The organism is Vibrio sp. NC2, assembly GCF_025195005.1.
In the GTDB taxonomy this organism is placed as follows: domain Bacteria; phylum Pseudomonadota; class Gammaproteobacteria; order Enterobacterales; family Vibrionaceae; genus Vibrio; species Vibrio splendidus.
This window is the reverse complement of sequence record NZ_JANVFC010000028.1, coordinates 1-56,527: the sequence shown is the minus strand read 5'-3', so window position 1 is coordinate 56,527 and position 56,527 is coordinate 1. Positions and strand designations below refer to the sequence as shown.

General features: G+C 44.1%; 59 protein-coding genes and 3 tRNA genes (1 of these 62 cut by a window edge). 11 read left to right on the top strand and 51 right to left on the bottom strand.

The window, feature by feature from the left end:
• The 7 genes from NX845_RS21910 to dusA all read right to left on the bottom strand — a co-directional run.
• A protein-coding gene (locus tag NX845_RS21910; RefSeq protein WP_017086595.1) for a phosphoadenylyl-sulfate reductase crosses the window boundary here: on the bottom strand, positions 1-393 show its 5' portion. It extends 384 nt beyond the left edge of the window; the window shows 393 of its 777 coding nt (coding positions 1-393); its start codon is at positions 391-393; the stop codon falls past the left edge of the window.
• A complete protein-coding gene (gene cysI / locus NX845_RS21905) occupies positions 386-2,113 on the bottom strand; it encodes an assimilatory sulfite reductase (NADPH) hemoprotein subunit (RefSeq protein WP_017093961.1) in 1,728 nt (575 codons plus the stop codon). Before cysI ends, NX845_RS21910 begins: the two co-directional genes overlap by 8 nt.
• Complete coding sequence (locus NX845_RS21900; RefSeq protein WP_260257147.1) at positions 2,113-3,978, bottom strand: assimilatory sulfite reductase (NADPH) flavoprotein subunit; 1,866 nt, start codon at positions 3,976-3,978, stop codon at positions 2,113-2,115. The genes cysI and NX845_RS21900 overlap by 1 nt, the downstream gene beginning before the upstream one ends.
• Positions 3,979-4,101: 123 nt before the next feature.
• Positions 4,102-4,332 (bottom strand): hypothetical protein, encoded by a 231-nt coding sequence (locus NX845_RS21895; RefSeq protein ID WP_004735813.1) that lies wholly within the window; start codon positions 4,330-4,332, stop codon positions 4,102-4,104.
• Positions 4,333-4,524: 192 nt separating this feature from the next.
• Positions 4,525-5,211: a TIGR04219 family outer membrane beta-barrel protein gene (locus tag NX845_RS21890; RefSeq protein WP_017080082.1), complete on the bottom strand. Its 687-nt coding sequence runs from the start codon at positions 5,209-5,211 to the stop codon at positions 4,525-4,527.
• Between the two features lie 114 nt (positions 5,212-5,325).
• Complete coding sequence (gene pspG, locus NX845_RS21885) at positions 5,326-5,547, bottom strand: envelope stress response protein PspG (protein WP_004735816.1); 222 nt, start codon at positions 5,545-5,547, stop codon at positions 5,326-5,328.
• A gap of 275 nt (positions 5,548-5,822) precedes the next feature.
• Entirely contained in the window at positions 5,823-6,824 is a 1,002-nt protein-coding gene (dusA, locus tag NX845_RS21880; protein WP_017080832.1) for a tRNA dihydrouridine(20/20a) synthase DusA, read from the bottom strand.
• A 110-nt stretch (positions 6,825-6,934) separates the two neighbouring features.
• Here dusA and NX845_RS21875 point away from each other — a divergent pair, with 110 nt between their 5' ends.
• Entirely contained in the window at positions 6,935-7,999 is a 1,065-nt protein-coding gene (locus tag NX845_RS21875) for a site-specific integrase (protein ID WP_260257146.1), read from the top strand.
• A 55-nt stretch (positions 8,000-8,054) separates the two neighbouring features.
• Here the strand turns inward: NX845_RS21875 and NX845_RS21870 are convergent, their stop codons facing one another.
• The 21 genes from NX845_RS21870 to NX845_RS21770 form a co-directional block, all read right to left on the bottom strand.
• The gene (locus NX845_RS21870; RefSeq protein WP_260257145.1) at positions 8,055-9,614 is read right to left on the bottom strand and encodes a HEPN domain-containing protein; all 1,560 of its coding nucleotides are present in this window, start codon (positions 9,612-9,614) and stop codon (positions 8,055-8,057) included.
• A 190-nt stretch (positions 9,615-9,804) separates the two neighbouring features.
• The gene (locus NX845_RS21865) at positions 9,805-9,963 is read right to left on the bottom strand and encodes a hypothetical protein (protein WP_170968685.1); all 159 of its coding nucleotides are present in this window, start codon (positions 9,961-9,963) and stop codon (positions 9,805-9,807) included.
• The gene (locus tag NX845_RS21860) at positions 9,963-10,160 is read right to left on the bottom strand and encodes a hypothetical protein (RefSeq protein ID WP_048667348.1); all 198 of its coding nucleotides are present in this window, start codon (positions 10,158-10,160) and stop codon (positions 9,963-9,965) included. Before NX845_RS21860 ends, NX845_RS21865 begins: the two co-directional genes overlap by 1 nt.
• Positions 10,161-10,255: 95 nt before the next feature.
• Positions 10,256-10,726 carry a structural protein gene (locus tag NX845_RS21855; protein WP_260257144.1) on the bottom strand — a complete coding sequence of 157 codons (471 nt, stop codon included), beginning with the start codon at positions 10,724-10,726 and terminating at the stop codon, positions 10,256-10,258.
• Positions 10,727-10,746: 20 nt separating this feature from the next.
• Positions 10,747-11,388 (bottom strand): hypothetical protein, encoded by a 642-nt coding sequence (locus NX845_RS21850; protein WP_260257143.1) that lies wholly within the window; start codon positions 11,386-11,388, stop codon positions 10,747-10,749.
• 1 nt (position 11,389) lies between these two features.
• Positions 11,390-11,995, bottom strand: a complete 606-nt coding sequence (locus NX845_RS21845) for a hypothetical protein (protein WP_260257142.1) — start codon at positions 11,993-11,995, stop codon at positions 11,390-11,392.
• Entirely contained in the window at positions 11,992-12,423 is a 432-nt protein-coding gene (locus NX845_RS21840; protein WP_017080092.1) for a hypothetical protein, read from the bottom strand. The genes NX845_RS21845 and NX845_RS21840 overlap by 4 nt, the downstream gene beginning before the upstream one ends.
• A gap of 3 nt (positions 12,424-12,426) precedes the next feature.
• Positions 12,427-12,801, bottom strand: a complete 375-nt coding sequence (locus tag NX845_RS21835) for a DNAase (protein ID WP_102360657.1) — start codon at positions 12,799-12,801, stop codon at positions 12,427-12,429.
• The gene (locus NX845_RS21830; protein WP_017055737.1) at positions 12,798-12,989 is read right to left on the bottom strand and encodes a hypothetical protein; all 192 of its coding nucleotides are present in this window, start codon (positions 12,987-12,989) and stop codon (positions 12,798-12,800) included. Before NX845_RS21830 ends, NX845_RS21835 begins: the two co-directional genes overlap by 4 nt.
• A gap of 1 nt (position 12,990) precedes the next feature.
• Positions 12,991-13,116: a hypothetical protein gene (locus tag NX845_RS21825; protein WP_017055736.1), complete on the bottom strand. Its 126-nt coding sequence runs from the start codon at positions 13,114-13,116 to the stop codon at positions 12,991-12,993.
• Positions 13,116-13,448 carry a hypothetical protein gene (locus NX845_RS21820; RefSeq protein WP_260257141.1) on the bottom strand — a complete coding sequence of 111 codons (333 nt, stop codon included), beginning with the start codon at positions 13,446-13,448 and terminating at the stop codon, positions 13,116-13,118. The genes NX845_RS21825 and NX845_RS21820 overlap by 1 nt, the downstream gene beginning before the upstream one ends.
• Before the next feature lie 11 nt (positions 13,449-13,459).
• Positions 13,460-14,290, bottom strand: coding sequence for a major capsid protein P2 (locus NX845_RS21815; RefSeq protein ID WP_017055734.1), 831 nt, complete (start codon positions 14,288-14,290; stop codon positions 13,460-13,462).
• Positions 14,291-14,293: 3 nt separating this feature from the next.
• Positions 14,294-14,422, bottom strand: a complete 129-nt coding sequence (locus tag NX845_RS21810) for a hypothetical protein (RefSeq protein ID WP_017055733.1) — start codon at positions 14,420-14,422, stop codon at positions 14,294-14,296.
• A gap of 139 nt (positions 14,423-14,561) precedes the next feature.
• The gene (locus NX845_RS21805) at positions 14,562-15,311 is read right to left on the bottom strand and encodes a hypothetical protein (RefSeq protein ID WP_260257140.1); all 750 of its coding nucleotides are present in this window, start codon (positions 15,309-15,311) and stop codon (positions 14,562-14,564) included.
• Positions 15,286-15,723 (bottom strand): hypothetical protein, encoded by a 438-nt coding sequence (locus NX845_RS21800; protein WP_076669134.1) that lies wholly within the window; start codon positions 15,721-15,723, stop codon positions 15,286-15,288. Before NX845_RS21800 ends, NX845_RS21805 begins: the two co-directional genes overlap by 26 nt.
• Positions 15,716-16,225, bottom strand: coding sequence for a hypothetical protein (locus NX845_RS21795; protein WP_260257139.1), 510 nt, complete (start codon positions 16,223-16,225; stop codon positions 15,716-15,718). The genes NX845_RS21800 and NX845_RS21795 overlap by 8 nt, the downstream gene beginning before the upstream one ends.
• Positions 16,218-16,526 (bottom strand): hypothetical protein, encoded by a 309-nt coding sequence (locus NX845_RS21790; protein ID WP_102314969.1) that lies wholly within the window; start codon positions 16,524-16,526, stop codon positions 16,218-16,220. Before NX845_RS21790 ends, NX845_RS21795 begins: the two co-directional genes overlap by 8 nt.
• Positions 16,527-16,590: 64 nt before the next feature.
• Complete coding sequence (locus NX845_RS21785; RefSeq protein WP_260257138.1) at positions 16,591-18,420, bottom strand: replication endonuclease; 1,830 nt, start codon at positions 18,418-18,420, stop codon at positions 16,591-16,593.
• Positions 18,420-18,614, bottom strand: coding sequence for a hypothetical protein (locus tag NX845_RS21780; RefSeq protein ID WP_048662771.1), 195 nt, complete (start codon positions 18,612-18,614; stop codon positions 18,420-18,422). The genes NX845_RS21785 and NX845_RS21780 overlap by 1 nt, the downstream gene beginning before the upstream one ends.
• A 2-nt stretch (positions 18,615-18,616) precedes the next feature.
• A complete protein-coding gene (locus NX845_RS21775; protein ID WP_248395473.1) occupies positions 18,617-18,811 on the bottom strand; it encodes a hypothetical protein in 195 nt (64 codons plus the stop codon).
• 10 nt (positions 18,812-18,821) lie between these two features.
• Positions 18,822-19,076 carry a pyocin activator PrtN family protein gene (locus tag NX845_RS21770; RefSeq protein WP_016783608.1) on the bottom strand — a complete coding sequence of 85 codons (255 nt, stop codon included), beginning with the start codon at positions 19,074-19,076 and terminating at the stop codon, positions 18,822-18,824.
• 133 nt (positions 19,077-19,209) lie between these two features.
• Between NX845_RS21770 and NX845_RS21765 the strand changes: the two genes are divergently transcribed.
• Together NX845_RS21765 and NX845_RS21760 are read left to right on the top strand one after the other, a co-directional pair.
• Complete coding sequence (locus NX845_RS21765; RefSeq protein ID WP_048667338.1) at positions 19,210-19,815, top strand: S24 family peptidase; 606 nt, start codon at positions 19,210-19,212, stop codon at positions 19,813-19,815.
• On the top strand, positions 19,816-20,931 hold the full coding sequence (locus NX845_RS21760; RefSeq protein WP_260257137.1) for a hypothetical protein: 1,116 nt from the start codon (positions 19,816-19,818) through the stop codon (positions 20,929-20,931).
• 346 nt (positions 20,932-21,277) lie between these two features.
• On the opposite strand, the gene NX845_RS21755 is transcribed toward NX845_RS21760, so the two are convergent.
• Positions 21,278-22,198 (bottom strand): LysR family transcriptional regulator, encoded by a 921-nt coding sequence (locus tag NX845_RS21755; protein ID WP_108092292.1) that lies wholly within the window; start codon positions 22,196-22,198, stop codon positions 21,278-21,280.
• A 338-nt stretch (positions 22,199-22,536) separates the two neighbouring features.
• On the opposite strand from NX845_RS21755, the gene NX845_RS21750 reads away from it, so the two are divergent.
• From NX845_RS21750 to NX845_RS21740, 3 genes are all read left to right on the top strand, one after another.
• Positions 22,537-25,854: a putative Ig domain-containing protein gene (locus NX845_RS21750; protein ID WP_260257136.1), complete on the top strand. Its 3,318-nt coding sequence runs from the start codon at positions 22,537-22,539 to the stop codon at positions 25,852-25,854.
• 356 nt (positions 25,855-26,210) lie between these two features.
• Positions 26,211-26,669, top strand: coding sequence for a zinc uptake transcriptional repressor Zur (gene zur / locus NX845_RS21745; RefSeq protein ID WP_017078243.1), 459 nt, complete (start codon positions 26,211-26,213; stop codon positions 26,667-26,669).
• Between the two features lie 17 nt (positions 26,670-26,686).
• Positions 26,687-27,148, top strand: coding sequence for a chemotaxis protein CheX (locus NX845_RS21740; protein ID WP_004735847.1), 462 nt, complete (start codon positions 26,687-26,689; stop codon positions 27,146-27,148).
• 138 nt (positions 27,149-27,286) lie between these two features.
• Here NX845_RS21740 and pgi read toward each other — a convergent pair whose 3' ends face one another.
• Positions 27,287-28,939, bottom strand: coding sequence for a glucose-6-phosphate isomerase (pgi, locus tag NX845_RS21735; RefSeq protein ID WP_004735848.1), 1,653 nt, complete (start codon positions 28,937-28,939; stop codon positions 27,287-27,289).
• Positions 28,940-29,265: 326 nt separating this feature from the next.
• Between pgi and NX845_RS21730 the strand changes: the two genes are divergently transcribed.
• The gene (locus NX845_RS21730) at positions 29,266-29,685 is read left to right on the top strand and encodes a secondary thiamine-phosphate synthase enzyme YjbQ (RefSeq protein ID WP_017078242.1); all 420 of its coding nucleotides are present in this window, start codon (positions 29,266-29,268) and stop codon (positions 29,683-29,685) included.
• A 116-nt stretch (positions 29,686-29,801) separates the two neighbouring features.
• Here the strand turns inward: NX845_RS21730 and NX845_RS21725 are convergent, their stop codons facing one another.
• Genes NX845_RS21725 through NX845_RS21715 form a run of 3 tightly spaced genes read right to left on the bottom strand, consistent with a single transcriptional unit; the run spans position 29,802 to position 33,514 of the window.
• Entirely contained in the window at positions 29,802-31,007 is a 1,206-nt protein-coding gene (locus NX845_RS21725; protein ID WP_102447833.1) for a BamA/TamA family outer membrane protein, read from the bottom strand.
• 23 nt (positions 31,008-31,030) lie between these two features.
• Positions 31,031-32,116 carry an alanine racemase gene (gene alr / locus NX845_RS21720; RefSeq protein WP_017080826.1) on the bottom strand — a complete coding sequence of 362 codons (1,086 nt, stop codon included), beginning with the start codon at positions 32,114-32,116 and terminating at the stop codon, positions 31,031-31,033.
• A 6-nt stretch (positions 32,117-32,122) separates the two neighbouring features.
• Positions 32,123-33,514: a replicative DNA helicase gene (locus tag NX845_RS21715; RefSeq protein WP_004735852.1), complete on the bottom strand. Its 1,392-nt coding sequence runs from the start codon at positions 33,512-33,514 to the stop codon at positions 32,123-32,125.
• A 176-nt stretch (positions 33,515-33,690) separates the two neighbouring features.
• On the opposite strand from NX845_RS21715, the gene NX845_RS21710 reads away from it, so the two are divergent.
• Positions 33,691-34,590 carry a DUF481 domain-containing protein gene (locus NX845_RS21710; protein WP_102456189.1) on the top strand — a complete coding sequence of 300 codons (900 nt, stop codon included), beginning with the start codon at positions 33,691-33,693 and terminating at the stop codon, positions 34,588-34,590.
• Between the two features lie 218 nt (positions 34,591-34,808).
• Here NX845_RS21710 and rplI read toward each other — a convergent pair whose 3' ends face one another.
• From rplI to rnr, 5 genes are all read right to left on the bottom strand, one after another.
• Positions 34,809-35,261 carry a 50S ribosomal protein L9 gene (gene rplI, locus NX845_RS21705; RefSeq protein WP_004735854.1) on the bottom strand — a complete coding sequence of 151 codons (453 nt, stop codon included), beginning with the start codon at positions 35,259-35,261 and terminating at the stop codon, positions 34,809-34,811.
• 38 nt (positions 35,262-35,299) lie between these two features.
• Positions 35,300-35,527 carry a 30S ribosomal protein S18 gene (gene rpsR / locus NX845_RS21700; protein ID WP_000090472.1) on the bottom strand — a complete coding sequence of 76 codons (228 nt, stop codon included), beginning with the start codon at positions 35,525-35,527 and terminating at the stop codon, positions 35,300-35,302.
• A 132-nt stretch (positions 35,528-35,659) separates the two neighbouring features.
• Positions 35,660-36,073 (bottom strand): 30S ribosomal protein S6, encoded by a 414-nt coding sequence (gene rpsF, locus NX845_RS21695; RefSeq protein ID WP_004735855.1) that lies wholly within the window; start codon positions 36,071-36,073, stop codon positions 35,660-35,662.
• Between the two features lie 292 nt (positions 36,074-36,365).
• Complete coding sequence (rlmB, locus tag NX845_RS21690; RefSeq protein WP_004735856.1) at positions 36,366-37,106, bottom strand: 23S rRNA (guanosine(2251)-2'-O)-methyltransferase RlmB; 741 nt, start codon at positions 37,104-37,106, stop codon at positions 36,366-36,368.
• 251 nt (positions 37,107-37,357) lie between these two features.
• On the bottom strand, positions 37,358-39,856 hold the full coding sequence (gene rnr, locus NX845_RS21685) for a ribonuclease R (RefSeq protein ID WP_065682096.1): 2,499 nt from the start codon (positions 39,854-39,856) through the stop codon (positions 37,358-37,360).
• 248 nt (positions 39,857-40,104) lie between these two features.
• Here rnr and NX845_RS21680 point away from each other — a divergent pair, with 248 nt between their 5' ends.
• Positions 40,105-41,514 (top strand): amidohydrolase, encoded by a 1,410-nt coding sequence (locus tag NX845_RS21680; protein WP_029224282.1) that lies wholly within the window; start codon positions 40,105-40,107, stop codon positions 41,512-41,514.
• Positions 41,515-41,669: 155 nt separating this feature from the next.
• On the opposite strand, the gene motX is transcribed toward NX845_RS21680, so the two are convergent.
• Positions 41,670-42,305 (bottom strand): flagellar protein MotX, encoded by a 636-nt coding sequence (gene motX / locus NX845_RS21675; protein ID WP_004735859.1) that lies wholly within the window; start codon positions 42,303-42,305, stop codon positions 41,670-41,672.
• Positions 42,306-42,638: 333 nt separating this feature from the next.
• On the bottom strand, positions 42,639-43,955 hold the full coding sequence (locus NX845_RS21670) for an adenylosuccinate synthase (RefSeq protein WP_017078237.1): 1,317 nt from the start codon (positions 43,953-43,955) through the stop codon (positions 42,639-42,641).
• A 172-nt stretch (positions 43,956-44,127) separates the two neighbouring features.
• Here NX845_RS21670 and NX845_RS21665 point away from each other — a divergent pair, with 172 nt between their 5' ends.
• A complete protein-coding gene (locus NX845_RS21665; RefSeq protein ID WP_026012244.1) occupies positions 44,128-44,316 on the top strand; it encodes a DUF2065 domain-containing protein in 189 nt (62 codons plus the stop codon).
• Positions 44,317-44,539: 223 nt separating this feature from the next.
• Here NX845_RS21665 and hflC read toward each other — a convergent pair whose 3' ends face one another.
• From hflC to tsaE, 8 genes are all read right to left on the bottom strand, one after another.
• Complete coding sequence (gene hflC, locus NX845_RS21660) at positions 44,540-45,517, bottom strand: protease modulator HflC (RefSeq protein WP_004735862.1); 978 nt, start codon at positions 45,515-45,517, stop codon at positions 44,540-44,542.
• A gap of 2 nt (positions 45,518-45,519) precedes the next feature.
• Entirely contained in the window at positions 45,520-46,722 is a 1,203-nt protein-coding gene (hflK, locus tag NX845_RS21655; RefSeq protein WP_017078236.1) for an FtsH protease activity modulator HflK, read from the bottom strand.
• A gap of 27 nt (positions 46,723-46,749) precedes the next feature.
• Positions 46,750-48,057, bottom strand: a complete 1,308-nt coding sequence (gene hflX, locus NX845_RS21650) for a ribosome rescue GTPase HflX (protein ID WP_004735864.1) — start codon at positions 48,055-48,057, stop codon at positions 46,750-46,752.
• Positions 48,058-48,101: 44 nt separating this feature from the next.
• Positions 48,102-48,368: an RNA chaperone Hfq gene (gene hfq, locus NX845_RS21645; protein ID WP_004735866.1), complete on the bottom strand. Its 267-nt coding sequence runs from the start codon at positions 48,366-48,368 to the stop codon at positions 48,102-48,104.
• Positions 48,369-48,560: 192 nt separating this feature from the next.
• Positions 48,561-49,493 (bottom strand): tRNA (adenosine(37)-N6)-dimethylallyltransferase MiaA, encoded by a 933-nt coding sequence (gene miaA / locus NX845_RS21640; protein WP_004735867.1) that lies wholly within the window; start codon positions 49,491-49,493, stop codon positions 48,561-48,563.
• A 97-nt stretch (positions 49,494-49,590) separates the two neighbouring features.
• Positions 49,591-51,882, bottom strand: coding sequence for a DNA mismatch repair endonuclease MutL (mutL, locus tag NX845_RS21635; RefSeq protein WP_260257135.1), 2,292 nt, complete (start codon positions 51,880-51,882; stop codon positions 49,591-49,593).
• Between the two features lie 51 nt (positions 51,883-51,933).
• Positions 51,934-53,655 (bottom strand): N-acetylmuramoyl-L-alanine amidase, encoded by a 1,722-nt coding sequence (locus NX845_RS21630; RefSeq protein ID WP_061023875.1) that lies wholly within the window; start codon positions 53,653-53,655, stop codon positions 51,934-51,936.
• Positions 53,649-54,113: a tRNA (adenosine(37)-N6)-threonylcarbamoyltransferase complex ATPase subunit type 1 TsaE gene (gene tsaE, locus NX845_RS21625; RefSeq protein ID WP_004735870.1), complete on the bottom strand. Its 465-nt coding sequence runs from the start codon at positions 54,111-54,113 to the stop codon at positions 53,649-53,651. The genes NX845_RS21630 and tsaE overlap by 7 nt, the downstream gene beginning before the upstream one ends.
• A 247-nt stretch (positions 54,114-54,360) precedes the next feature.
• On the opposite strand from tsaE, the gene queG reads away from it, so the two are divergent.
• The gene (gene queG, locus NX845_RS21620; RefSeq protein WP_102576335.1) at positions 54,361-55,503 is read left to right on the top strand and encodes a tRNA epoxyqueuosine(34) reductase QueG; all 1,143 of its coding nucleotides are present in this window, start codon (positions 54,361-54,363) and stop codon (positions 55,501-55,503) included.
• A gap of 632 nt (positions 55,504-56,135) precedes the next feature.
• Here queG and NX845_RS21615 read toward each other — a convergent pair.
• The 3 genes from NX845_RS21615 to NX845_RS21605 form a co-directional block, all read right to left on the bottom strand.
• A tRNA-Gly gene (locus tag NX845_RS21615) sits at positions 56,136-56,211 on the bottom strand.
• Positions 56,212-56,286: 75 nt separating this feature from the next.
• Positions 56,287-56,363, bottom strand: a tRNA-Met gene (locus NX845_RS21610).
• 88 nt (positions 56,364-56,451) lie between these two features.
• Positions 56,452-56,527, bottom strand: a tRNA-Gly gene (locus NX845_RS21605).

The following is a 56,527-nucleotide window of genomic DNA, read 5'->3' as shown; positions in this document are numbered from 1 at the left end:
TTCTATACCTTGATCCCAAAGTTTGCCATATTGCGCTTCTTGCCAATTAGGGCTCTGCTGAGAACGAAAGACTTGAAGGTTTAGAGTCAACTTCTGACTTAACTCATCGATAAATCGATACGTTTCCGGGAATAGATACCCAGTGTCCGTAAGAATAACTGGAATATCGGGTTTTGCTTGAGTCACTAAGTGCAGCATCAACGCCGCTTGGATTCCGAAACTAGAAGACACAACATGTGTCCCTTCTAAATTGTCTAAAGCCCACTTAACTCTTTCTAATGCGGTTAGCTGCTCTAACTCAGCATTGATTTGTCCAAGACGAAGTATTTGCTCCGTCTTAGTCAATGCGAGTAGCTCTGCTAACTTCAGTTTTGAAGCGACAGAATTATGCATGCAGATCCCTCTTTGAAATGATCACCTCTTCGATGATGCCAGCTCGGATTGTAAAATCGCCGAACCCTTCATTGTCGTTACGTTCCGTAGCCCAACGTCCCACCAGCGAATCAATCTCTTCTAAAATCTGAGCTGACGTGATGTTCTCTTTATACATCTTCGGGATACGAGTTCCGGCTTTGTTGCCACCTAAGTGCATGTTGTAACGCCCCGGCGCCTTACCGACTAAACCCAACTCAGCCAACATTGCACGACCACAACCGTTTGGACAACCCGTGATACGAAGGATGATGTTATCTTCTTCTGGTAATCCGTGTTTCTTCAGAATGTCTTCAACATCCGTTACAAACTCAGGAAGAAAACGCTCAGCTTCTGCCATTGCTAAAGGACATGTTGGGAATGCCACACAAGCCATTGAGTTTTTACGCTGCTCGGAAACGGCATCATCCATCAGACCGTATTGACGTGCCAGTTTTTCAATTTTTGCCTTTTGGCTCTTAGGTACACCTGCAACAATGAGGTTTTGGTTCGCTGTCATTCGGAAGTCACCTTTGTGGACCTTCGCTATTTCAGCAACACCTGTTTTCAGCGCTTTCCCAGGGAAATCAAGTAAACGACCATTTTCGATGAATAACGCTAAGTGGTGCTTACCATCAATGCCTTCCGCCCAACCGATACGGTCGCCACGGCCAGTAAACTCATAAGGACGGCTTTCAGAAAACTCAACGCCTGCACGTTTTTCTACTTCTGCTTTGAATACATCAATACCAACACGGTCTAATGTGTATTTGGTTTTTGCGTTCTTACGGTTCGAACGGTTACCCCAATCACGCTGAGTCGTTACCACCGCAGCTGCTACATCTAACGTTTTATCTAATGGCACAAAACCGAAATCGTCAGCTTTACGTGCATAAGTAGAAGTATCGCCGTGCGTCATTGCAAGACCACCGCCCACTAATACGTTAAAGCCCACCAGCTTTCCGTCTTTAGCAATCGCGATGAAGTTAAGATCGTTAGCATGAACATCTACGTCATTTTGCGGAGGAATTACAACCGTCGTCTTGAACTTACGTGGTAGGTAGTTGCTACCTAAGATAGGTTCTTCATCCGTTGTTGCTAGCTTTTCACCATCTAACCAGATTTCGGCATAAGCACGAGTCTTAGGTAATAGATGTTCACTGATCTTTTTCGCCCACTCGTAGGCTTCTTGGTGTAGCTCAGACTCAACCGGGTTTGTGGTACACAAAACATTTCGGTTTACGTCACCCGCCGTTGCAATGGAATCAATACCAATACTATTTAGTGTTTGGTGCATTAATTTAATGTTCGGCTTCAACACACCGTGAAACTGGAAAGTTTGACGAGTTGTGAGACGGATAGAACCATAAGAGGTGCTTTCATCTGCGAATTTATCAATCGCGAGCCACTGCTTCGGAGTGATGATCCCGCCAGGCATACGAGCACGCAGCATGACATTATGTAAAGGTTCTAGCTTTTGCTTGGTACGTTCGTTACGAATATCACGGTCATCTTGCTGATACATACCGTGGAAGCGGATCAACTGAAAGTTATCAGCAGTAAAGCCACCCGTAATTCTATCTTGGAGATCTTGTTCAATCGTACCGCGAAGATTTTTACTTTCACGCTTAAGACGTTCATTGTCAGCCAAAGGTCCCAGTACTTGACCTAGCACTTCTTGCTCTATTACTTGCTTGCTCATTAGTACACATCCCTTTGGTAACGTTTCGCTTTACGTAAATCATTAATATATTGTTCAGCTTGCTCGCGGCTCTGATTGCCATGTTTTTCCGCAATTGTAACTAACGCTTCATGAACATCTTTCGCCATTCGAGTCGCATCGCCACATACATAGAGGTACGCGCCCTCTTGAAGCCATTGCCAAACCTGAGCTGCTTGTTCGATTAAGCGATCTTGAACATAAACCTTTTCTTTTTGGTCACGACTAAAGGCAACATCAAGCTTGGTTAGCGCACCAGACTTAAGGTACTTCTGCCATTCAACTTGATATAAGAAATCTTGAGTAAAGGTACGGTCACCAAAGAACAACCAGGTTTTGCCTTCAGCATCATTGTTTTCACGCTCTTGAACAAAACTGCGGAACGGTGCGATACCGGTACCCGGGCCGACCATGATGATTGGTGTATTGTCGTCTTGTGGTAGTTTGAAGTTATTGTTGTTCTCAACAAACACCTTCACTTCACCGCCTTCTTCAAGACGTTGAGCTAAGAAGCTAGAAGCTCCGCCCAAACGAGACTCTTCGCCTTTTTGGTATTCAACCAAACCAACCGTCAAGTGAACTTCTTCATCCACTTCAGCTTGGCTTGATGCAATAGAGTAGAGACGCGGTGTCAGCTTACGTAGTAGACCAATCAATTCATCAGCCGATAGCTTAGTTTTCTTCTCAGCTAAAACATCGACAACTTGAGTATTACCCGCGTATTCACGAAGCTTGTCTTTATCTTCCACCAGCTTGATTAACTTCTTGCTGCCCGATAGCTCAGCAAACTTAGTCACAAGTTGAGGATTTGAAGATGTAATCTCGAATTTACTGACGAGTGCGCTGTGGATAGATAAGTTGTCACCATCGACATCAACACTTTCGATACCAGACAACCCAACCTTAGAAAGGATCTGATTTGCGAGTTCTGAACTGTTTTCAAACCATACACCTAGCGCATCACCCGGTTGGTAAGTAATACCCGACTCATCAAGATCAATTTCGATGTGACGAACATCTTTGCCCGAATCACGACCGGTGATCTTTTGGCTCGTCAATAATGTCGCGGTGTATGGGTTTTGTTTGGTGTATTGCGAATGACCGGCAGCCGCTTGACCGACTGGTAATTGAACCACATCGGCTTCAGTACCTGTCGATAGCGTCTCTTTTACTTGCTCTAATGCTTTAGCGCGCCATTCCGTTGCTGATTCTTCGTAATCAACATCACAATCAAGACGGTCGACAAACGATTTAGCACCAAGCTTAGCGAGGAAGCTATCGAAGTCTTTAGCCGTTTGGCAGAAGAACTCATAGCTTGAGTCACCTAAACCAATCACACCGTATTGTAGGTTTGATAATTTTGGCGCTTTCTTCGATTGTAGGAATTCATGCAACTCAATAGCGTTATCAGGGGCTTCGCCCTCGCCATTGGTTGAAGCCACAAAAATGACGTGTGTCTCTTTGGCTAGGTTCTTACCTTTATAATCACTTGCATCGAAAAGCTCGACAGCAATACCCAAGGCTTTGGCTTCTGCCTCAAGCGATTCAGCGACGCCTTTCGCATTACCTGTTTGAGATGCGAAGATAATGCTGAGCTTACCCGCAGGTTTAGCCGCTACTGCAGCAGCCGCTTGAGCGATTGGCGCAGCTGCACCGACAGGCTGAGCTTGGCTCACTCCCCAAAGGTAACCACTGACCCATGCCAGTTGTTGTGAAGATAACTCAGAAACAGTGTGTTGAAGATGACCCAATTGTTGGTCATTAAGTGGTGCTGCTAGCCCAGGTAACTCATTAGCCCCAGACTGTGCATTATTATTTTGTGAAGACTCTTTCTTATTTAAAGACATGGTCACGACATCCCTAATCATTGCGTGACGATAGATTAACCACTCCTTTTAATAACAAGAAAGAATAGAAAAGTATGTTTTATAACTTTTTGGAAGTAAAAACCGATTGAAACGCAAATTGACTTACTGGTTTTCAATACGCACTTGCTGAAAGCCAACCGCCATTGCCGACTTAGATGCTAGGTCTAAATCCGCGTAATGGCACTCTTCACCATGAACATCAGTAAGCAGAACAAAGCCACCTCCCATATGGCGAAACTCCACAACCCAAGACCCTTCTTGAATTGAGGGCTCTATGATCGCTTCAACTAACAGATTTTCTCTATATAAATTTCGTAATTCATTGAGTGTCATATTCCATCCCTTGCTTTGACCTCACAACATAGACCTTATAAGAATAGACGCTAATTAGCTCTCTGTATAAAGGATGGTCGAAAGTGATGAATGTGCTAACTAATTCCAGAAGGATATAACCAATAGATATAAAAAAACGCCACTTAATAAAGTGGCGTTCTCAAAATTCGTTCTAAATTTGCTTTATATGGCCTAGAAGCGCACTTCAGCGCCAGCAAACCAGCCATCAACCATGACAAACTCTTTGCCAACCTCTGAAGAGAAGAACTCTTCCGAATCAAGGTCGATCACGCGGTAACCACCACGTAGTGCTACTTCAGTTTCTGCTACAGGAATTCGGTACTGAACACCTGCCATCAAATCCGTGCTCTTAATACCACTGCTATCACCGAACTCCATCGTACCAATGATATCGAAATTGGTCTCAGGAACGTTGATCTCTGCGTTACCGTAGAAGCTCCAAGTAAACTCATCGAAGCTCGTTTGAGTGCCATTTTGAGGCTCGATGTAATTCGAGTTTGAATACTGAGTAAACGTCACACCCGCATCGAAGTTCATCAGCTTGTGATCTAACAACGTGTAATAGAAGGTGTAGTCGTACTTATCGAAGGCCAATGAATCTGCATCAACAGAAGTATAGCGAAAGCTAGCGTTTGGTAGCATCGGGGCATTATGCTCAAATGCGAAATACAACGAAGGTGAGTTAGAATCATCATCTTGTCTAACTTCGTTTAGCTTTGTACTTCCCCACCACATATCGGCACCGACTTTAGCCGTGTAAGAAAACTCTTCTTCAGCAGACACTGCCGAGCTTAAAGATAGCATTCCCACTAAAGCAATTAATGGCATTTTATTCATTTGAGATAGCTCCAATTCCATATCGTTGTGCTAATTGTATGCACATTCATAGATTATTGGGGAAAATTCTATCACACATCTTAAATTCTCAAACGATAAACCGCTGACGATCAAAGATTTGACGACACCATGACCTTAGTAACGTCTTTGGTTAGAACTGTGTACAAAGTTTTTGAAAAACCAGATACCCAATGCAATCACAATTAACCAAGGCAGCAACTTAAACACAACCCCCATCATACCCAAGACCAACATGACGACTAACGCGATTCCGGTTGCAGCCAATACCGTCATAAACGTGATACCAGTGACAAGTAAAGTTGCGACGAAAATAAGAACAAAGATTAATTCAAACATAATGGTCTCCCTAATGAGTTAATGACCTATCTTTCCTACTTTCTAACATTGCAGCTTCCATACCAAGTTAGTAAAACCAATAAAACCCTTACTTATCAGTCAAATAAAAAGCCACACATCTAAATGCGTGGCTTTTAAAGAAACGATCAATGGCAAATTTAGCCTCTAGTGGCGAATTTAGCCTTAAGTTTTTAAGCTTAGGTTTATAAGCTTGGTTTTTAAGCTTAAGTTTTTAGCTTGGGCTTTTAAGCTCGAACTTTTCACCTCGAGGGAGGTTATACGTTTAGCTCTTTAGGGATCTTAGCCAATGCTGTCTGCATCACTTCGATACCTGCACCTTTCTTATGTGCGTTTTCACTGATGTAGCGACGCCATTGTCTTGCGCCCGGCATACTTTGGAACAAACCAAGCATATGACGAGAGATGTGTCCTAAGCTTGCACCATTTGAAAGCTCACGCTCAATGTACGGGTACATTTCTTCAACCACTTGTGAGCGCTTCTTAATTGGCGTGTCTAAACCAAAGATCTGCTGATCAACTTCAGCCAAGATAAACGGGCTATGGTAAGCCTCACGACCGATCATCACACCATCAAGGTGTTGCAAGTGCTCTTTAGTTTGCTCAAGAGTAGTAACGCCACCATTCACGGCAATCACAAGATCAGAGAAGTCTTTCTTGATTTGGTATGCACGATCGTAATCTAGCGGTGGAATCTCTCGGTTCTCTTTCGGGCTAAGGCCACTCAACCATGCTTTACGCGCGTGAATAGTAAATTGCTCACAGCCGCCTTTTTCAGAAACCGTCGAAACAAACTTAGTTAAGAACTCATAAGAGTCTTGGTCGTCGATACCAATACGCGTTTTCACGGTAATTGGAATATCAGTGACTTCTTTCATCGCCGACACACAATCTGCCACCAGCTCAGGCTCAGCCATTAGACAAGCACCAAAGCGACCATTCTGAACTCGGTCTGAAGGGCAACCAACATTAAGGTTGATTTCATCATAGCCACGCTCACCAGCAAGCTTGGCACACGCCGCCAAATCAACCGGGTTTGAACCACCGAGTTGAAGTGCAAGAGGATGTTCTTGCTCGTTATATTCTAGAAAGTCGCCCTTACCATGTAAGATCGCACCCGTTGTTATCATTTCCGTGTACAGAAGCGTCTGCTGAGAAAGCAAACGGTGAAAGTAACGACAGTGGCGGTCAGTCCAATCGAGCATGGGTGCAACGGATAAGCGGTTAGCCGCGTATTTACTAGTATTGTCAGGTTTCATAAGGTGTTACTCGAAATCTATACACTGTATATATATACAGCAATTTGCTAGAGTTGCCCCAAACTCACCCTTTCAGTACGCATATAGTACGTATCGATGGAGTAGGACGAATGGCATCATTTAGCATTAAAAAAAGAACACTAAAAAGCGGTGAATCACGCTTCACAGTGGACATTGTAGTCAAAAAGAATTCGGCGATTATACACAGGGAATCGAAAACATTCAGGAAAAAAGAACTCGCTAGAACCTATGCAAACAAGCGGGTTCTTGAGCTAGAAAACCCTGACGAATCCGGACAGAAATCCGTACCGCTGTACGTACTTCTGGACAAGTTTATGGAAGAGCCTGATTTATGGGATAAAACAGGGCGAACGAAACAATACGTGATCAAGCTATTGCGTGACTGCGACATATCCAAGATTGAAAGCGACAAGCTAAGAACTAGCGACTTAATCCAACACTGTAAAAACCGTAAAGGCGGTGGCGCTGGCGGTGCAACTGTCTATCACGATGTTGCTTACCTTCGTTCTGTTATGAAGAAAGCGAAGCCTGTTTTCAATATTGCCGCCAACTTCCAGATATTTGATGAAGCAATTCCGGTTCTCATTGATATGGGGCTAATCGGTAAAAGCCAGAAGCGAACGCGCCGTCCAACTTCCGAAGAACTAAAGCGGTTAAAACTTGGATTAGAACAACGTGAGTCATTTCGGCCAAACGGCAAAACTCGAATCCCGTTCACCGACATTCTTGAATTCAGCATTCTTACTTGTATGCGAATTGGGGAAGTCTGCAAGCTGCGTTGGGAAGACCTCAACCAAGAACATAAAACGATACTTGTCAGAGACAGAAAAGACCCAAGGAAGAAAGAAGGCAATCATATGATTGTGCCGTTGCTTGGTGAGTCATTTGAGATCGCACTAAAACAACCAAACAAAGGTGAGCATATTTTCCCGTACAACTCACGAAGTGTTAGCGCAGGCTTTCAGCGAGTGAGAAATGAATTAGGGATTGAGGATTTGAGGTACCACGATTTACGCAGAGAGGGAGCGAGTCGGTTATTTGAAAAGGGCTACTCAATTGAAGAAGTAGCCCAAGTAACTGGGCATCGTAACTTGAACATTTTGTGGCAAGTTTACACTCAACTTTTTCCGCATAAATTGCATAAGAAAGCTTGAGTAGCGATCCTTTCAAAACATTTCTTAGAGAGTTCTAGCCATTCAAAAAGCCTGATTAGTAGTCTTCGCTGTAAACTATTAAGTTAATCCTCTCATGGGGCTGTAGTGCCAATAGCTTCTTGTCCTGTAGAAGCTTTGAAATAGTATGAAAGCACAACTCTAAAACTTGGTTTGTGCTTTCTTCAATTACTTCGTGCGAAGGTACTGAGTCATTTGCACCATGTACCAATTTGCTTCTTAAGTCATAAAGAGTCTTAATCGACTTTTTCGATTTTGTACGTTCCTCAAAAGAATCATACAAAAACCTAGAAACACTTGTTGATACCTTGAAAAGAGTCTCACCCTGAGCACCAAACATGCCCTCTAAAGCAGTAATAGCATCGATAAACGAATCAGTAGGATTCTTTCTTTCAAAAACGGCTTGGGAAAGCTTACGCAACGGTAGTTCCACCGTTTTTAAATCAGTGTTTTTTAACAACTGATACCACATTTCTAATCTATCAAGATGCCCCTCTTCAATAGACAGCATCCCATGAGGTTGATTATCTGAAGTAAAAGAAAAATTTCCCGCAGGCGATGTACATAAACCCATAGTCGAAAATACATACTTGAAACCTTTTGGTTCAAATGTTGTAAAAACCAACGCTAAACTAAATGCATTTTCTATTTTATTTACATAGTCATGGGTCTTTCTGGAATTGGAGCTAGAGTAATCTTTAACATCTCCAATCAATTTTGTTCGATGATTAATTTCACCAATACAACCAAATGACGTTACTTCACCATTTTGGCTTCTGTTGTGCATTGCCATTTGGGCAATTTTATTAGGACTATTTCGGTCGTCAAACTGCCTAACGACTAAATCCTCAAGCCTCAGTTCGCGCAACTCCCCTAAATTTAAACCAACAATGCCAATAAAGCTCGAATACTCAGCTTCTTCGTTGTTCACAATCTGTCGCAAGAACAAAACTTGTTTTTCAATCTCACGAGTTAAGTCGTCATAAGTCCCCTCCCCTCTAAAGGTGCAGTTTTGAAATGAAATTGTGATTATGTTCTCTAACAATTGAACAGTTTGAGTGTAGTGACTGATATCATCATCAGTTACAAACTTGAGCGCACTCATCAAGCCAGCTTCTCTATTTAACAAGTCAGATATCTTGTCTTTTCTTATCAAAACCTCAAACCCTTCAAAGTCCATTGGGTATTTTTGATTGTAATTGTATTGCTTTACCACCAATCCACTCTGCTTCATAAGAAGTGTTGGATATTCTCTACTCGCTATCTGAAAACAATAATTAAGAAGCTCATCCGTTTCAGAGGTACGAAGAGGAGGCTCGCCACCACACAAGCTCCGACAAAGGTGGAAAATAGGTTTACCACCAGACTCCATTTCACTTAGAAGAGTAAGGTATTGGTCTTCATAAGCATCCTGTTGAATCAAAGCTATTCGTATTTCTTTTATTTTCTGGTTGAGTAATTCAAGAACTGCAATTTCATTTGCGTTAAATACGATTCCATCTGCACTTTGAATAGCTTCAAGGTTAGTTTGGTTCAACGCATACTCTAGGCAATGCACACCAAGCAACTGTCTTAACTTATTAAAAATATTAAACATTCTGAATCCCTATCATGCTCCGACTAGCCACTATGAAGAATACTCGTAAAAAAGTACATATACATAAACTGCGTGCGTGAGATAGTGCAAATCAACCATTGAACACACCCTGTTAGTTGAGTCGATTCTCACTATCTAAAGTTATAACTGAAGAAGTCAGAACCACACTCTTTTAATCAAAAAAGCCCTACTAATTAGGGCTTTTACTTTCAAGTCGAGTCAAACGCTCATCCATCTTTTCCATCATCAGCCGAAGCCACTTAACATCGGTTTTTAGTGTAATACCAACACCTACCCCGCTCGACAATGCACTGACAACAGCGATTATTAGTGTTTGATACTCTGCCATTACTTAAACTCATTGCGTAGGGTTTCCCATAGGCCAATTGCTAATGGAACTAAGGTACCCAAAAGCCCGCCATACTGAACACCCGTTTCTGAAACGCTCGCAGTAAGTAGTTCAGGGTGTCCCGCAGCAAGAGCAATACCCGCCCCAATTAGCGCCAGCCCTTTCTTAGTCGATAGCTGTTTAAAATCTACTTTCATTGTTAGCCCCTAGTTGTTGATGCGCTTCCAGATATAAGCGCTGATTAAAGCGGTCAGAACCCCAACCGCCAAACGTTGCATTGCTTCTTGTTTGGTCATACAAGCGCGACCCCTTCAGCAGCATCACTCACCGAGTAATATCGCCCGACTTCCATGATGGACATGGCATGAACAAGACGAGTCATGAAGTGATCGTCATAGAGGTTTAAAGCTGCACTTGGGTTCACGCCCACTTTGCTAGCCACAAATTGAATGTAATTTTCGGTATCGTTGTTATCACTCTCTGGAGCCCAACGATGGATAATGCCCGAGAGCGTATTCAGTCCATAAAGGTTCTGATAGTTGCGGATGAGCTTGGTCGCAGCTCGAAAGCCGTACTTTGAATCAGAGAAAGTTTCAAAAGCCTTATCTTTCGATGGTGTGACCTTGCCCGTCCAAGCGTTACCACTAATGCGAATGTTGAGCGGGTTGTTATTACGAACCCCGCGATTAAGTTGTGATTTCATAACTTTTTGCCCCTGATATAGAGAAAGGATTAAGGCAATAACAATAAGTGCGCGAATCATGCAGCCTCCTACGATTAGACTTACGACACGCCCAAACCAACCAAAGTCACATCACCACCATGCAGGAACACTCTCGACAAAATTTCTTTGTCCGTTATTCCACTATCGGAGGTGTAAGCTGCATCGCCTCTGATCATCAGATGTAGAATGACTTTTTGTTTTCCTTTGATAAGTTCCTTATCAACCCATAAGACAGCCGTTTCATTAGCAGTGACTCGCTGCCCTAGCTCTGAAGGAGTGCCGTGAACCGTAGTACTTTTTAGGTCTAACTTTCTAACGTAACCATCGGGAGATTTGATGACGTTGCCTTGCTCATCAGCTAAAACAACAGCAAAGCCCAATTCCCCCTCAAAATTGGATAGGCGAAGCATGGTTGAGAGGTTGAAGAAAAACTTAACAAAGGGCTCATCACTTTCAGGAGCTAAAGAAATCAATGGCAAGATATCCATGTCTCCAAATTCAGAGAACTCAGATACACTGTATGTAAGCAAAAATCCGTCTAGGTCTTCGTTCCAACCCTCTCGGCCACTTCGATAAAAATCACCTTGAATAATCGGTATCGCTAATGGTGCATCAGAACTGGGTTCACCAGAGTTCATGTGCTCATACAGAAATTCGATTTTATTTCGACTGTTACCCGTAGGTAGCGGTGGTAATAGCATGTTAATACTCCAATATGTGCGCTGTATCTGTATCAGGCTCTGTTCCTGACAAAGTGAACCCCGCTGTGGTTTCAATCGTAACCGTCTCACCCGCGACTAACTCAAAACCTTTGAGACTCAACACCCCTGTATTACTTGCAGGCGCTTTGATAATTATCCCTTTACGGTTGGCATTAGCGGGAACCGGCATTGGCAATTCACCAGAACGCCCAATGAGTTCGTTGCTAACTTCTACGCTTACAACCTGATTGGGTTCAAGGCGTACGCTCTGATTAGGTTCAAGACGTACTTCTGGCAGCTCGCTAACTTTCATACTTTGACCAGGCATCAATTCGATTGGCGGCATGGTTTGAATTTCTAACTTTTGCCCTTCAACTGGTGGGGTAAAATCCCCACGCCCATGCTCAAGTGAAAGGCTACCTTCACCACTAAGTAAGATGCGCCCCATTGGTTTTCCATAACGAAGAACCGAACCACTAGGCAAAGTAAATTCCTCGCCAGCATCATCTAATCGAACTGACAATTTGCCTTTATACGACTCAATAAAAAGCCAACTAGATTCTACGGTTAAGGGAACGACTTGCCCTTTTATTAGAGTGAGGTTCATTTTTTCACCGCCTTAAATAGAACAAAACCAAACACAAATACAATCACGGCCATAAGAACTAATTGCTGTTTATTGAGAGCGCTTTGTCCGTTGTCTTGTTTGAACTTGGCAAGTTCAGTTAGCTTGTCGAGGTTCTGTGTATTTTGAGCCGCTTGATTACCCGCAAGCCCTGCTATCATTTGAAGGTTTTCGCTATTACTTGAGCTGTATTCTTTGAGCGCACCATTGGCGAGCGCTAATGATTCATCGAGCGCGTCACCTGCAAAATCAAACGACTTAGCCACACTGCCATAATCGGTGGACGTGGCATTAATCGTTGAACCTTCAATACCACTCAGTGCAACGCCGAGGTTGTCACCGCTGATAGCATTTTGACTACTGGTATTCTTTGTACTGGTGCTATTGCTTGAACTGGATTTACCACCCATGCACTACACCTCCCATCGTAATAATTGGTGACGGTCTCGCTCTATGCTTGAGACTTTTCCAAGCCGCTTTAATAAGCGCGCCACCAAAGGAAAATACGTTTTCGTGGTAATCGCTTTCAAACCGCTGCTTTTGACATAAGCTGCCAGTTCACGGGTCGCTTTCACTGCGCCAGTTCCCTGTACCGCCCACACAAAATAGCTATTGCCAAACACCTCACCTGCAACAGCAAGGTCATAGTTATCACCTTGAATCAGATAGATGCTAACAAGGCCATCGCTTATAGCTTGCTCCATTAACTCGAAGTCATCAGGACAAGCGCGAAAAGCAACTCGCAATCGCTCTTGTGTACTTTTTGAATGCGTTACCACTTGGATCATTTGAGTACCTTTAGGGCTACGATGACCAACACTGCGATAGCAAGAATGAGCCAAGGACTCACCCCACCACCCATGTTGATTCCACCAATTGATTGCCCCGACTGGTTACTACTTGTGGCTGTAGATGGTCCAGCGCTACCGCCCGTTAAACCACCACCGCCCGTTAAACTGGTCATTGCTCCAAACATATCAACCCATTTTCAGCCAGATAATCAGCGCAAGTATCACCACAATGATCCACGCTGATTTGTTGATTTCCTTGGCGGTCAAAAACCCAAGAGTTAAGCCCGCCACACCGAGGTAGAGAATTGGCATTATTTGCCCCCTTTGAGCGCAAACGCCAATCCGCCGAACACCACAAGCAACAACACCACAACAATGGCGATGGTCTGCCATTGAACACCGCTATTCGTATTCACGGGCTGTCCATTGGGTTGCTGATAGTCGTTATTGTTGGCGCGATTCTCGTCTGGACTGGCCGACTTAGCGCGTTCTAGCTCGTTATCCATCTTGATACCAAGCATATTGCCGCCAAAATCTCCCACCACATCGACAGCGCCACCAACAAGTTCACCCGCACCTTCAAGGATGCTGTCAAACCAACCGCCAGAACTGGCGGTGGCTTTCGGTTGGTCAGGTAAGGACATAGCCCACCCCCTTAGTTCGCTGTGATAACGCCTACTTGCTCAATCGCTTCAATCAACACAGACACGCTGCCCGTTTGAGACTTATCAAGCTCGAATTGAAGCTGCTTCATGGCATTAGTCGGCAAGCGACCTTCAACACCAAAACCAGTACGAACAAAATCAAGACTGAACCAATCTGGATTTTGTTCTAAGCCACAGATAGCGAGGTCGAATGCGTTGTCTGCTTTGTTGACGTTGATTTCTTCAACGCTATCGCGAAGAACACGAACGCGATCAATCGACGAGTCTTTGAAGTGAATACGCTTTAAGGACAGAAGCGGAGAACGCTCAGAAAAATCAAACGGAGTACGACCCGATGCACTGGCAAACCAAGACAAAGAGTAAATACGCGGTAAGTAAACACGCTGTGATTGAGCTTGTGTAGTATGAGAACGTGCACGGATGCTTGGCGCAGCTGTACCACCCGATTTTGGAGCTAACTGGATATACACAAACCAGATTTCACCTTGCAGGGTAACAAGCTCACCAGTGCGAACACCGCCTTTGGTGCGAAGCGTTAAATCTGCAAATGGGATGACATAGCGACCCGCTTGTGTGAACTGTTTGCGATGCTCCTGAAGGTCTACTAAATCTTGACCTGTTAGGTTGTACGTTTCCTTGCCGTTTAACGTGATACGTACACGCTCAATATCAGCAGGGTTAGTAATGTTCGTTACCAGTTCAATGGATTGGTATGTTGGACCACTAACCAAACGTAAGCTTGCTTGGTTGCCCCAATTAGCTCCTTCAACAGGGTCTAAATCGAGTGGACGTGGGTTAAATGGTGTATTCAGTAGTTCCATAATTTAAAACCACCCCGAATTACCATTGATTTGCTCTTTGAGAGGCTTGAGCGCGCCTACATTGTTGATTACCGCTAATGCCAACAGCACTAAGACGACTGTGATTAGCATGGCTTTATGACTTGCTTTCATGGTTTCCCCTGTTTCACAACGTTGGAAAGTTTTTAAGAGTCATTATCAAATCAGACAACCGAAACAAGGTCATGAGGTTTCAACCTATAGGTAGAACTTTTAACCTATAGGTTGAAATGAGAGAGGCATCACGAAGGGTTTAACGGTAATTGCGAGATAGGAGCTTCCCACTTTCACAGTTCAGAGCACCACGTTCTATGTTGCCAATCCCATCACGAACAATTAGGTATTCCGCGATCGCCTTGCCGATAAGACGTTTATTAACCTTGGAACTTTTAAGATCAGCGACTTCGTTTGAGTGAATGCCTTTTTGTTTGGCAACCCAATCCGCATCCACGCCAGAGTTCACCGCACCCAACCACCAAACCGAAGATTGATTAGTCACGGTTTTAGGTACTTCTTGCCCACGCTGAAAGATGGTGTGCACCACATGACCAAACTGACGGCCACCACGTAAAAGCTCACCTGTTTTCCCTTCTAGCTTTCCAGAGGTTTCCGCGCAACTTGCGAGTTCTTCAATCACCACATTCAGCTTAGTTTTATGACCATCCCCCAACGCCCAAGCTATCGCGCTAAAAGCTTCAAGTTCTGACATGCACGCTCCTTTGGGCGGGACATACGCAAGCTTAAACGAACAGCCAACACGACGACCATGCACTGCCGCTTTGATAAACTTGGCAAGGTCATCAAAGCCATGGCACATCTGGCCGTGAAACTTTTGTCCTGCGTAGTTTCGGTACGGGTCAAAGAACAAGACTTGCCCTTTTTTGGGTACCAACCCCATGAATTTCACGGCACTGGTTTTTCCGCTACCCGTACCACCTAAATAAACGGTGTGCTCGGCATCATGAGAGGGATTAGAGTTAATCGGATTTACGATTAGCGACATGCTTCGCCTCCTCTTCTTTCTGCATTTCTAGTGCGGTAATTTGTTTCTTAGAAGCCCACCACAAACCTAAAATCGCCAAGGTGAGCGTCATCAAATTCATGTAATCACCACAATGTTCAAGCAATGCGCCACCGTATTGTTTAGCAACAGGTCGAGCGGCATTGATAACGCTTTGTTTAGCGCGATCATCAAACTCAAAATCAATGTCTTTCATAATCGACACGGCTTGCTCAACAACCACTAACCCCGTTGTAACTAACGCATCCAATGCTTCACTAACATCGACTTCGGGTTCTTGTTCAGTGCTGCCACTCGGTTGGTTTTCGGTTGAAGTGTTCGATTGCAGCTCCGCAACGTACATATCAAGCTCAGCAAGGTTGTCAGCACTCATTTCAACGGTTGATTCATCCATTGGCGTTACCCTCCTGCGTTGGTTTTGGCGTTGCCAATAAACGTTTAATGGTGAAGAGCAACACGAGAATCAAACCCAAACATGCTCCAACCTTGAGCAATTGCGGTTTAAGGCTTGGTTTTGGTGGTAGCACTTCGTCTTGGATTTCTTCGGTTGGGAGCGCTTGGTCTACCGTAGTCATTTCAGTTGAATCGGTATTGGTTTGCACTTCAATGACCGTTGGCTCATCTTCGGTTAGCTCAAGCTCAACGACTTCGGTTAGCACTGGCAGCTGAGCAACCGACTCTTGCATGTGATCACTGCAATAATCACTCACCGTTTTACTCATTGAACTATTACCGCAGCTCGGACACTTGTAATAAAGCAATCCAAGGTTGCGCCCGTTCTTAACGGTTTCGCCTGTATCAATCAGTTTTCCCTCGCCCACCATGTGAACGGTTGACGCTCGACTGCAGACAGGGCAAGACACATAGCCCCGCGTTGGATTCGGTGTTTTACTCATCAGTTTGCACCTCTTCAATAACATTACCCATTTGCTTTTGAAGCTGCTTTTTACGCTCTGAACGAATGATGCGGTTGGCTTTAGCGACAAGCTTTGCTTTGTCTACCAATTGAGGGTCAAGGCCAAGCTCAGTCAGAGGGTTGGCATTTCCCATCAAAAGCTTGGGTGCAAGCGTCAGTAGGTCACTTGGTGATAAGTCTTTGACTTTATCGAAGGCGGTTTCAAGCTCTTGCTCCAATCCATCAATAGTATCGAGGCGCTTTAGTTCTGCTTGGCATTCTTCTTTAGAAAGTGTGTTCATGGTGTTCCTCTGTCTCACGACGTTGTTTAGTGTTTAGCCCCTGATTCACATCGTTGGCAATGGTTTAATACACAATCAGACGATTATTTTTGAAACTGATATTCGTGTATTTATCTATTTGGACTTTTGCTCCCCGCATTAACGGTGAGATTAAGCATTGGACTCCCTCCACGCTCCATCCGGTCACGCGTTGAAGATGTTCAACTAAGGGAGAGTTACAGTTATTTTCAGTGCTCCAAGGTGAGACGCTCCGCGCCTCTTGAAGACGCTTCACGTCTTTTTTCTTAACGAGCGAATAGCACTCGCTAGACGTCTCTATAAGACGACCGAGCCAAGAAAAGCCGATCACCTTTTTGGTTGTTTCACCGTATTGGTTTTGTTTTGATTGGTAGGCAACTTTTGCACTATCAGCCAATTGGCAGAACAGCGACCACTTCGAAGAATCTGCCGCTTGGCGCAGCTCTTCGAGCTTTGGGTCTATCATGGTCTGTTCCGGTTTTGCCCTGCGTAGATTTCGCCAAAGAGAAACAGGCTTACCACCAAATTGCTGAAATTGACGGATTCGGTGAGTGGAAGCCCAAGCACGAGCACGATAAGCAGATTCTTCACCCTCATGCTCTGGCATGTGCTTTCCATTGATGTTCTTCGATACGTATTTGGCAATGTAGGCAGTCGCCCCGCCCTTTTTAGGATCAGCCTCTTTCACATCAAAACGAGGCGAAATATCAGAACCTAGTTCGAACGTATCCTCAGAGATAGCGCACGACTCTAAGGTTTCGATAATGAAGTCTTTATCGTCAGGTGAACAAAACAAAAAATAGTGAGCATGACTGGTTGCGTCCTTGTGTGGTTCTGCCACTCGAAAACCAAAATAATGAATCTCTTCTTTAGCTATGAGCGCTCGACCTAACGCCCATTGCTGCATAAGTACTTGGTGACCATCTTTGATACTCGCACCATTCCACTTTTTAGAGACTCGGTGGTATTTACTCGGTAACGTCCAAGTAATAAAGAGCGCGGTATAACCTAAGTCTTGAGCCAACTCTTCAAAACCACGAGATCGCACCATCATTTCAATACGACGGTTTTCTGGATTCGCAGTCGTTCGCTTGACCACATCCTCAAGATTGAAAGAATCGCCCGTCTCGTTATTCATCACTGCCATAGTTTCAAGGAACGCTTTAGCGTCACGCTGTTTCTGTTTCCAGTTGGCAAATGACAACGCACTGATCACCGGTGACTGATGTTTCCCCTCACCAACTCGCTCAAGCGTGATTTGTGAATACTCAATGTATTGCGCTCGGAGGTGTAACAAGCGTCCCTCTATCCAAGATTCAGATTGCATCTTGAGCACAGCTACCTGTAGGTCTTGTTCTAACTCTTCCGGTTTCTTATCGCGCTTTTTAAGATTCACTTGTGGCGCGTTAACATGAATCGTTTTTAGTTCAGCTTTCTGCAATTGGTAAACATGCTCTATCGCATCTAAAAAGCTTTTGAATACTTCGGGTTGGCTTTCTTCGGTAAGCAGTAACGCACACTTATCAGCGAACTTTTTTGCTAGTTCACTAACGGCATCATCACGCATCAAAATGTTGTGGCTTAACGGTTGAGTTCGAGTCTTGGCGCGACTATCAACAAACGGGAATTTGTCTTCAATGAAGTGCGCTCTTTTTAGCCCAAATTTAACGGCATCTTCTGCCGCTAGTATCAGATTTTCTTTGGTAGGGTTTTGACGTTGTTTACGCTTGGCTATTTTGCGCTTCACATCGTTACGCACGATTTTAGGCAAGCGAGGAAAGAAGCGTTTAGTGAACGCAGAGTAACGAGGGAGTTCCCCTGCGTCACTTTTCGCTTCCATGTTAGCAAGTGCTGCTGTCATCGCTTGTTCGTTCATTACAGCCCCGTACACGAATGATTTGTGCAAACGTAATTCATCGGTCTAGCTTTACGCTTTGAACGCTTCGATAAACCATGTTTTTCACGTAACTGCTCTATCAAATGAATAGAGCGTTCGCGTAGTTCCGGTTTTGGGTCAACCATGCCAAGCATATCGGGGCAAGGTAGGTGGATAGGGTCAGATACCTGCATGTCTATTCCTCCAAGCTTTCCAACAGCTCTGTAGCTTCGACTAGTTGCTCATAGATTGGGTGCAGAAATTCAAACTCTGGTGAAGATGGGCTTAGCCAAGACAAGCGACCTTTCACGATCATGAAAAGCTCTTTAGCTTCACTCGAATGAGAAAAATCAACGTTAATGCTATGAATCGGTGTCTTTACATTATTCATGCTCAATCCTCTATCCGTTTACTGATAGCCAATCTTGCTTGGCTTCCGCATGACGCTTATCAATGTATGCAGCCAAATCTTCAATCTTGACCAACGAGGGGCTACGTTCTGAATCACGCAACTTAAAAGTAGGAACGGGGAAGTCGCAGCCTTTGGCTTTTTGTTCTGCCGTCTTTGGAGTGATGCCAAAAAACTCTTGGCTGATCTGTTTAAGTTCAACAGTCGGGTTTTCAAATCGCGCAAGTAAAGCAAATCTTGTGTTCATAATTCCTCCATGTAGTACACTTGAGGTAACTGTAACCAATTCACAATTCCTCAGAGTTCCTCAAAGTCGATTTGAGTTAATTATGAGGCATTACTTTTTGATTTCAACACCTTTTTGAAGAACCGAGGCAATAATGAGCGAGTTTGAGTTAAGTTTGAGGAAGCTAAAGGAGGTTACGAACACCTCTACGAATGCAGAGCTAGCAAAGGTTTTAGAGATATCTCCAAAGACGATTTATACGTGGAGAGAGCGTCAAAACATCCCTGAAAAAATATTCCTCAAAGCTAGACAGCTATCACAAAAGGCCGTCAGTTTGCCTACTGGTTATCTTGAGCTTAAGTTTTTCGATATTGAGGTGAGTGCTGGACAAGGCACGCTTGTTGAAAAAGAAGAAGAATCTAGCGCAATGGTTTTCAGTGAGAAATTCATTAGGCAAGAGCTTGGCTTTAACCCAAACAATATCTTCCTGATGCCCGTTCGCGGTGACAGCATGATCCCAACTCTTAAGAATCAAAGCGTTGTAATGGTGAACCGTGTTGATGGTTTTTCTACTGATGGGATTTACGTATTCAGATATGACAATCGATTGATGGTGAAGAGACTTCAATTTCTACCAAACGGAATCAAGGTAGTCAGTGACAATAGTGCTTATGAAGCATGGGAACTTGGAAAAGAAGAGATTAAAGGTAACGACTTCGAGATCATCGGTGAGGTGGTTTGGTCAGGGCAGAGAATGTAAATGAAAGAACACAATATCTACTTTGATCCGGATACTAGCTTCTTCGAGCTTAAGATAGTTAGATTAACCGCAATCAGCTTCATCTCCATTTTCCTTCTCGTTTGTGGAATTATTATTCACCAGTCGAGCCTTTGGGGTGAGTGGAACTTTACATACTTTGGCTTCAATAACCTTTTAGATTACTTCAAAGTGCCACTAGGTTTTCTTGCTCTTATGATTCCGGTTGGTGCTGTATTCGCTGCAAACCATCGCTCAGAGCAGACAAAAAAACAAATAGCACTAACACACAAGCAAAACTTATTTACTAACTACTACAAGCACATTGAAGAATTCCAAAAATTTACCGAAAAAAGATTAGAACCTGTTCTTGAACATAAAGCATTTGATAAATTAAAAAAACTTGAGACTAACGCCTTTGATATTCGCCAATATCACAAAGCATTGTTTCCAGAGTTACTTCACACAGGAGATATCAAGATCAATAAATTGTTGATTGGAAAGCTTGAAGCGCACTTTGACATTCCGACACTGATGAAATCAGAAAAAGTGGATTCCCTAAGCGAGATTAGCCTGTTTCTCTTATATCGTATTTCAGACCTAGCCCCAATACTCACAAATCATCACCTAAGCTTAGGTAAGATAATGCTTGATGGAGCTAACCTAAAGAACATTTTAATTAGAGACTATAAGCACACTCAATTAAAACTACTCGGAAAGAAAGAGTGCGAGCAAATTATAATAAAAGGCCACTGCTATTCAATCATCGACTCAATTGAACGTATCCATGCAATTTTAAAAGTGGTCGATACGTGTGCAAGATTTGATACTTCTTACGAGACGATGCACTGCCTTGAAATGATGGAACGATTAAAAGCAACACTTAGGATAGGACGCATGAATCAACTCAAAGTGGATCCCGAGATTGGATTAACAAAAGTATTCACATTAGATCTTTTCTCTGATGATGAAGTGCCGAACAATACCCCTTACACACTCCCTGAAAATCGAGTGTGCCACAAAACTCTTGAAGGCTGCATAAAATTCAGTATTAACGATTTAACAGAGCAGTACGTAAAAGGTACGGATGACTCACTGGCAAACCAAGTAATTGCTTAAAAGTGAGTCCAATCGAGCATTGGAGCGACGGATAAGCGGGATGATGGGTGCATATTAGATACCTCTTAGAAATTCAACGATATAGCTCATAGCACACCGCTTTATGTGTTAGCTGTTCTTATACTGAGAGAATGAACGATCACCCTCTGCTCAACATAAGGCGGGGGATTATACAGCCCTACCAGCATTGCTTCAATCATAAGCAGGCTTGGCACATTCCCTTTCATCCCTGGTCTAATTGCCAAATCATGAGTTCCTAAATGGTCTCGATAATTTCTATCTACACTAATGTCACTGGCACAATCGCAGTACCACTAACTAACTAACTAACTAACTAACTAACTAACTAACAAGATAAAGCATTAATAGCGGCAGCTTTAACCTTTTCTCTCAACCAGGCAACTGATGAGTCAAGGTTTCTAGCTTTTGACCAATACACACACACCTCAACTTTCTGCTCTAAAAAATTGTTATCTAAAATTTTCAGATTAAATACGTCCAAATTATCAGCTGCCATTTTACGAGTGAAAATAGCTAGGTTATCGCTGTCTTGAACGGAAGATAGTAACCCCCAATAACTCGCAACTTGTCTTTTCACTTTACGTTTTTGCAAAAGTTGGACACTAGAGGGCCGTAAGCTCTCAAAAAAACTGTGATTACCAGAGATACTTGAAAGTGTAACGTGCTGATGTTCTAGAAACTCACTCTCGCTTATTAGGCTTGCAGGAAATGCAGGATGATTTTTCCGACAAACAACAACTAACTCATCGTCATAAATCCTGTGAGAATGTATTGATGGTTCAGTTTCGGAAGAGCCTTCAATTGAGAGATCAATCGAGCTTAGTCTTAGCATATCCTTGGTTTCTTTTGTACTGTGGTTATCAACTAAAATCGTAACATTCGGAGCTTCACTTTCAACCACCTTAAAAAGCTCAGGTATTAAAGTGTGCTCAAATAGACTGATGGTTGATATTTTAAATACACGCTTACTCAAACTAGGATCAAATCGGGTCCTCGTCGCTGATAGTGCATCTAACTTTAAAATTGCATCAGCAATATCTGGGTAAATTTCCAACGCAAATGCTGTCGGTCTAACGCCTAGCTTCTCCCTAACAAAAAGTGGATCATTATAAATATCTCGCAATTTTGAAATACTTTGACTCACCGATGGCTGAGTTATCCCTAACCGCTTCGCTGCCTTAGTATATTTTCTCTCTTCTACGACCGCAGCAAAAATAGCTAACAAGTAGTACTCATTAAAGTTCATACGCGTTACTGATATAAATATTATTATATTTTATGGTATCAGTGATTTACCTTTAAAAAGTAGACTTTATACGCCTTTCCCCTACTACACCGCACTGATTTAGTTAAATAATTGATGCTCTGTTTTATTACACCATGCTCTGTGACATCAATATCAAAAGCGACACATCAAAGTTCACAAACTGAAGTTCTATCGACTAGATATAAATTCACTTATATCTGATAGTGCCAATTTTTACCCTAAAAAACGTAGACTTCGCGATCTTATTAAGTGATTACATTTCATTTAAATCCAGCCAAACCAAACACTAAGGCTCACCTACGAAGGACGTAAGAGTAATGAAAAAAATCAGCTTGCTGGCAGCGGCAGTTTCAATGGCGTTAACGGGTTGTGGGAGCGATGACTCAAACTCTTCACCAACACCAACACCAACACCACAGTTCACAATCACAGCCATTGATGGCTACCTAAATAATGCCGAAGTTTACATTGGAGATAACTGTGACTCGTTTGTAGGTAGAACCAACTCAAGCGGCCAACTAACACTCGAGCTTACGGATGAAATTGTTGATCAAAAGGTGTGCATTAAAGCCATTGCAAATGAAACGATTGATATGACCCGCGGCGTTGTTGTTGATGAATTTACCCTTGCGGCTCCTTCAGTAGCAGAAAGTGCTGACGAACCTGTGGTTGTCAGTCCAATGACTAACCTCGTTGTTGAACAAATTGAGCATGCCGAAGAAAATGGCGCCGAAATGACTCAAGAAGAAGCAGAACAAGCTGTTGTTGAATCTTTCAATACCAATGATGATGTGGTTTATACCTCTGAAGATATCTTTGGCGATTACGTTGCAGTGGCTGAAGGCGAAGGTGAAGAAGCAGAAAAAGCTAAAGCGGTCAACGTTGTTGGTGAAACGTTAGTTGACAATGACGATGTGCTTGACGTCGAAGAGCAGCTAAATGTTGTTTCAGATATTTCACAAGAAACGTCAGACATTATTGCCGATGAGACCCAAGAACTAAGTGATGATTATTCTCCGATTGTTCATACTGGTGAAAACGGCTATCAAGGTATTGAGACTAACCATCGCCCAAGCGTTAATCTGGAATTCTCGCAACCAGAAGGATTTGAGCTAGGCGAATCAGTCAGTTACGATCTCTCCGCACTATTTTCTGATCAAGATACTAGTGATGTTCTGACCTATTCAGTTGATGCACAAGACAAAGCTGGAGCACTCATTGAGGGCTCAACTCTCACGATCACGCCAACGGAAGCTGGTGATCACATTGTATTGGCCTATGCCTCTGACGGTGTTTCTCGCTCTTACCCGTTGTTCATTGAAGTTGAGACATTGACACCAAATACTGCGCCAGTATTGAATGAGAAAAATACCGTACAGTCCGACCTTGATACCTTAAATCTAACGGCAACCCAAAGTGTTGATGAACGTGTATCGATTAACGACTTGTTTATCGATGCAGATAACGACGAACTGACTTACGCAGTAACAGACCTCACAGGGAATGGTTTGAGTATCAACGCTGATAACGAAAGCGCTGAGCTGCATATTATTGGAACACCAGAACAAGAAGGTACATTTACATTTAACGTAACTGCTAATGATGGACATCACCCTTCAGTAAGCGCCACCCTTAATCTAGATGTTTCGGAAGCGCCGAATACAATTCCTGTATTAAACGAAAGAGAGCAACAGCGCATAGCAGATGAGCTAACAGAACTTAATTTGCAGGTTGGTAAAGCTGTGAATAGCAATATTAGTCTCGACCAACTGTTTAGTGATGATGATACATTAACCCTGACAGCGCAAAACACTATCGAAGGTGTTAGTACAATAATGCATGGGACAACTCTTTCACTAATAGGCACTCCTACGACTCAAGGTAATGCTGATCTCGATATTTCTGCTGATGATGGTGTGCATGACCTAGTATTGGCCGAATTTGATGTACCGGTGGCAGAAGAGGACTCTTCAGAACCTACAGACCCAGTAGTACCCGCTCCAACCCCTCGTTTTGAAGAGAAGCATTTTATTGGCGGTGAGTGGCGCATGGGTGAGATTGGTGAAGATGAGCATGACCTAGAGATGGGTTGGGCTTCATTGATGAAAGACCAAGATCAGCACTACTTCTGCTGGGAGAAAAGCAAGGATATTAAGACTCCTGAAGAACTTGCTGAACTAGAGTTGCCTGAAAATAAAACACTTGTTATCGATCCAAATAGCGAGCATTGCTGGCCTATTGAAATCCAGTCGGATGGCACATTACTTGGTGACGGAGAGACCTACACACCTGTTTATACATCAGAAAACAATGGTGACTACCAAATTGTTTATGAACTTGAAGGTGGTTTGTATTGGTTAGACTCTACTCAAGATTTGCCATTCAGCGCGATGCTACCTGTCCCAGATATGGATCAAACATTCTATCAAAGCATTGATTGGGAAAACGACTCTGATGTAGCACTACGCTTACGCAGTGCAAACTTCACAGTTAATCAACAAAATATTTATGCTGCAGACGTGACAAAGTCAGGAATCTTTACTGCTCGTGAGTTAGAAGCCTATGATGATGATTTATTGCCAATGGTTTGGACTGGTACTTGGGAAATTTCAACGTCAGATGATGGTAAAGAGCTATTGACCTACAAAGGAATGAACTTTGCCGACTACGAACAACAATATATGCGCCAATTTAATGATGGTGAATTACGAATTCTTGTTGCTCAGCATGGAGATGAAGACGGAGAAAAGGTAGATATCGTTCTCGAATCACCCGATGAATCATTATTGCGTAGTATCAATGCGGTATGGGACCCAAGCTCAACACAACCTAAGCCAACGCCAACATTACCAGAGATCCTTGACCCAAGCTTACTTGATGGCAAAACGTTCTATATGACTGAATACGGTTCATCTACTGGGGATGGGGAGTCTTTAGAGCATAGCGTTGTATGGTGTGATGCGGTCAAATTTGAAGATGGAATTTACTACTGGAATAAACGTAATCCATCAAACCATACCACTTGCCCCACAGATGCTGACTTGATTGAAAGCGGTACATATACCATTGATGGTGAAAACTCTGTAATGGTTGTTCAAGCTGGCATTTACTCAACAATTTATACCGTGATTGGAGATGCTAGTGACCTTTCATCTGGCGCTCTATCAGTCATTGCTCATGGCTCTCGCAAAACTCACTTTACAGATAAAAGTGCGGTAGAAGAGCGCCTAAATGCTCAATCAAGCTCAAATAATCAAACTGAAAACACTTTTGATTTTTACTTACCTACAGAACAAGAATACGTGTCTCAGGTCGGTCAGGTTAGTATCCGTTTGACTAACAATCGCGCCATCATTGAGTTTGAAAACGCAATGAATGGTGATGCTGTTACCTGTGAAACTCTTGAAGATCATTTTGAGAACTTTTGGTTAAGCGACGGTGCTGATGCTAGTTATTGGTGGGGTTGGGGAAGCAACCAGTGCTTCGACGATGCGATGGGCAATGCTTCAATTATCTTTCCCCATAACCTGACGTTAAATCCAAATAGTGTTTATAGCTTTATTGGCCGGTCGGATAGCCGTTACCAAGAATCTGTAAAATACAATACCCGCTGGGATAGCACCCTGTTAAATTAACCATTTTTACTAACGCTATTTTATGTAAGGCCCAACATTTATTGGGCCTTTTAAGATCACAACAGTACATTTGTCTCGATAATCTAATATTTAATATCCGAGTAGAACACACATTTCACATCAATAGACGTCACACAATATGAACTTTGTCTCTCATTTTTTATAAACACATTCACCAGATCTCTAATTCAGCCTCATTAATCAGTTATGCCTTGAGTCACACTGTCATTTTGAGTTACCTTGTCTTATTCAAAGTCGTGGGTCACAATACGCTCTGTACCTGACTTTAATAGAAATCATTGGCTCCCAAAACGTAGTAACCTAGAAATAGGGTTTGAATAGGGATGTCCGATTGAATGGTGAAAAATTTGGACCACACATTAATAGAGCAAGTTGAAGGGATATGCGCATCTCGAGGCGTTAGATTAACACCTCAGAGAAAGCGAGTGTTTGAGCTCATTTTCTCTAATAAAAAAGCCTCCAGTGCTTATGAATTATTAGAGCAGTTGAAAGTCAGTGAACCGCAAGCCAAGCCTCCTACAGTTTATCGTGCTTTGGATTTCTTGTTGGAACAAGGTTTCATTCACCGAGTTGAATCAACCAATAGCTTCATATGTTGCTGTTCTTGCAATGCAAACAAACATTTCTCCCAACTACTGATCTGCGATAAATGTGGCACTGTGATAGAATTGCAAGACGATGCGCTTGTCACTCTACTCGCTAGTAACGCTGAGAAGCATGGCTTTCAATTGACCAATCATGTCATTGAATCGCATGGCATTTGCCAATCTTGCTCCTCCGAAATGAAAGAATAAGATTATAGAAGAACATTATGCGCGCTGAATTTGTAAACCCGTTTTTAGCTTCTTTGATGAATGTACTAAAAACGATGGCTTCTCTTGAATTGAAGCCACAAAAACCAAGAGTTAAGAAAGATGAGATCGCTCGTGGTGATGTATCCGGCCTAATTGGTATGGTTGGCACACAATCTCGTGGCTCAATGTCTATCACTTTTGATGAAGGTCTTGCCCTAGAAATCATGGAAAACATGTTGGGTGAACGACCAAATGGCTTGAACGAAGAAGTGACCGATATGGTGGGTGAAATCACTAATATGGTGACTGGTGGTGCAAAACGTATTCTTGCAGAAAGCGGCTTTGATTTCGACATGGCAACGCCAATCGTCGTATCAGGCAAAGGCCACACCATTCGTCATAAGTGTGAAGGTGCTATTATCATCATGCCTTTCACATCTCAGTGGGGTAACGCCTTCATCGAGATCTGTTTCGAATAGAGACAATCGAGTAAATAAAAAACGAAAGGCTGACGTACATACGTCAGCCTTTTTTATTGCCGTAAAACCAACGGACATAAAAAACGCCAACCGAAAGGTTGGCGTTTACAGTTATTACTTGGTGTTACTTAAACAGTCTTAAGCTTTCAGCGCTTTAAATGCGTTGATTAGACCGTTAGTTGAGCTGTCGTGAGATGTTACTTGAGCATCGTCAGCAAGCTCTGGAAGAATTTGGTTTGCTAGTTGCTTACCAAGTTCTACACCCCATTGGTCGAAGCTGAAGATGTTCCAGATAACGCCTTGAACGAAGATCTTGTGCTCGTACATCGCGATTAGGTTACCTAAAGAGCGAGGGTTGATTTGCTTAACAAGAATAGAGTTCGTTGGACGGTTACCTTCAAATACTTTGAAAGGTACAAGCTCAGCCACTTCTTCAGCTGTTTTGCCAGCCGCTAGGAATTCAGCTTCCACTGTCTCTTTTGTCTTACCGAATGCTAGTGCTTCAGTTTGAGCAAAGAAGTTAGACATTAGCTTCTGGTGATGATCAGATGCTGGGTTGTGACTGATAGCAGGAGCAATAAAGTCTGATGGGATCAGCTTAGTGCCTTGGTGAATCAGTTGGTAGAAAGCGTGTTGGCCGTTAGTACCAGGTTCACCCCAGATGATAGGACCTGTTTGGTATTCTACTGGGTTGCCTTCACGGTCAACAAACTTACCGTTTGATTCCATGTTACCTTGCTGGAAGTAAGCAGCAAAACGGTGCATGTACTGATCGTAAGGTAGAATCGCTTCTGACTCAGCGCCATGGAAATTGTTGTACCAAACACCAATAAGAGCAAGGATCACTGGAATATTGCTTTCAAACTCAGTTGAAGCAAAGTGGTTATCCATCTCGTGTGCGCCATCTAGTAGCTCAGCGAAGTTATCGAAGCCGATAGAAAGAGAGATAGAAAGACCGATTGCAGACCATAGTGAGTAACGACCACCAACCCAGTCCCAGAATTCGAACATGTTGTCAGTATCAATACCAAACTCAGCAACTGAAGTTGCGTTAGTTGATAGCGCTGCGAAGTGCTTAGCTACGTGTGCGTCATCACCCGCTTCAGCCAGGAACCAATCACGAGCAGAGTGTGCATTCGTCATTGTTTCTTGAGTCGTAAATGTCTTAGATGCTACTAGGAACAACGTTGTTTCTGGGTTAAGAGGCTTAAGTGTCTCAACAATGTGAGTGCCATCTACGTTAGAAACGAAGTGCATGTTCAGGCGAGTTTTGTATGGCGTAAGTGCTTCAGTCACCATGTATGGACCAAGGTCCGAACCGCCGATACCGATGTTAACTACATCTGTGATCTCTTTACCTGTGTAACCTTTCCACTCACCAGAAACGATGCGGTGCGTGAACAGTTCCATTTTTGCTAGTACTGCGTTCACTGCTGGCATTACGTCTTTGCCATCAACCATTACTGGGTTGTCGCTACGGTTACGTAGAGCAGTGTGAAGTACTGAACGACCTTCAGTCTTGTTGATTGCATCACCGCCGAACATTGCTTCGATTGCAGACTTAACTTCAGTCTCGTTCGCAAGAGCAAATAGGTGCTGCATCGTTTCAGCATCGATAAGGTTCTTAGAGTAATCCACTAAGATGTCAGAACCGAAACGAGTAGAAAAGCTCTCGAAACGCTTTGCATCTTGAGCAAACAGCTCTTTCATATCCATATCTTGAGCAGACTCAAAATGTGCAGTTAGAGCTTTCCACGCTTGTGTTTGCGTTGGGTTGATATTTTTCAACATGGTATCTATCCCGATGTTACTGTAGGTTTTATTCTAAACGTCACCTGGATGATGAATAGAACCCCCGATTAGGCGAAAGTTTATATTTTTCTGTGATGACCAAACCGCGTCACCACTGAAAGATTCTTTGTAATTTTTTTTCACGACGTATTATGCCGCATATGAAGAGCTGTACCTTGAGATAAATCAGGATTCGATTTCCTGATACAAGAATCGGTACAGACTCTAGCTCTAACATAATTAAATGTGAGCGATACCTGATAAATTCAAGTTCAAAAGATAGCGTTAAACCACTTTTTTTCCAAATACATTATAAAGGATGGCGTATGTGGATTCAGAAGACTATACACCTAAATGCACGAAAGCGTGGATTTCATCTCATTACTGATGAAATTGAACAACAGATACACGATATCAATTCTCTATCTGTTGGTTTATTACATCTTTTTATCCAACATACCTCTGCCAGTCTCACGCTAAACGAGAACGCTGATCCTACCGTCCGTACCGATATGGAATCACACTTTAATAAGTTTGTACCTGAGCGAGCACCCTACTACAGACACACCTATGAAGGCGATGATGACATGCCAGCTCACATTAAAGCATCGACACTTGGCACCAGTGTGACAATACCAATTAGCAATGCTCGTTTAGCTTTAGGAACATGGCAGGGCATTTACTTAGGAGAGCACCGAGATTGTGGTGGAAGCCGTACGGTTATTGCGACCATTCAAGGTGAATAACCTTAAGTAGCCAGCTATAAAACATTATTAAAAACATAATGATAGAAAACAAAAAAGGGTGACACAGTTATGTGCCACCCTTTAAAAACATGAGATATTCGAGTTAGTAAACCAGATTAGAAAGGCTGGTTTATCATGACCCTAAAGGTCCCTTCATCACCACCTCGAGCTAACTCAGCACGAACAACAATACCCTCTACTTGGAAACGAACCGCGCCGCCTAGGCTCCATTTCATATCCGAGTGCAGTGTTTTTATATCGTACTCATCCGCAACGCGCCCGACTTCGGCAAACGCGACCCATTGCCACCAAGGCAAATCGTAGTAGTTAATCAGTGGGATATCACCCAAAGGTTGCCAGTCAGGAATCACTCGGTACTCAGCAGAGTAATGAACCGCAGAACGTCCGTGGTAGCGACCTCCGGTATAGCCTCGTAAGCGATATAAACCACCCAATCGAGCTTGTTCAGTTTCCGGTGGACGAGCACAATCTTGCCCAGAGCAGTTATCCCAGGTTGGTGTATCAGCAGTATAGAAATCGAGTGCCACGACTTGTTGGTCGAACAGGTCACCTAAAGGGCCTAATGCGAAGTACTGACTGTTTTGGAACGTCCACTTCAACCATAAATCATCGTTAGACCAGCTTTCTGCGCCGGTCGTGAATTCAAGATTAGTATGAGAGCCCGTGGTTGGGTTACGTGTGCTATCACGGTTATCCCAATCCAATGCCAGACTAAAGCCTGTCGCCTCTTCAGTATTATTTAAACCTTCTAGCTCACGTGCCGTATAAAAAGGCGTAAAGATAATCGAGCTGACACCCGACTCGACGGGCGAAGCAAAACTCACATCTTTGATTGGCTGAAAAGCCCCTAACAAGCCATGTTCTGCAACATTGCCCCAAGGTAGCAAATACTTGAATTCAAACTGATAGTTTTGCTCTAAGCCATCGGCAATGGTTTTATCATCAATAGATGAATCGTTATCGCCTTGAGAGCCAATGTAATAAGGATTGTCGTTGAAGCGCGCTTGGTACATCTGAGTACTGAACAAAACATTCTCAGACAAAGCGTAGTTAAAGGCCGATAGAAAACCGACATAACTGTCTTTGTCTGAATAGAGTGCCATACCAAACAGAGCGGCTTGAGGTTGCCAAACGCCCTTTGCGACACCCGCAACCCCAAAGGTATTGCCCAAAGTTTCAGTACTAAAATAGAAAGGGACAAAGGCTGAATCTTTTTCTTCGCTCAAGACAGAAGAAGAAAAGCTGACACTGGCTAACGCCAAGACTGACGTTAGCCAGTGTCGAGTAGTTCGCTTGAACATCATTTAGTTTACAAGATCCATAGCTACTTCACATACTCCATCGCAACACGTGAAGTCAGCTTAGTGACTAACTCGTACGCGATAGTGCCGATATGTTCTGCTACTTCTTCTGAAGGTAAATCTTTACCCCATAATGTCGCTTCATCACCGACTTTATCTGCAGCATCAGGGCCAAGGTCAACCGTTAGCATGTCCATTGACACACGTCCTGCGATCGGTACTTTTCGTCCATTAACGAACACTGGAGTGCCGTTAGGAGCCATGCGTGGATAACCATCACCGTAACCAATCGCGATCACGCCAACCTTGGTATCACGTTCACTGGTCCAGTTAGCGCCATAGCCAACGCTTTCACCCGCTTTAACATCACGAACCGCAATCAGATGTGAGGTCAGAGTCATCACAGGCTTAAAGCCAAGTTCTTGCGCCGATTTATCAGCAAAAGGCGAAACACCGTAAGAGATGATTCCCGGACGAACCCAATCAAGGTGGCTATTAGGCCAAGCCAATAGACCCGCAGAGGCAGCAAGTGAACGCTCACCTTCACAGCCGTCAGTGAGAGATAAGAAAAGCTCAGTCTGTTCAACGGTGGTTGCTCTATCAAGTTCATCAGCACAACCAAAGTGGCTCATGTAACGTAGAGGTTTGGCAACATTCGCACATTGATGCAAACGCTCAACAAAGTTTTGGTATTGCTCAGGGCGAACACCTAATCGGTGCATGCCACTGTCGACTTTAAGCCATACCACAACGGGTGTTTCCAAATCTGCATTCTCTAGCGCGCTTAATTGCTCTTCACAATGCACCACGGTTTGAATGTTATTGGTCACCAGGATGGGTAAATCACCCGAAGAGTAAAACCCTTCCAGCAACAAAATGGGTTTAACAATGCCACCAGCTCGCAGTTGTAAGGCTTCTTCAATACGCGCCACACCAAAAGCATCTGAGTTCTTAGAGTGCTTGGCGATATGCAGTAAGCCGTGCCCGTAGCCATTCGCTTTCACAACCGACATAACTTTACACTGTGGAGCCTTCGACTTTATCTGGTTCAAGTTATGTTCGAGCGCGTTTAAGTCAATGCTTGCTGTCGCTGCTTTCATGTAAGTCATTAGCGATTACTCATCATCAAATGCAGGGCCTGCATAGTTATCAAATCGGGAGTGTTGACCTTGGAATGTCAAACGAACGGAACCGATAGGACCGTTACGTTGCTTACCAAGGATGATCTCTGCGATGCCTTTCAGTGAACTGTCTGGGTTATAAACCTCATCACGATAGATAAACATGATCAAATCGGCATCTTGCTCGATAGAACCTGATTCACGCAAATCCGAGTTTACTGGGCGCTTATCAGCACGTTGCTCTAGGGAACGGTTAAGCTGAGAAAGTGCGACAACCGGAACGTTCAGTTCTTTCGCCAACGCTTTCAATGAGCGAGAAATCTCGGCAATTTCAAGAGTACGGTTATCTGATAATGAAGGAACGCGCATTAATTGAAGGTAATCTATCATGATCATAGAGATACCATCATGCTCACGAGCAATACGTCGAGCACGCGAACGCACCTCTGTTGGTGTTAAGCCCGAGCTGTCATCGATATACATATTCTTCTTATCCATCAGAATACCCATACTCGACGAAATACGCGCCCAATCTTCATCGTCTAATTGACCGGTACGAATCTTGGTTTGGTCGACACGAGAAAGTGACGCTAACATACGCATCATCAGCTGTTCAGCTGGCATCTCTAGAGAGAAGATTAACACTGGCTTATCTTGCTTCATCGCCGCGTTTTCACACAAGTTCATCGCAAAAGTGGTTTTACCCATCGATGGACGTGCAGCAACAATGATTAAGTCAGAACCCTGTAGGCCTGCTGTCTTCTTGTTAAGGTCGTTAAAGCCAGTATCGACACCAGTAACACCATCTTGTGGCGATTTATATAGGATCTCGATACGTTCTAGCGTCTTCTCGAGAATGCTATCAACGTTTTGTGGGCCTTCGTTTTCACTTGCTCGGCCTTCTGCAATCGCGAAGACTTTACTTTCAGCAAGATCAACCAGCTCTTCCGATGTACGACCTTGAGGGTCATAACCAGAATCCGCGATCTCATTCGCCACACCGATCAAGCTACGAACCAGTGCTCGCTGTGCCACGATATCTGCATACGCATTAATGTTAGCGGCACTGGGTGTGTTTTTGGCTAAGTCAGCAAGGTAAGCAAAGCCACCTACGTCTTCTAGCTGCTCACGAAGCTCTAAATGTTCAGAGAGTGTAATCAGGTCCAGAGGAGAACTTTCTTCAAGGATATCCTTTACCGCTTCAAAGATCAGACGGTGAGGACGGCTATAAAAGTCTTTGGCCACAACCTTTTCAGCAACTGTATCCCAGCGTTCGTTATCCAATAACAAACCGCCAATAACAGATTGCTCAGCTTCTAATGAATGTGGTGGGACTTTGATGGCGTCCACCTGATCGTTGGCTGATTTCTGACTTTTGGTATCCACTATGACTACACTCAATAACTAATAATGATCGTTCATTATACCCAAGAACACTCATTTGTAATCCGTTCCTAAGCGTTTGTTTTATTCTTCAGGAAGAATTTACCTATTGCTGACGGAATTAACCAAAGGTAGCATTACGATCCTGCCATTCACTCACTGTATAACTAGAGGTATGCGTGTCCAAATTATTGGCTCTGAGCACTGGTCTTCTAAGCTCTGCTCTTCTAAGCACCAGCCTTCTGAGCTCTCCGTTGGCCTTAGCTGATGATGATGCTAAAGCCTCTGTCGATGCAATCCTCGACTCTATAGTAGTTTCAGAACCTACTGTTGAGCCGATCGTCGTTGCACCGACACCTGAAAAAGATATGGATATCGCACCAAGTGATACGAGTGACACAGAACTGCCGAACCCACTCAAGACGGAAGTCGAATTTGGGTATCAGTCGCATACTGGTAATTCTGATTCACGATCGCTAAATGCCCGCCTAAACGGTGAGTATACGGCTGGCCGTCATAGAACCAGTGGCGAATGGAAATACTACAACCTCTACAAAGACGGTGAAGAAGATAAAAGGCAATCGACTTACTCTGCTCAGAGTGACTACAAGTTAAGCCCTAAAACCTACCTTTACGGCAGCTTTAAAGGTGTCGATTCACGATACAGTGCTTACTTTAAAGACTACACAATCTCTAGTGGTTTGGGTTATCAGTTCTCGAACACTGAAGAGTTTGTGTTGGAAGTCGAAGTCGGACCGGGTTTTCGTTACCAAGAACCTAATCTCGATGAATTGGACGACGATGACATCATCTTCCCAGAGATTGTTGAAGAGGCGATTTTCCGTGGCAATGTGAATACATCATGGCAGGTGTTGAAGAATTTGCAGCTCAAGGCTGATGTGACGTTAGTATCTGGCCACAGTAACCTGAAATTTGATACAGAATTAGAAGCGATCAACGATATAACTGACAATATCGCACTGAAGATTGCTCACTCTCGTCAATACCACGATAAAGTGCCTCACGGATTAAGCAAAGAAGACTCTGTGCTGTCGATTAACCTGCTCTTTCAGTTCTAATCTCAAGAGCAGTTCTAGTCTCAAGAGCAGTTCTAATCTTAAGGCCACTTCTAACCTTGAGAACAGCCTGTTCAGCAATAACAGCTTTTGGATCACTGTAAGCTTTTTACTTACCATAACCCCTTCGCTATGTTTTCCTATATTTCAGACATAAAAAAACACCAGCCGAAGCTGGTGTTTAAAACTTTCAAAAGAAAGAATTCGTCTTGGTACTGAAATTACTCAGCTGCAACGATAGCGATTTTCGCAGTAGCAAAAACTTCAGAGTGAAGTTGGATGCTTACTTCGAATTCGCCGATGTTACGTAGAGCGCCTTCAGGTAGGCGTACTTCGCTCTTAACTACTGCAACACCAGCTGCTGTAATAGCATCTGCGATGTCACGAGTACCGATAGAACCGAATAGTTTGCCTTCGTCACCAGCTTTAGAAGCGATTGTAACGCCTTCTAGAGTGTTAACTGTCTCTGCGCGAGCTTCTGCAGCAGCTAGTTGCTCAGCAACTTTAGCTTCTAGTTCAGCACGGCGAGTTTCGAACATAGCAACGTTGTCTTTAGTTGCCATAACTACTTTACCCTGTGGGATAAGGAAGTTACGAGCGTAACCAGATTTAACGTTTACTTGGTCGCCAAGGCCACCTAGGTTACCGATTTTATCAAGTAGAATAACTTGCATTATCTTAGTCCTCTTAAACTATTGTTAACTATTACCGATTACTGATGCTTGTCAGTGTACGGTAGTAGAGCTAGGTAACGAGAACGCTTGATAGCGCGAGCTAGCTGACGTTGGTATTTAGCACTTGTACCAGTGATACGGCTAGGTACAATTTTACCAGCTTCAGTGATGTAGTTTTTTAGAGTTGCTACGTCTTTGTAGTCAATCTCTTGTACGCCTTCTGCAGTAAAACGGCAGAATTTACGACGACGGAAGAAACGAGCCATGGGCTATCTCCTGATCTAAATTTAATAATGCGGTATTAACACAGGCTTATAAATAAGCGTAAGCAAATGCTTGTAGTGAAAATACCTAAACGAGTTGAATAAAATTTAATGACCTAAAAGGCCAAAAAAGAATTACTCAGCAGCAGCTTCTGGCTTAGCTTCTTCTTCACGACGTGGTGCACGTTCTTCACGGTCATCACGACGAGGAGCACGCTCTGCACGCTCTTCTTTTTGCTTAAGCATGATAGATTGCTCAGTCACAGCGCCTTTAGTGCGCATGATCATGTTACGTAGAACTGCATCGTTAAAACGGAAAGCAGTTTCTAGCTCGTCCATCACTTCTTGGCCAGCTTCAACGTTCATAAGAACGTAGTGAGCTTTGTGAAGTTTGTTGATTGGGTAAGCCATTTGACGGCGGCCCCAGTCTTCTAGACGGTGGATAGTACCGCCAGCTTCAGTGATTGAACCAGTGTAACGCTCGATCATGCCAGCAACTTGCTCGCTTTGATCAGGGTGAACCATGAATACGATTTCATAATGACGCATTTGGTTGCTCCTTACGGATTATTAGCTTCCACGAAAGGCTCGGTCGTCCAAGGGAAGCAAGGAACTAAAGAAAAATGACCGAGTTTTAAGGACGGCAAATATTATAGAAAGAACCCGGTATTGGCAAGCGGTATTTGGCTAATAATGAAACAGTTTTTCTTTCGCCATCTAGCCATCTGTGATTCTGTCAATTTGTCACTCTACGCCCTAAAAAGAAACGCCCACCAGCAAGTGGTGAGCGTTAATAAATTCATAGACTTAGAGTCGTTTTGCCTTTTGACTCAGCTTAACCCTATTGAGCTAGGCGCTGACGTACCGCTTCGAACAGACAGATGCCTGATGCTACCGAAACGTTGAGGCTCGACACGCTGCCTGACATTGGGATCTTAATCAGGTCATCACACGTTTCACGCGTTAAACGACGCATACCGTCACCTTCTGCGCCCATCACAACGGCAAGAGGACCCGTTAGCTTCGCTTGATAGATATCATGCGTTGCTTCACCTGCGGTACCCACGAACCATACACCCTGCTCTTGCAGTGCACGCATTGTACGAGCTAGGTTGGTTACGCGAACTAGAGGAACGGTTTCAGCGGCGCCACAAGCAACCTTACTTACGGTTGCCGTTAGCGGTGAAGAGCGATCTTTAGGTACGATAACAGCCGCCACACCCGCAGCATCCGCGTTACGTAGACAAGCACCTAGGTTATGAGGGTCTGTTACACCATCTAGAACCAACAGCAGAGGCTGTTCGTGCTGCGCTAGGATATCGTCTAGGTGAGTTTCATTAAGCTGCTTAGCAGGCTTCACCTTAGCAATAAGACCTTGGTGATTTGCACCCTGTGCTTTTTCATCAAGCGGCTTACGGCCCATTTGTTGAATCGACACACCAAATTGCTGCAGTTGATTCAGTAATGGAAGAAGACGATCGTCTTGACGACCTTTAAGCACGTACGCTTCAATAAAGCGCGCTGGATCTTTTTCTAGTACGGCTTTCACCGCGTGAATACCGTAAATAAATTCGTTACTCATTGTCTCTGGTTACTCTTATTGCTCAGAGATGAATGACATCAAACCCGATGCACCCACCCCTGTGTTGTTTATTTCGAGAGTATGCGTCTTGCGCCTGATACTCTCGCATTAAAGTCTTTTCGCGTTAAAGTCATGTCGCATTAAACTAGCGCTGTGCTAAACCTAATTAGCAAAGCGCCTTATTAAGCTTAAGACTTATTAACCTTAAGGCTTATTAACCTTAAGGCTTATTAACCTTAAGGCTTATAAACTTAAGACTTATCAGCCTTTGGCTTACGACTTGCGGTACGCTTTTTCTTAGCTCGCGCCTTCGCAGCACCGGTTTTATTCGCTGATTTCTTCTTAGCAGAACTTTCAGAGCTACCGTCTGGTCGCTTAGTCGGTTCAACTAAAGGCGTCGCAGGTGCGCCCGGCTTATTACTCTTCACCGCTGAACGCTTCTTGCTTTTCGCCTTTTTCATCGCTTCAGCCGCACGCTTCTTGGCCGTTTTACCTTTACCACGAGGCTGACGATCGGTGTCTTCTAAATCAAAGTCGATTTGGCGAGTTTCTAGATTAACCGCAGAAACCTTCACTTTAACCGAATCACCTAAGCGGTAGATGTTACCTGAGCTTTCACCGACTAAACGCTGACCAACAGCATCAAATTGGTAGTAATCATTCGCTAGCGCTGAGATATGTACCAAGCCATCAATGTGCAGTTCAGTGAGACGAACAAAGAAGCCGAAGCCAGTCACGTTAGCAATTACGCCATCCATCACTTCGCCGACATGGTCTTGCATGTACTCACACTTCAGCCAGTCGTTCACTTCACGCGTAGCATCATCAGCACGACGCTCAGTCATTGAACACTGCTCGCCGTAGAAGTCCATATCATCGAAAGTGTAGTGGTAACCGCCGGTTGGCGTCCAACGCTCACTCTGACGGCCTTCTTCTTTCGCAATAAGGTACTTAATCGCGCGGTGCAATAGCAAATCTGGGTAACGACGAATTGGCGAGGTAAAGTGAGCATAGCGTTTAAGAGCTAAACCAAAGTGACCTGCGTTGTCCGCGTTGTATACCGCTTGCTTCATCGAGCGCAGTAGCATGGTTTGGATTAACTCACGATCTTCACGCTCATTAATCTGTTGCATCAGTTGTGCATAGTCTACTGGTGATGGCGACAGGCCACCTTCCAGCGTTAAACCTAGCTCACTAAGGAAACTCTTAAAGCCAGTTAAGCGCTCTTCTCCCGGAGTATCGTGAACACGGTACAGTGCAGGTTCTTTCGCTTTTTCTACGTAAGACGCCGATGCGATATTCGCAAGAATCATACACTCTTCGATGATCTTGTGTGCATCGTTACGGATGACGGGTTCAATACGGTCAATCTTACGATCCGCATTGAAGATAAACTTAGTTTCTACCGTTTCAAACTCAATCGCACCACGTTCGTCACGCGTTTTCTTAAGTACCTTGTACATCTTATGAAGCTCTTCAAGATGTGGTACTTCAGGCTCGTAACGCTCACGAAGTTCTTCATTGCCATCTAAGATAGCGCCAACTTTGTTGTAAGTCAGACGGGCATGAGAGTTCATTACCGCTTCGTAGTGCTTGTAACCCGACAGTTTACCTTTGTCTGAGATAGTCATCTCACACACCATACATAAACGGTCAACTTGAGGGTTCAATGAACATAAGCCATTAGAAAGGACTTCTGGCAGCATTGGCACAACTTGTGACGGGAAGTATACCGAGTTACCACGGTTAATCGCTTCTTTGTCTAGCGCGGTATCTGGGCGAACGTAGTAACTTACGTCAGCAATCGCTACCCACAGGCGCCAGCCTCCGCCTTTCTTCGCTTCACAGTAAACCGCATCATCGAAGTCACGCGCATCTTCACCATCAATGGTAACCAATGGCAGTTTGCGTAGATCAACACGTCCTTCTTTTGCTTCTTCAGGAACATGCTCACCGAGGTTTACGATTTGCTTATCTACCGCTTCAGGCCACTCTTGTGGGATCTGGTGAGTACGGATCGCGATCTGCGTTTCCATACCCGGAGCCATGTTTTCACCAAGAACTTCGGTCACTTTACCCATCATGTTACGAGAACGACCACCACGATCCGTAATTTCAATCACAACCACATTACCCATTCGAGCACCGCCTTTATGCTCGGTAGGGATCTGGATGTCGTGACTAATACGAGAATCATCAGCAACCACGTAAGAATGGCCATATTCTAGGAAGAAGCGACCAACAAGTGGCGTTTTGCGCTCTTCAAGAACACGAACCAAACGACCTTCACGGCGACCACGTTTACTGTTGTCAGTAGGCTGAGCCAGTACGTAATCACCGTGCATGATGGTTTTCATCTGGTGATGCGGCAACACGATATCATTGTCTTTACCCACACTGCCGTCTGGGCGAACCCAACCATGACCGTCTTTATGACCAATCACATAGCCTTTAATCAATTCCATCTTCTCAGGCAATGCGTAGCACTGACGACGGGTAAAGATAAGCTGTCCATCACGTTCCATTGCACGTAAACGACGACGCAGCCCTTCATATTGTTCCTCTCCAGCCAAACCCAAAGCTTCGAATAGATCGTTACGGTTCATTGGGATATTCGCGTCTGTTAGAAACGAAATAATGAACTCTCGGCTTGGTACTGGGTTTTCGTAATTTTTCGACTCTCGGTCGGCAAAAGGATCAACAGTGGTTGTCGCTGTCGTGTTTTCTGACATTGGTGTGTTTTTTGACATAGGCGGGCCTGCTTAAGCAAGGAATGTATATACCCCTAGTATATCTGATGCTAGGGGTAAGCTACAGATATGCTTTGGAAAAGCCTAAAATAACCTAAGATTGATACATATCTTCACTTTGTGAAACATCGCTTCATAGAGGCGGACTATCATCAAAATTTCAAGCAAACGATAAAACAAACGTTTGCGCCATGGATGAAATACACTATTATCCCGACACTTTACCAACTCCTGTTCTGAGTATTGATATGAAACTAAAACGCACCCTATTGGCTTCAGCAATGGCAAGCCTCGCTCTATTTCCATTTGCGAGTTCAGCAATGGAAAAAGCTGACCTGATGATTACCGATGCAATGGTTCTAACCATGAACCAAGACAAAACGGTTTATGAGAGCGGTACTGTTGTCGTAAAAGACAACAAAATCATTGCCGTTGGTGATGCTTCACTAGAGAAGCAGTACCAAGCGAAACAAGTGTTAGACGTGGATGGCGATATCGTCATGCCGGGTCTCATCAATACTCATACTCACGTATCGATGACGGTTTTCCGTTCGTTGGCCGATGATGTGCCTGACCGTCTTCATCGTTATATCTTCCCTCTAGAGAAGAAACTGGTATCGCGAGACATGGTACGCATTGGCGCTAATCTCGGTAACGTTGAAATGGTAAAAGGCGGTGTCACGACTTACGCCGACATGTACTACTTCGAAGATGAAGTTGCGAAAACTGTCGATAAGATCGGTATGCGTGCCATTCTTGGTGAAACCGTGATTAAGTTCCCAGTCGCAGACGCTGCCAACGCGGAAGAAGGCATCCAATACGCGCTGAATTTCATTGAAGAATACAAAGACCACCCGCGTATCACACCCGCGTTTGCCCCACACGCGCCTTACACCAACACCACAGAGATACTGCAGAAGATCTCTAAGCTCTCTCTAGAGCTCGATGTACCAGTAATGATTCACCTTGCAGAATCACACCGTGAAGAAGAGAAAATCGCCGAGCGTTCAGATGGGCTATCACCGGTTCAATACATGGACAGCATTGGCGCACTCAACAAAAACTTGGTGGGTGCACACATGATCCTTGTTGACGATCATGATATCGAGCTGGTGAAAAAATCGGATATGGGTGTGGCTCACAACATGAGTGCTAACATCAAGTCAGCAAAAGGGGTATCTCCTGCGCTTAAGATGTATGACGAAAACGTTCGTATTGGTTTAGGTACTGATGGCCCAATGTCTGGTAACACACTGAGCACCATTGATGAATTCAACCAAGTCGCTAAAGTTCACAAGCTGGTTAATAAAGATCGTGCCGCAATGCCGCCGATCAAAGTGATCGACATGGCAACAATGGGCGCAGCAAAAGCGCTACACATGGAAGATAAGATCGGTTCTCTTGAAGCCGGTAAACTCGCCGACATCATAGTGATCGATACGAAAGCGCCAAACATGGTTCCGGTCTACAACCCATACTCGGCATTAGTTTACTCAGCTAATTCTGGTAACGTTCGCCACACCATCGTTGACGGTAAGATCATCATGCAAGACCGCGACATGCTAACGGTCGATGAAGATAAGATTCGCCAAGAAGCACTCGATTTCACTAAAGTCGTTCGTAAGACGGTGATTGAATCTGGTGAAGTTGTTCAATAACGCCACCGAGTAAGATAAACCGTTTACCGTTAAGATCAAAAAAGGCCTCATAGGTATTTACCTACGAGGCCTTTTTAATACGGTATCTTTCTATATCAAGATAGATGGTTAACGAGTGCAGTCGTTCACCATCTAACCTTAATTTATATTCGTCATTACCAGAACACATCTCGGCGTTTTGCTCGAGCAATAATATTGTCCGGCATTCTCTGTTCCAGACCGCTTCGAAGCACGGTGATGCGTTTGTGTTGCCTATCATCCGCAGTCACCGAGTTGTATAACCAGCGGTAAGCATCTTCATAATCTAACGGGCTACCGTAATCACGCAGCAAGAGTTCCGCTAAGTGAATGCTTGCACTTAGATTACCCATAGAGGCCGCTTCACGTAAATACGGAATCGCGCGCTCTTTGTCTTGTTGAACCAAGGTTCCACGAGAATAATAACGACCTAGCTGCTCTAGTGCAGCCGGTAAACCTTGATGCGCCGCGTTTTCCATATAGTAAATGCCAAGCTCGACATCTTGTGGAACACACACGCCCCAAGCCAACATATCACCGTATAAAAACTCATAAGAAGGCAAGCTAATACGCGTTGCACGAGCAACGATATCTTCAACTAACTGGCACTTATCAGCTTTCACTCGCTCTAGGTGTTGATTATTCTCGATTAAATTAATCAGTTCAGCTTCTGTATATATTGGAACGGGCTCTCCCACGTCAGTCAAATTTGCATGACTCAAGGGTGAGCTCAGCGCCATTATCAATGAAGCTGCTACAATTCGTAGCTTCATACCTGCACTCTATTATCTGTCGCTAAAGTTATCTATTGAGGGCCGCAGAGGATTTCTACACGCACAAAACAGGGTGAACTTCACTTTCCATGATATCTGTATCGGCAATAACCCTGACGGCTTTAGACAAAACTTGCCGCCAATGGGCAATATTTTGCCTGATGACGCTTAAAAGATCACCATCAAAGAGTGCGTGGCTAAATTGCAGGTATTAAAAAGCCGACTTAATAAAGTCGGCTTTTAGAAAACTATTTCATTATCAGAGCACTTTAATTATCAAAGCACTTTAATTACCACAGTACGGTTCGTGCTGTGGTAATCACTCAACAGGCATTATGCGCCGTATGGGTGAACCTTGATGATAGTTTCGTTACGATCTGGGCCAGTTGATACGATATCAATTGGAACGCCAGTTAAGTCTTCGATACGCTTGATGTAATCTAGAGCAGCTTGTGGAAGCGCGTCGATAGATTTAGCACCAAATGTGTTTTCAGACCAACCAGGCATTGTTTCGTAGATTGGCGTCGCTTCTTCGAATGACTCAGCAGCCATTGGAGAAACTTCTAGGATAGAACCATCTTTCATCTTGTAACCAGTACAGATTTTTAGTTCTTCTAGGCCATCTAGAACGTCTAGTTTAGTTAGACAGATACCAGATAGAGAGTTGATTTGGATTGCACGACGCATAGCAACAGCATCGAACCAACCAGTGCGGCGTAGACGACCTGTCGTTGCGCCAAACTCGTGACCAACATCGCCTAGGTGCTTACCAACTGGGTCTTGTTTTTCAAGGCCATCGTATAGCTCAGTAGGGAATGGACCTGAACCAACACGAGTACAGTAAGCCTTAGTAATACCAAGGATGTAACCGATGTGACGAGGACCAAAACCAGAACCTGCAGCAACACCACCAGCAGTCGTGTTAGAAGACGTTACGTATGGGTAAGTACCGTGGTCGATATCTAGTAGCGTACCTTGAGCACCTTCGAACATGATCTTGTCGCCGCGCTTACGTGCTGCGTCTAGTTCGTCAGTTACGTCGATAACCATCGCAGTTAACATGTCTGCGTAGCTCATCGCTTGCTCAAGAACTTCTTCGTAGCTTACTGTTTCAGCTTTGTAGAAATGCTCTAGTTGGAAGTTGTGGAATTCCATAACTTCTTTTAGCTTCTCAGCAAATGCTTCTTTATCGAAAAGGTCGCCAACGCGTAGACCGCGACGAGCAACTTTATCTTCGTAAGCAGGACCGATACCACGACCCGTTGTACCGATAGCTTTAGCGCCACGAGCGATTTCACGCGCGTTGTCGATTGCAATGTGGTACGGAAGAATTAGAGGACAAGCTTCAGAGATGAAAAGACGCTCACGTACTGGGATACCGCGATCTTCAAGAGGTTTCATTTCTTTAAGAAGTGCGTCAGGCGATAATACTACACCGTTGCCAATAACACATTTAACGTTATTGCGTAGGATACCTGATGGAATTAAGTGAAGAACGGTTTTTTCACCGTCAATTACAAGTGTGTGACCTGCATTGTGACCGCCTTGGTAGCGAACCACGTATTTTGCATCTTCAGTTAAAAGGTCAACGATTTTACCTTTACCTTCATCACCCCATTGGGTGCCTAGAACGACTACGTTATTTCCCATCTTTCCAATTTCTGTTGCTAATTAAAAATGGATTCTAGCACCGAATCACATTTCTTGCAGTCATTTTTTGTTCATAATTGTTAAAGCTAACGACAAGCAAATTTGCAATGACACCGCGAAGATCCGTAAAGATGCTGATATTATTATCTTTTTACAGGCAAAAGGCAGCAACATGTCTAATTCTATCTGGCTCGCAATCGGGCTTGTTCTTATCGTTGAAGGGCTGGGGCCCTTGATTGCACCCAATGGCTGGAGAAACATGGTTGCTCAATTAAGCCAACAGCCAGACACGCAACTGCGCCGAATTGGCGGTTGCCTTGTGGTTGCCGGCGTCGTTATCGCTTTCATGACCTACCGCTAGGCTTTCTCAAAGCACGACTCTGTCGCTCGATTTCCCTCGAGGACCTAATGGCGAATATTCAGTCTTTAGTCTTTAGTCTTTAGTCTTCAGTCTTCAGTCTTCAGTCTTCAGTCTTCAGTCTTCAGTCTTCAAATAATAGAAAACAAAAAGGCTCCCATAATGGGAGCCTTTTAAGTTTTAACGTATTTTGCTTATTGAGCTAAGCATCCGCTAACGCATCAGCTTATTTTGCTGGAGCGCCGCTCGCTTGATTCATGTATTGGAAGAAGTCAGTCTTCGGATCCAGTACTAGAATGTCGCTCTTATCGCTAAATGATGTCTCATAAGCTTGCAATGAACGCATGAAGCCATAGAACTCAGGATCTTTACTGTAAACATCAGAGTAAATCTTCGCTGCTTCTGCATCTGCATCACCACGAGTGATTCGAGCTGTACGGTCAGCTTCTGCAAGAACTGTTGCTACTTCTAGCTCAGCTTGAGCACGGATAACTTCTGCTTTCTCACGACCTTGAGAACGGTGTCTACGAGCAACCGATTCACGTTCTGCACGCATACGGCGGTAGATAGATTCACTGATTTCGTCAGGAAGGTTAATCTTCTTCATTCGGAAATCAACAACTTCAACACCTAAATCAGCCATCGCACTTTCTGACGTTCCAGACAAAACGTTTTCCATGATCTTGTCGCGTTCGCCATCAACTTCTAGAGCTTCTGCAGCTGCTACCGTTGTGACGACTTCGCTATCAGCAGAGTCTGGCAGGATGTCCTTATTACGAGGGCCTGACACGATCTGCTTAATTTCACGAGCACCAATTTCAGAACGAAGAACATCTGTCACTTTACGCTCAAGAAGTGCTTCTGCCGTCATGATATTACCGCCGCCAGTACTCAGATAAAAACGTCCAAAATCAGCAATACGCCATTTTGCGTAGGTATCAATTAGAACGTCTTTTTTCTCTGATGTTACGAAACGGTCAGAACGACCATCCATCGTTTGAATACGAGCATCAAGTACTTTTACGCGATCAAACATAGGCAGTTTAAAGTGCAAGCCTGGTTCATAGATTCGTGATACGCCGTTGTCATCGAGAACTCGACCAAAACGAATTACCATGCCACGCTCGCCTTCTTGAATCACAAATAGTGACATCAATAGAAGGGCAATCGTCACAACTAATACAGGGATCATTAATTTACGCATTATTAGTATCTCCCTTGACGTGAACTGTCTGAACGAGTTTGAGTGCTAGACTTTGGATCCGCTTGAGTTTCTAACTCAATTTGATCGTAAGTTGATGATGCTTTTGCAGGGCGAGTGCCCGACTGAGAACCACCTTGTGCGCCTAGCTTATCAATTGGTAGGTATAGCAAGTTACCGCTTGATTCAGAATCAATCAGGACTTTCGATGTGCTTGAGTACACTTTTTCCATTGTATCAAGGTACATACGGTTACGTGTTACTTCAGGAGCAGCTTGGTATTCAGGTAAAAGCTTCTCGAACTGAGCAACTTGACCTAGAGCACCATTAACTATGCGCTCTGAGTAACCCACCGCTTCTTTCTTCAAACGCTCAGCTCGACCTGTTGCTTTTGGAAGAATGTCATTTCGGTAAGCTTCAGCTTCACGTTCAAAACGCTCTTCATCCTCTCGAGCCGCGATAGCATCATCAAATGCATCTTTCACTTGCTCAGGTGGACGTGCTGACTGGAAGTTCACGTCAACAATCAGAATACCCATGTCGTAGCTATCAATAATACGGTTCAACGTTTCTTGAGTGCTTTGACGAATCTGCTGACGACCACTTGTTAGGATACTATCCATTAGTGAGTCACCAATTACCGCACGAAGCGCAGAATCAGTTGCTTGACGTAAGCTATCATCCGCATCCGTTACACGATACAAGTACTTGTATGGGTCAGAAACACGGTATTGAACGCCCATTTCAACCGTCACAACGTTTTCATCTTTCGTTAGCATGGTGCCAGAAGCACGTAGAGAACGAATCGCTTGAACGTTAACCAGTTGCTCATCTTTAATTTCATCGATGAAGCGTGGGTGCCAGTTAAGACCCGGTTCTTCGATACGGTCGAATTGACCCAGTCGAAGTACAACGGCTCTTTCTGCTTCGCCAACGGTGTAGAAACCAGCGAAGAACCAGATAGCAATCGCAATGACAGCAATGACACCAAAGCCAATCGCACCGCCACCACCGATAGATGGCCCGTTACCGTTGCCACCTTTTTTACCAAACTTGCCACCTAACTTTTGACTTAGTTTACTAAACACTTCGTCTAAGTCTGGCGGTCCTTGATCTCGGCCGCCGCGATTATTGTTCTTACCCCAAGGGTCATTATCGCGGCCGTTATTATCGCCGTTGTTATTATTTCCAGGCTCATTCCACGCCATTAGAAAGCTCCATCATTTGATATGACGTTATACTGTAGCAGTCTCTTTGGTAACGATAAAGTCACCTAAGAGCGCCCCTTCTCTTTTTTCAAGTTTAGACCAATCTATTTGTTGCATTCGGATATCTATCAACAAGTTACCATTTTCATCATACTCTTCCTGTTGAATACATTTCATCTCGAAGAATAAGCTGCGAATACGGCCTTGATGTTGATGTGGAATACACAACCGGAATTGAACCATTTGACTCGCTAAACGCTCAGTTAAAGCCTCAAACAGCAGTTCAATCCCTTCTCCTTCCATTGCAGAAACCCAAACAGCGCGTGGTGCGCCCTCTTCGTCTCTTTCAATTCGAGGTTTTTGGTCTTCCATGCAGTCAATTTTATTCATGACTACAAGGGTTGGCACTTCATGAGCATCGATTTCTTCTAATACTTCATGAACAGCCTGAATGTTCTCACGAAAGCGGTCATCACTGGCATCAACAACATGTAACAAAATGTCAGCTTCCTGCGTCTCTTGTAACGTAGCCTTGAACGCAGCGACCAGATCGTGCGGTAGATGACGGATAAAACCTACGGTATCTGCGAGAATTGCAGGCCCGACATCTGCCAATTCAATCTTACGTAGTGTTGGGTCTAGAGTTGCAAACAGTTGGTCTGCCGCATAAACACCTGCACTAGTGATTTGATTGAAAAGTGTTGATTTCCCTGCGTTGGTATAACCAACCAAAGAAATTGTTGGGATTTCAGCTCGATTACGAGCACGTCGTCCTTGTTCACGCTGCTTAGCCACTTTCGCTAAACGACGTAATATCGCTTTTATACGGTCACGCAACAAACGTCGATCGGTTTCCAGTTGAGTTTCACCTGGACCACGAAGACCAATACCACCTTTCTGCCTTTCAAGGTGAGTCCAACCACGAATCAATCGGGTAGAGATATGACGAAGCTGAGCGAGCTCAACTTGTAGCTTACCTTCATGAGTTCGCGCACGTTGTGCAAAGATATCTAAGATTAAACCCGTGCGATCAATCACACGACATTTACACAATTGCTCGAGGTTTCGCTCTTGGGCAGGAGAGAGAGAGTGGTTAAAAATCACAATTTCAGCACCGGTCAGCTGAACGGCTTGAGCGATTTCTAGGGCTTTACCTTCTCCAACGTAGTATTTAGGGAGTGGGGATTGTCGGCTACCAGTAATCACTTGTAGCGTTTCTACCCCCGCTGAGGAGACCAGCATTTCACATTCGCTTAGGTCTTCCCATTCTCCCTCTTGCGTGAAGTTGATATGAACAAGTACGGCTCGCTCGCCGGATTCATAACGGTCAAACAAGCAACCAACTCCTTATTACAGCGCAAGCTGTATCAATTGAACGATTAATCTTCAGTCTTCTCTGGACGATCAGATGGCGCACGCTGTTGCTCGCCGCTGTGGTGACTAACTGCACGAGCAGGAACCACAGTAGAAATCGCATGCTTGTAAACCATTTGGTTTACTGTGTTCTTCAATAAGATCACGAATTGATCGAAAGACTCGATCTGACCTTGCAGCTTGATGCCGTTAACAAGATAGATAGAGACTGGAATGCGCTCACGACGGAGTGCATTTAGGAATGGGTCTTGTAGCGATTGCCCCTTAGCCATTTTATTTTCCTTATTTATATTTTGTTGTAATTATTTAGCTAGTGGTGCACAAAAAGGTGCGGCCTTTGCATCTGAGCTAAACGAATAAAAAAACTCCGTTGTTATTGAAAGGCTGTGATTTTTAAAAGCCTCAATAACTGATCCTTTTCAGAGTATATTCACGCAAAAGCGATCACATTATACACAGCAATACTAATCAGATGCTATTGCATCTGAAAGAGTTTCTAACGCCTGTTCAATGTTTTCGCTATCCAACCAAGTTAAATCATCCCAACTGCGTAACCAGGTGATTTGTCGCTTGGCCAATTGACGGGTTGCGCAGACACCACGGAAAACCGCTTCGTCTAAATCGCAATTCCCATCTAAATAATCCCACATCTGCCTATAACCAACGCATCGGATCGATGGCAGTTCAGGGTGAAGATCGTCTCTGGCATATAACGCCTTCATCTCATCTTCAAACCCCGCCTCTATCATCTTCTCAAAGCGAAGTTCAATGCGGCGATGGAGCTCTTTCCTTTCCTTGGGAGCTATTGCAAATTGTTTTACACGAAATGGCAGGCTATCGCCTTTCGTTTGAGTTAGCTCTGTTAATGTTTTACCCGAAATTCGGTAAACTTCCAATGCCCTTGAAAGCCTTTGTGGATCATTTGGGTGTATTCTTTCAGCGGATACGGGATCTATCTCTCTTAATTGATCATGCAATGCCTGCCAACCCTGTTCAATAGACTCCGCTTCAATCTGCTTACGAATCTCTTGATCCGCGGCCGGTAATGGCGATAAGCCTTCCAACAATGCTTTGTAGTACAGCATTGTGCCACCAACCAGTAACGGGATTTTTCCTTCCGCTACAATCTTATTCATTTCATTGATCGCATCACGACGAAAATCTGCCGCAGAATACGCTTCGCTTGGATCGAGAATATCAATCAAACGATGGGGCGCGAGCGCGAGCTCTCCTGCATCCGGTTTAGCGGTGCCGATATCCATGTCTTTGTAGATCAATGCTGAGTCGACACTGATGATCTCTACTGGGTACTTCTGACGTAAGCGGATAGCTAAATCTGTTTTTCCTGATGCCGTAGGGCCCATTAAAAACAACGCTAAAGGTAATTTTTCAGTCATGATATTTTGTATTTGTTTCTCTGTTAGAGCGCTTTATAAAAAAGGGCTTCGTATCGCGATACATTCAGTTGCAAAGATAAATGCCATCGCGAAAAAGTTAAACCGTAAACGCGGCTATGGTCGCTGAAAAGTCGATAGGATTTACAAACTCTGGATCATCTAATGGAAGTAGACCATGCCAGAGCTGTTCAAGTTCCCCAACTAGTTGAACCGCTTCAGATAAAGTGTAGTCGCTTTTTACTTGTGCCGTTTGAATCCCGATCCAGTTGACCAATGATGGCAACATATCGTTAAAAACATTAGCAGCGTTAGAACCATTATCTGCGTTAAAAACAGTAGCAGCGTGATTATCGACAATCTGAGCGTTTAATGAAGCCGCGTAAGATAACAGATCTGGGATCAAAATTTGTAAGTTTTGCTGCCTCAAAGGAGAAGGCACGCCCATCACCATCACCATTACCGCTTCACTGTTTCGCGCCTTAAGCTCAATCCCCAATAACGCCAGTGTTTGGCTCAACGCCTTAGCAACCTCGACAAGTTCACTACCAAGCTTAATCGATAAAGGCACCAATAGCGGTTGGCTTTTTAACGCCCCTTCTCGAGTATCAAGTTGGCCAATCACACGTAGCAATTCCGCTTTGGCTAGAGACACCAATACGCTGCCGTTCTTATTGCCCATTACCAAATATTGGCGTTCCACTACCGAGACTGCTTTGCCTAAGTCCGTCACAGGAGCTCTTGGTTTTGAATGAACAGGATTCTGTTGAGCAGGCTTAGCTTCTTTATTTCCTTTATTTTCTATATTGTCTTTGGTTTCTACTGGTGCCACATGCTCTTGAGGAGATGATGGGGCTACAACTTGACCATCAAAATCTGGCGTTTTCAGAAGCTCTTTATAGGCTTTCACTTCTCGCTTAGAGGGCGCGGGGTCACCGTGATGCTGGTTTGGCTCTTTCTCTTTTTTAGGTTCAGGTCGGGACTCGATCCACTCTTGACGAGGAGACCCGGTAAAACTGGTTTCGCGGGCCGACGAGCCTGTGTTAGCTGAACTAATGTTAATAGACGAATCTAAGTTGGTTGAAGAGCCCCTGCTAGACGATGAACCTCGGTTGGCTGTGGAGCCATAATGTTGCCCACCATCATTAACGCTGTGTTGAGGTTGATCATAAGCGCGCTCAGACTCTGCTTTTCTCGGGTAGGCTGGCGTTTGCTCAATAGCATGTCGCTCACTATCAGATACTTGGGTTTGATTCGAACGGCTAGGCATTGAGCTTTCAGGCTCTGAGAAACTGGCCACTTCACCGATACCAGAGTTCGAGCTATCTTGCTGATGGTGAATCACTTCTGACTGATGAAACGCAGACTGCTTGATCGGTGCTGCATCAATTTGTTTGCTTTGGGCTAGTCCATCACTCAGTGCTTGATAAATAAAGTCATGCACAAGACGAGCTTGATGGAAACGCACTTCGTGTTTGGCAGGGTGAACATTCACGTCCACCTGATGTGGGTCTAGCTCAATGAACAACACATACGTCGCAAATTGGTCTGGGCGCAGGCTAGTCTCATAGCTTTGACGAATCGCATGATTGATCAGCTTGTCACGCATCATACGACCATTCACATAACAGTATTGCAGATCGCTTTGTTGTCTTGCTCCTTCTGGCGTGGTGATCCAGCCATGAAGTTTTAGACCTTGATGTTCTAGCTCAATCTTAAGCATATGACGAACAAAAGGATTGCCACATACCGCAGCGATGCGCTTTTCTGCTTGAACTTGTGTTTTGGCAGCGCGGTACTGACGAATCATTTTACCGTTATGGCGAAGGTTAATGGTCACATCAAAGCGACTCAATGCGATGCGTTTAAGCAGCTCATCAATATGCGTGAACTCGGTTTTCTCGGTGCGTAAGAACTTGCGGCGTGCTGGCGTATTGAAGAACAGGTCCAACACCTCAACCGAGGTACCAATGGGATGTGCTGCAGGCTGCAGTTTCACCTGCATATCACGGCCTTCACTGTGTGCTGCCCAAGCTTGATCTTGAGTGGCAGGGCGTGAAGTCATGGTTAAGCGCGCAACAGAGCTAATACTTGCGAGCGCTTCACCACGAAAACCAAGGCTAACGATCGCCTCGAGGTCATCAAGGGTATGGATCTTGGAGGTAGCATGACGACTCAGCGCCAACGCAAGCTCATCTTTAACGATGCCCTTACCGTTGTCACGAACGCGGATCATCTTAGCGCCGCCTTTCTCGATATCAATATCGATACGTGTGGCACCTGAATCCAAACTGTTCTCAACCAGCTCTTTTACAACAGAAGCTGGTCTTTCTACCACTTCACCCGCTGCGATTTGGTTAGCTAATCGAGCTGGCAGTATTTTGATCGTCATATTTATAGCTACCTTACTGCCATTGATGGAAACATGTCTGCGTTAAAAAGCTTACTTGTGCGGAATAATCAACACCTGCCCCACCGCTAGGCTGTCAGATCGTAGCTTATTCGCTTGGCGAATACTGTTAACACTCACGCCGTACTTCGAAGCAATCTTGCCAAGATAATCACCTCTTGCGACTTTATGTTTACGCAGAGGGACATCTTTCACTTCAACCGTAATACGTAGCTTCTGACCCACTCTCAGTGTTTCAGACTTCAAGCGGTTCTCACGTTTGATATCTGCCACCCGTACTTTGTAACGGCTGGCTATCTTGCCGAGATACTCTCCAGACTTAACCGTGTGAGTGATGGTCTTAGTTTTCACTGCGCTGCTTGATGATGAGCCTGAAGCACTGCTTGGGATCTTAAGCACTTGGCCGATCGCAAGGCTGCTCGATTTCAGATTGTTGAATTTCATCAACGTCTGTGTCGAGGTGCCATATTTACTCGCAATCACCGATAAAGACTCACCACGAGACACTTTATGTTGGCTCACGCTACCCGTTGACGACGTTGCGTTAGACAAGATAATCCCTTCTGGCGGGTTAGCCTTCAAATACTTAACGACCGCTTTGGTCACTGCTCGTGCCAATTTATCTTGGTGCGAACGTTGGAAGAGCAGCTTCTCTTCGGTCGGATTCGAAATAAAGCCCGTCTCGACCAAGACCGATGGTATCTGTGGTGAACGTAATACTGCCAAACTGGTATTGATTGGTTTACTGTTATGAAGCTTAGCAACCTTACCCATCTCAGACAGAATGGTTGTTGCAAGCTTATAGCCCTCTTTCTGTGAGTGGCTGAACTGCAAATCAAGCAGAGTTTGGTTTACGTTCTTATCATCAATATTGCCAGTGAAAGCCGCACCGCTACCACCGAGTAATTCAGACTGCTTCTCTTTGTTCTCGATCCATCGAGAGATCTCGGTATTTGCGCGTCGAGTATTCAACACAAACACCGAACCACCTCTTGGTTGAGGGGTCGTAAAAGCATCCGCGTGAATAGAAATAAACAGATGAGCTTCGTTTTCACGAGCAATCGCGACACGTCGGTTAAGGTTTACAAAGTAGTCGGCGTTACGGGTCATACGAGTTTTGATCCCAGGAACCGCATTCAACTGTGCAGCAAGCTTACGAGAAATACTCAGAGTCGCATTCTTTTCATACTTACGACTTGGACCAATAGAGCCTGGATCCTCACCACCGTGACCAGGGTCAATCACGATCAGAATGTCTTTCTGACGTTTAACCTGATTAATATTTTTGCTCACCGTTGGTTTACTCGGCTTCGACGTCGTAGCCCCCTTGCTTGCCGCACCATGAGGTAGATCGATCACCAGACGATGTCCGTACTGACCACCAGGAGTCGGGCTGAGTTTAAACAACTCTGCTGTAGAGGATTTCTTCAACTCAAAAACCAAGCGATAGGTATTTTTGTCTGGCGGTGAACTCTTACGAATCTTAGATAGAACGGGGCTATCTTTCACCACGACCGGTAACTTAGTTGCAAGGTTGGTATGTTTTAAATCGACCACTAAACGACTCGGGCTACTCAAGGTGAAATAGCTAAAGTCCGCTTCTGATTTTAAGTCGATAACCACACGAGTTTCTTCTGGAGAAGGCCAAACCCTTAAACTTTTCAGTGAGTTTGCAGAAACAAGTGAAGAAAACAGTATAGAAAAAACAGCAGCCATCATGGCTACTGCTGAAATAAGGCGTCTAGAAATCAACATAACTCCAACTGACTAAGTAAGCGCTGTCCGTATTCACTATTAGCGGTTAAAGAAACAATACGGTGATCGTCTTGGTAACGAATATCAATGTCCAAATCGGCTTCTGGTAGCATCCCATAGCCTTTCTCAGGCCATTCAACCAAGCAGATAGCATCTGGTGTGAAGTAATCACGAATCCCCATGAACTCCAATTCTTCAGGATCGGCTAAGCGATAAAGATCGAAGTGATATACCTGCCAATCGGCAAGTTGATAAGGTTCAACTAGAGTATACGTTGGGCTCTTTACATTTCCTTGATGGCCAAGTGCTTTTACAAAGCCACGACTGAAGGTCGTTTTACCTGCGCCAAGATCACCATGCAGATAAATAGTCGTCTGCTGTGAGCAAAGATTAGAAAGCTCCGTCCCTAATTGAATCGTTGCTTGTTCATCTTTCAAAGTAAATTGTTTCGTGCTCATGAATACGTTCTCTAAAAATCGATCGTTGACTATATAAAAATCAAAAGAACAAGAATAGTAAACCGTGATGCTTTTAGTAGACAAGCACTCAAGTGTAAGTTCTATGAAAAATACTGATCAAAACACGTCAGTTCTGGTCAATATCACTAAGATCCGTTAAGATCCGCCCCCATTTTTGCCGAACCTAGTTTTAATTAGCCTTATCTCTAATTGTAAAACAGAGAAAATAAGAATTAAGAATGAAGCCATGAATCTAGACCATCTTGCTGAAAAAATTAAAATCTGGGGAAAAGAGCTCGGCTTTCAAAAAGTTGGCATCTGCGATGTTGATTTAAGTGAACACGAAGCCCCTCTTCAAGCATGGCTAGATGCTGGCAACCACGGCGAAATGGATTGGATGGCTCGACATGGAATGATGCGCGCACGTCCTGATGAACTTCATCCAGGCACCATTCGAGTGATCAGCGCCCGAATGAACTACCTACCACCAGAAGCTCAGTTTGCCTCTAACCTAAGCGATACCACTCAAGGCTATATCAGCCGTTATTCTTTAGGCCGCGATTATCACAAATTGTTCCGTAACCAGTTGAAAAAGCTGGGACAAAGGATCGAAAAAGAGGTCGAAGGTTTAGACTCACGTCCTTTCGTAGATTCAGCGCCTATTTTGGAAAGACCGCTCGCTCAAAAAGCGGGGCTGGGTTGGACAGGTAAACACTCATTAATTCTTGATAAAGAAGCGGGCTCTTGGTTCTTCCTAGGAGAATTGTTAGTTAACATTCCGCTTCCTGTTGATGAACCCAGTGTCGATGAGTGCGGAAAATGCACCGCATGTATCACTTCTTGCCCAACGGGTGCCATTATTACTGATGGTGTCGTGGATGCTCGAAAATGTATCTCATACTTAACCATTGAATACGATGGTGTGATCCCGGAAGAATTTAGAGACGCCATTGGTAATCGTATTTATGGTTGTGATGACTGTCAGTTAGTGTGCCCGTGGAACCGTCATGCCGAACTCACAGAGCAAACAGACTTTCATCGTAGAGAAGATTTCCAAGAAGCCGATCTGGTTTCACTTTCAAGTTGGGATGAAGCCACCTTCCTAAAGAAAATGGAAGGCTCAGCAATAAGACGTATTGGCCACACCCAGTGGTTACGCAATATCTTTGTTGCTATGGGCAATGCGCCATTTCAACAACGCATTGTTGAAACACTAGAATCTCATCAAGGCAAAAACGAAATGCTAGATGTGCATATTGAGTGGGCTTTGAATAAACAACTACAACAATTACCCAACGCTAGCGGTGTGCAAAGAAGTAGCAGTAAAATATCCACCAAAAAGCACAGACTGATACGTATTGTTGAGAAAGGACTGCCAAGAGACGCCTAGCCCTTTAGGCATCAACGATTGGCTAGCTAACCTACCTAAATAGTCCAACATTTAAGACAACCCGTTGCACATAATTTTAGAACAATGTTTGACCTTGTTCTCAATTTTAGCAATGTGGAAAAAATTCAGAACTCTCGTAAACTTCCGACACTCTCACAAAGTTAAACACAGTACCGATAAATGATTAAGATCAAAAAACAACAAGTTAACGATCTTTTATCAAATTCAAGATAAACACTCAAACTGATAAAAAACAACAAGTTACGATCGCCACAATTCAGCTAATATATTGAAAACAAGAAAGATCTTTTGGGGATATGTAAAGAATTAAGTCTGAAATAACTTTATCAACCAAGTTATCCACACCTAACATTTTGTGGATAAGTCTGTTTATAGATGTGAAAAACCTCAAGTATCTGCTTCAGAGACCTGATGTTTACTAGCATTCCAGTTGCTAAGAAAAATTTAAGACAAAAAAATATCCACCATGATGGAGGATTATTTGCTTTTTGGGGGGATTATGCTTCGCAGCATTAAAGAAAGAGCGTGACCTTTAAGGTCGCCTTTAAACTCTGTGATCTAAAGAAAAACACGGTGGTTTAAAGAGTCTTAATAGCTTTTTAGAAGAAAGCTGGAGCGATACATCGGGTTCGAACCGATGACCTCAACCTTGGCAAGGTTGCGCTCTACCAACTGAGCTAGTATCGCATTAGTTAATCGCTGCTCTTACTGCCTTGGGCAGCTCTTACCGCCTTGGGCAACAGATAGCGCTTAACTGTAATGTGGTTGCGGGAGCCGGATTTGAACCGACGACCTTCGGGTTATGAGCCCGACGAGCTACCAAACTGCTCCATCCCGCGTCCGGATGTTTCTCTTTTCGCTTCATTAACGTTAAGTACAATGAAACTAAACCATTTTCATCTTCAGCATAAAGCGTGAGATAGAAATTGGAGCGATACATCGGGTTCGAACCGATGACCTCAACCTTGGCAAGGTTGCGCTCTACCAGCTGAGCTAGTATCGC

What these genes read in the sequence shown, in the direction of transcription:
- motX (WP_004735859.1), bottom strand. Translation starts at nt 42,305, where the DNA reads ATGAAGCTACGAATTGTAGCAGCTTCATTGATAATGGCGCTGAGCTCA.
- NX845_RS21825 (WP_017055736.1), bottom strand. Translation starts at nt 13,116, where the DNA reads ATGCCAATTCTCTACCTCGGTGTGGCGGGCTTAACTCTTGGGTTTTTG.
- NX845_RS21805 (WP_260257140.1), bottom strand. Translation starts at nt 15,311, where the DNA reads ATGTCGCTAATCGTAAATCCGATTAACTCTAATCCCTCTCATGATGCC.
- NX845_RS21850 (WP_260257143.1), bottom strand. Translation starts at nt 11,388, where the DNA reads ATGCTATTACCACCGCTACCTACGGGTAACAGTCGAAATAAAATCGAA.
- rlmB (WP_004735856.1), bottom strand. Translation starts at nt 37,106, where the DNA reads ATGAGTAACGAATTTATTTACGGTATTCACGCGGTGAAAGCCGTACTA.
- tsaE (WP_004735870.1), bottom strand. Translation starts at nt 54,113, where the DNA reads ATGAGCACGAAACAATTTACTTTGAAAGATGAACAAGCAACGATTCAA.
- pgi (WP_004735848.1), bottom strand. Translation starts at nt 28,939, where the DNA reads ATGTTGAAAAATATCAACCCAACGCAAACACAAGCGTGGAAAGCTCTA.
- rpsR (WP_000090472.1), bottom strand. Translation starts at nt 35,527, where the DNA reads ATGGCTCGTTTCTTCCGTCGTCGTAAATTCTGCCGTTTTACTGCAGAA.
- NX845_RS21740 (WP_004735847.1), top strand. Translation starts at nt 26,687, where the DNA reads ATGCGCGCTGAATTTGTAAACCCGTTTTTAGCTTCTTTGATGAATGTA.
- alr (WP_017080826.1), bottom strand. Translation starts at nt 32,116, where the DNA reads ATGACTTACATGAAAGCAGCGACAGCAAGCATTGACTTAAACGCGCTC.
- NX845_RS21770 (WP_016783608.1), bottom strand. Translation starts at nt 19,076, where the DNA reads ATGAACACAAGATTTGCTTTACTTGCGCGATTTGAAAACCCGACTGTT.
- NX845_RS21840 (WP_017080092.1), bottom strand. Translation starts at nt 12,423, where the DNA reads ATGGGTGGTAAATCCAGTTCAAGCAATAGCACCAGTACAAAGAATACC.
- NX845_RS21760 (WP_260257137.1), top strand. Translation starts at nt 19,816, where the DNA reads ATGAAAGAACACAATATCTACTTTGATCCGGATACTAGCTTCTTCGAG.
- NX845_RS21670 (WP_017078237.1), bottom strand. Translation starts at nt 43,955, where the DNA reads ATGGGAAATAACGTAGTCGTTCTAGGCACCCAATGGGGTGATGAAGGT.
- NX845_RS21900 (WP_260257147.1), bottom strand. Translation starts at nt 3,978, where the DNA reads ATGTCTTTAAATAAGAAAGAGTCTTCACAAAATAATAATGCACAGTCT.
- hfq (WP_004735866.1), bottom strand. Translation starts at nt 48,368, where the DNA reads ATGGCTAAGGGGCAATCGCTACAAGACCCATTCCTAAATGCACTCCGT.
- NX845_RS21860 (WP_048667348.1), bottom strand. Translation starts at nt 10,160, where the DNA reads ATGAAAGTAGATTTTAAACAGCTATCGACTAAGAAAGGGCTGGCGCTA.
- zur (WP_017078243.1), top strand. Translation starts at nt 26,211, where the DNA reads ATGGTGAAAAATTTGGACCACACATTAATAGAGCAAGTTGAAGGGATA.
- NX845_RS21680 (WP_029224282.1), top strand. Translation starts at nt 40,105, where the DNA reads ATGAAACTAAAACGCACCCTATTGGCTTCAGCAATGGCAAGCCTCGCT.
- dusA (WP_017080832.1), bottom strand. Translation starts at nt 6,824, where the DNA reads ATGAAACCTGACAATACTAGTAAATACGCGGCTAACCGCTTATCCGTT.
- NX845_RS21630 (WP_061023875.1), bottom strand. Translation starts at nt 53,655, where the DNA reads ATGTTGATTTCTAGACGCCTTATTTCAGCAGTAGCCATGATGGCTGCT.
- NX845_RS21780 (WP_048662771.1), bottom strand. Translation starts at nt 18,614, where the DNA reads ATGCAGGTATCTGACCCTATCCACCTACCTTGCCCCGATATGCTTGGC.
- NX845_RS21865 (WP_170968685.1), bottom strand. Translation starts at nt 9,963, where the DNA reads ATGGCAGAGTATCAAACACTAATAATCGCTGTTGTCAGTGCATTGTCG.
- hflC (WP_004735862.1), bottom strand. Translation starts at nt 45,517, where the DNA reads ATGCGTAAATTAATGATCCCTGTATTAGTTGTGACGATTGCCCTTCTA.
- NX845_RS21895 (WP_004735813.1), bottom strand. Translation starts at nt 4,332, where the DNA reads ATGACACTCAATGAATTACGAAATTTATATAGAGAAAATCTGTTAGTT.
- NX845_RS21810 (WP_017055733.1), bottom strand. Translation starts at nt 14,422, where the DNA reads ATGAAAGCAAGTCATAAAGCCATGCTAATCACAGTCGTCTTAGTGCTG.
- rpsF (WP_004735855.1), bottom strand. Translation starts at nt 36,073, where the DNA reads ATGCGTCATTATGAAATCGTATTCATGGTTCACCCTGATCAAAGCGAG.
- miaA (WP_004735867.1), bottom strand. Translation starts at nt 49,493, where the DNA reads ATGACTGAAAAATTACCTTTAGCGTTGTTTTTAATGGGCCCTACGGCA.
- NX845_RS21790 (WP_102314969.1), bottom strand. Translation starts at nt 16,526, where the DNA reads ATGAACACACTTTCTAAAGAAGAATGCCAAGCAGAACTAAAGCGCCTC.
- NX845_RS21665 (WP_026012244.1), top strand. Translation starts at nt 44,128, where the DNA reads ATGTCTAATTCTATCTGGCTCGCAATCGGGCTTGTTCTTATCGTTGAA.
- cysI (WP_017093961.1), bottom strand. Translation starts at nt 2,113, where the DNA reads ATGAGCAAGCAAGTAATAGAGCAAGAAGTGCTAGGTCAAGTACTGGGA.
- NX845_RS21765 (WP_048667338.1), top strand. Translation starts at nt 19,210, where the DNA reads ATGAGCGAGTTTGAGTTAAGTTTGAGGAAGCTAAAGGAGGTTACGAAC.
- rnr (WP_065682096.1), bottom strand. Translation starts at nt 39,856, where the DNA reads ATGTCAAAAAACACACCAATGTCAGAAAACACGACAGCGACAACCACT.
- rplI (WP_004735854.1), bottom strand. Translation starts at nt 35,261, where the DNA reads ATGCAAGTTATTCTACTTGATAAAATCGGTAACCTAGGTGGCCTTGGC.
- NX845_RS21830 (WP_017055737.1), bottom strand. Translation starts at nt 12,989, where the DNA reads ATGTTTGGAGCAATGACCAGTTTAACGGGCGGTGGTGGTTTAACGGGC.
- NX845_RS21870 (WP_260257145.1), bottom strand. Translation starts at nt 9,614, where the DNA reads ATGTTTAATATTTTTAATAAGTTAAGACAGTTGCTTGGTGTGCATTGC.
- NX845_RS21835 (WP_102360657.1), bottom strand. Translation starts at nt 12,801, where the DNA reads ATGATCCAAGTGGTAACGCATTCAAAAAGTACACAAGAGCGATTGCGA.
- NX845_RS21855 (WP_260257144.1), bottom strand. Translation starts at nt 10,726, where the DNA reads ATGATTCGCGCACTTATTGTTATTGCCTTAATCCTTTCTCTATATCAG.
- NX845_RS21815 (WP_017055734.1), bottom strand. Translation starts at nt 14,290, where the DNA reads ATGGAACTACTGAATACACCATTTAACCCACGTCCACTCGATTTAGAC.
- NX845_RS21800 (WP_076669134.1), bottom strand. Translation starts at nt 15,723, where the DNA reads ATGGATGAATCAACCGTTGAAATGAGTGCTGACAACCTTGCTGAGCTT.
- NX845_RS21775 (WP_248395473.1), bottom strand. Translation starts at nt 18,811, where the DNA reads ATGAATAATGTAAAGACACCGATTCATAGCATTAACGTTGATTTTTCT.
- hflK (WP_017078236.1), bottom strand. Translation starts at nt 46,722, where the DNA reads ATGGCGTGGAATGAGCCTGGAAATAATAACAACGGCGATAATAACGGC.
- queG (WP_102576335.1), top strand. Translation starts at nt 54,361, where the DNA reads ATGAATCTAGACCATCTTGCTGAAAAAATTAAAATCTGGGGAAAAGAG.
- NX845_RS21725 (WP_102447833.1), bottom strand. Translation starts at nt 31,007, where the DNA reads ATGTTCAAGCGAACTACTCGACACTGGCTAACGTCAGTCTTGGCGTTA.
- NX845_RS21795 (WP_260257139.1), bottom strand. Translation starts at nt 16,225, where the DNA reads ATGAGTAAAACACCGAATCCAACGCGGGGCTATGTGTCTTGCCCTGTC.
- NX845_RS21820 (WP_260257141.1), bottom strand. Translation starts at nt 13,448, where the DNA reads ATGTCCTTACCTGACCAACCGAAAGCCACCGCCAGTTCTGGCGGTTGG.
- NX845_RS21750 (WP_260257136.1), top strand. Translation starts at nt 22,537, where the DNA reads ATGAAAAAAATCAGCTTGCTGGCAGCGGCAGTTTCAATGGCGTTAACG.
- NX845_RS21755 (WP_108092292.1), bottom strand. Translation starts at nt 22,198, where the DNA reads ATGAACTTTAATGAGTACTACTTGTTAGCTATTTTTGCTGCGGTCGTA.
- NX845_RS21890 (WP_017080082.1), bottom strand. Translation starts at nt 5,211, where the DNA reads ATGGAATTGGAGCTATCTCAAATGAATAAAATGCCATTAATTGCTTTA.
- pspG (WP_004735816.1), bottom strand. Translation starts at nt 5,547, where the DNA reads ATGTTTGAATTAATCTTTGTTCTTATTTTCGTCGCAACTTTACTTGTC.
- NX845_RS21875 (WP_260257146.1), top strand. Translation starts at nt 6,935, where the DNA reads ATGGCATCATTTAGCATTAAAAAAAGAACACTAAAAAGCGGTGAATCA.
- mutL (WP_260257135.1), bottom strand. Translation starts at nt 51,882, where the DNA reads ATGACGATCAAAATACTGCCAGCTCGATTAGCTAACCAAATCGCAGCG.
- NX845_RS21785 (WP_260257138.1), bottom strand. Translation starts at nt 18,420, where the DNA reads ATGAACGAACAAGCGATGACAGCAGCACTTGCTAACATGGAAGCGAAA.
- NX845_RS21730 (WP_017078242.1), top strand. Translation starts at nt 29,266, where the DNA reads ATGTGGATTCAGAAGACTATACACCTAAATGCACGAAAGCGTGGATTT.
- NX845_RS21845 (WP_260257142.1), bottom strand. Translation starts at nt 11,995, where the DNA reads ATGAACCTCACTCTAATAAAAGGGCAAGTCGTTCCCTTAACCGTAGAA.